Source organism: Paenibacillus cremeus (genome assembly GCF_007786445.1).
Classification (GTDB): Bacteria; Bacillota; Bacilli; order Paenibacillales; family NBRC-103111; genus Paenibacillus_G; species Paenibacillus_G cremeus.
Genome location: NZ_VNJI01000006.1, coordinates 57,672 through 114,295, shown reverse-complemented (window position 1 = coordinate 114,295; position 56,624 = coordinate 57,672). Strand labels below are relative to the sequence as shown.

Below are 56,624 nucleotides of genomic sequence, written 5' to 3'. Positions count from 1 at the left end.
GCGTCGTTCCCGGCTGCAGTGTCGTCCCATCAGCGTACAGATTGATCGGACTGGGGGCATTAAATTCAACGAAGTAGCCAATCCCGTTGGTGGCAAATGATCCGACCTCCCGGCTTGGCACCTGAATCCCCACCTGCTTCAGCAGACGGACCAGCGCGTTTACATCAGCCTTGCGTACCCCCGCTGTCCATGCCTCCGCATACTTGCGATTATTAGCAATCCGGCAATAGAACGGAATCATCCTCCGTGCCATGAGCCGCATCACCGGGACGGAGACGAACCGGTTCGGCGAAGCCGTTGTTCCCTCGGCCATCGGCTATTCCTCCTCACGTTTATACGATACGCTTCAGCATATGTTGCTTTTTGCATAAGGTGTGGACGGACTCTTGCAATGAAAACTTTCATTACGCGAACGAATTTGCTAAGATAGATAAAAAACTTCTGCGGTCTTCAAACTTCCTGTAAACCCGCGGGAAACCATTATAATTGCACATTAATGTGTGTATTATAGATACTATATCCTTTTAAAGACGCAATTTAGTTGCGAGAAAGGTTGATACCGATGGAAACGACGAAACCGGCACCTGCATCCTCCTCGAATTTTATTAAAGCGATCGTTGTGGACGACCTGAATACAGGCAAAGTGAAGGAGATCGTGACTCGTTTCCCTCCGGAACCGAACGGCTACCTTCATATTGGACATGCCAAATCGATCTGCCTGAACTTTGAGCTGGCGGATGAATTCGGCGGACGAACCCACCTGCGCTTTGACGACACGAACCCAACCAAGGAAGACACGGAATACGTAGAATCGATCAAAGAAGACGTCAAATGGCTTGGCTTTGAATGGGAAAAGCTGTTTTTCGCATCGGATTTCTTTGAAGAAATGTATGATCGCGCGGTTCTGCTGATTAAACGAGGCAAAGCCTACATTGACGATCTGAGCGCCGAGCAAATTCGCGAAACCCGGGGCACGCTGACCCAGCCGGGTCAAGACAGCCCTTACCGCAACCGCAGCGTGGAAGAGAACCTTGATTTGTTCGAACGGATGCGCAAAGGCGAGTTCAAGGAAGGCGAGAAGGTGCTCCGTGCCAAGATCGACATGAGCTCCCCGAACATGAATATGCGGGATCCGGTGCTTTACCGGATTGCGTTTGCCCATCATCACAACACCGGGGACAAATGGTGCATCTATCCGATGTACGACTATGCGCACCCGTTGGAGGACGCGATTGAAGGCGTTACGCACTCAATCTGTACGCTGGAGTTTGCCGATCACCGCCCGCTGTACGACTGGGTCATCCGCGAGTGCGAGATGGAGTGCCAGCCGCAGCAGTACGAATTCGGCCGCTTGAACCTGACCAACACCGTGATGAGCAAGCGATTCCTGCGCAAGCTCGTGGAGGAAAAAGTCGTGGACGGCTGGGACGACCCACGGATGCCGACGATCTCCGCCCTGCGCCGCAAAGGCTATACTCCGGAAGCGATCCGCGATTTCATCCGGGAAACGGGCGTAGTGAAAACCAACAACGCGGTAGCCGACTCGCGCATGCTGGAGCATTTTATCCGCGAGGATCTGAAGCTCAAGACGCTGCGGACGATGGCAGTCATTAATCCGCTGAAGGTGGTCATCACCAACTATCCGGAAGGGCAAGTCGAGCAGCTGGAAGCGGAAAATAACTCCGAGAACGAAGCGATGGGCCACCGTCAAATTCCGTTTTCGCGTGAAATTTACATCGAGCAGGATGACTTCATGGAGGAGCCAGTCAAAGGCTACTTCCGCCTGTTCCCGGGCAACGAAGTGCGGCTGAAGCATGCTTACTTCATCAAGTGTGAGGAAGTAGTCAAGGATGCAGACGGCAACGTGATCGAGCTGCGCTGCACGTACGATCCGGAGACGAAGAGCGGCACCGGCTTTACCGGCCGCAAGGTGAAGGGCACGATCCACTGGGTCGAAGCGACGCAAGCCCGTCCGGCGGAATTCCGCTTGTACGAGCCGCTCATCCTCGATGAGAAGGATGACGAGGAAGCCGGCGAAAACGATTCGTTCCTCAACAACATCAACCCGAATTCGCTCGAAACGCTGCAAGGCTTCGTGGAGAACAACATGAAGGCTGCGCAAGCACAGGAGAAGTTCCAATTCTTCCGCCACGGCTACTTCAACGTCGATCCGAAGGATACGACGGCTGATAAGCTCGTGTTCAACCGTGTCGTGTCGCTGAAAAGCTCGTTTGACGCGAAAGGCAAATAAGGCTATATAGCAAAAGCCCGCTCCCATGGTAATTATGGAGGCGGGCTTTTTTTCGCGCGTTACAAAATCTCTAGCGCATTCTTCATCGCTTCAACGGGGTAGGTTTCTTTTAGCTTCAACATGACGGTGCGATTGAGCCTTCGGTTGAATTCAATTAATGGCAGCTCTTCCGAGGACAAATAAGGCTCAATCCAATGCGTCCCAATTAAAATTTGATCGTTTAAAGAACCGATTAAGCTCCGATTATGGGTTTTCGTATAAATATGGGCACCTATTCGGCTTATATACTTATGAATCTGGTCTTCGGGGAGCTCGTCCGCCTTTAAATTCGCCGTTAACGATTGTATAAACAGGTCCTCAAACGATTTATAGTGTGCTTTCTTCATGCCATACAAAAAGACTTGGTAACGGGTCAAATCGTTCATGAGCATGAGGCAATTCTTTCGACCCATCTTAAAAAAATGAGCATGCCAGCTATACAACGGCTGATAGCCTACTTCCGGCACCGGCGATTCAGGAAAGCCGCTTTGTTCAAATAATTTTTTGGTACAGGATATGATCGCCATTCTAATGTCACTTTCTCCTTGTACGGTCTGTTGCAACCGTTTATCGATCCATAATGTCGTTCCACAGCTGATCGCGTTCGTGCTGTGCGCCTTCGTAAATCCCGAGGTAATCGAACACAGCGAACGAAAAATCGACAAACGCGCGCCCTTTGGCCGTAATCACATGGCCATCTTGGACGACACGCTGCTCCTCGAGGCACTGGTGACGTGGAAACGGGTCCTCCACGCCCAGCTTTTGAATCCGCTCCACGGCGCATGAGGTGGTGAACGGCCTCGTGTGTAAAATCCCCGCCCGGCCAAGATATTGCGGGCCATTGCAGATCGCTGCCAGCAGCTTTTGCTCTTGATCCAGCTTCTGGATGAGTGCGGTCAGCTCCTCCCGCTGCTCCCGAATCGGTCCGCCCGGAATGATCAGCCCCTCGACGTCTTCCAGCTCCATCGCTTCACGAATGGTCGCGTTCGGCTGATAATACAAGCCCGACTCGCTAATGACCGGATTCAGGTCGTAGCTCACCGACAATACTTCTTTATGCCCGACGTTTTTCAGCTTGTGAAAGGTGAGCGTAATTTCGAAATCGGCAAAGTCCTGCGAGATAAAGCATAAGATTTTTCCCATGGCTTGGCTGGCCCCTCCCCGTTACTTCCTAACTCTTGCAAACGTCCCTTGATTGGCTCTCACCAGCTCCGATACGGAAATTTTGATGAGTGAGTTCGGCGAGCCTCCGCCCGTGTACACCTCATCCATCGCTTCGATTTTGGCATCCATCAGAAACAGCGCCGGATAGCCGAACGAAGGCACGCCGCCTGGCGGATACCCCGTGCCTGCTAGTACCTCGTGCTCCTCCGCAAGCCTGGGAGCCTCGATGCCCAGCGCCTTACTTACCCGGGTAGTGCTGGCCCGATCGTCCCCATTGACGATGGCCACGATCATCCGGCCCTCTTGGTCAATCATGCAGATGTTTTTGACCAATTGGTCCGTGGAGGCGCCCACCGCTTCAGCGGCTTCTTTGACCGTGTGGCACGATTGATTCAATCGGAGGTGCTCCGCTTGGACGTCGTTTGCCGCCATAAAGGCCTTGATTTTCAAATCGTAGTTGTCCATGCTGTCGTTCCTTCTTCTGCTTTGGTATGAGAAAGATTATACCATTCTATCGCGTCCTACCAAAACAATACGGACACATTATCGGACAATTATGGGGAATTGTGTGAAACGATAGCAAAACGCAAAAAAAGCTGCCCCTCAAGCAGCCTAACTGCTCAAGGGACAGCTCATAATATATTTATCTTCTCGGCGCCAGTTCGATTGCCTGCCGCAGCGCTTCTTTGATGCTCTGATCATCGGCGATGCCTTTGCCCGCGATGTCGAACGCCGTGCCATGATCCACGCTCGTGCGGATGATCGGCAGGCCGACAGTGATGTTCACGCCGGCTTCCAAGCCCAGCACCTTCACCGGGGCATGGCCCTGGTCATGGTACATCGCTACGACGATATCGAAGTCGCCTCGTCTCGTGCGGTAGAACAACGTGTCCGCCGGCAGCGGCCCGACCACTTGAATGCCTTCTGCCTGCGCCCGCTGAACGGCCGGGATCACCTTCTCTTCCTCTTCGCCGTACCCGAAGAGTCCGTTCTCACCGGCATGCGGATTAATGCCGCACACCGCGATGCGCGGCGAGGCGCAGCCTGCCTTTTGCAGCGTTTCATGCGCGAGCTGAATCACGCGGTACACACGCTCAGGGTTAATCATACGAACCGCATCGAGGATGCCGACGTGCGTCGTCACATGAATGACCTTCAGGTTTGGAGCGGACAGCATCATCGAATAATCGGTCGTACCGGTCAGCTCGGCCAAAATCTCGGTGTGACCCGGATACACATGCCCGCCTTTGTGCAGCGCTTCTTTATTGAGCGGCGCCGTGCAGATGGCATCGATCTCGCCGCGGTTCGCCAGCTCAATCGCGGTTTGCAGGTACATAAATGCCGCATGCCCCGCTGCCGCCGACACCTGACCGTATGGCAAATCCGCCGGAAGCAGCTTCAAGTCAAGACATTCTACCACACCATGCTCGAACTTCGCTTCCTCCAGCGACGCGATGGAATGCAGACGGAGCGTGCTGCCCACAACCTGGCCCGCGCGTTCCAAGATGGCCGTATCGCCAATGACGAACGGACGGCAGCTCGCATAAATCTCCTCGTCGCCCAGCGCCTTCATGATGATCTCCGGTCCGACGCCCGCGCCGTCCCCCATCGTAATCCCGATAATTGGTTTATGCATTGTCCTTCTCCCCTTTCAAAATGGTCATTGCCCGCCACAAGGACTGTGCGTTCCCGAACGCCCCTGCTTTCGTTACCGCCATCATCCGATCGGCGCCCAGCAGCCTTCCCAGCGGGATGCCCGCCTCCAGCTCGGCCACGAGCTCAATCCCGTGTACCCCCAAATGCCGGCAGACGGCCTTCGCCGTGTCCCCACCGGTCAGCACCAAGCCGGCCAGCCGATACTCCGTAACAATTCGGCCGGCAATTCGGCCCAGCGCGTCCGCGATCCGGTTGGACACGCTGGACGAGTCCAATCCGCTGCGCGCGCCCAGCTCCTTGGCCGACTGCACCTGCGACGGCGAGGAGCCTGCGTACAGCGAGAGGTCGAGCCCCTGACCGAGCGAGTCGATAAGCGCCCGATAGCAGCGCTCCTCCTCGCTCGCCTGCGCCTCCGGCGAAGTAAGCAGCGCAATCGGATCCAGCTCGACCGCCGCCACGTTCGGCTGCTCATTCACCTGCGCGACCTGCTCGCGGGTAATTCTCGAAATGCTGCCCGCCACCAGCATCGCTTGGCCTTCCGCTTCCGGCATCGGCTGCAGCGCATTGAGCTGGCCGCTGCCGCCTTGAGCTTGAACCGGCAAGTAGTCGGCCAGCCCCGCGGAGCCGACCCACAAAAGCCGGCTGCCGTACAAGCTTACCAGCTGCCCGATCCGCTCCATGTCCGCATCCGCTTCCGCATCGATGATGATCAGCGGAGACTCCATTGCCTCCAGCGCCGTTTGAATGCGCGCAGCTACCGCCTCCATGCCGCAGCGCAGCGTCTCAAGCTCGATTAAGGCAGCGCTTCGTTTAGACTGCCCGGCGAGCAGCTTCGCGATGTCCGACTCCGGCACAGGCGTCTTCGGATCCCGAGCGATTTCCGTCTCATGGATCGGAACGCCGTTTAAATAATGAATGCCATTCACCGTCGTGCGGCCAATTCGGGGAAACGCCGGAACGACGACCGCCGCTTCAAACCCGAAGACGTCCATAACCGCATCGATTTCTTGGCCGAGATTGCCCCGCAGGGTAGAATCCAGCTTTTTGTAGATCCAATCGTACTTCTGCTGCTTCAGCGTTTCCGCTGCACTTCTTACGCTGCCGTACGCCGCTTCCCCAGGCACGGACCGGCTGTCCGTATCCACGACGATCGTATCCCAGCCGGCCGATTCGGCATCAAGTGCCTTCCAATCGAAGACAACCTGCGTCCGGAGTCCTTTTCTGGCGAATTGCACCCCCGAATCCGAAGCGCCCGTCAAGTCATCCGCAATGATCGCTAACCGTTGCAATTGCAATGCGTTCCCCTCCCAGATCCCAAGCCGCCCAGCGCTGGGGCAGCCTTATTCTTCCGCTTCCTTCGCCTACGACCTTACTGCGCCGACCCGCTTGGCCCACCAGGCCGTCACGATCGGCACCAAAATCGCGGTCACGATCACGCAGGACGCCACAAGCGCCGTAGCTGACGGCACGACCGGTGCGTATGCCGCATTCGCCGCGGCAACCGCTGCAGGCACCCCCGCTGCGTTCCCCGCTGTCGAAGCAGCCGATAAGCCGGCTACCCCATTTCCGCCAGTCAAGCGATCCATAAGAAGCAGCGTAATCCCGGTGATCACGACGACGGCAATGCCGAGCAGAATCCCCAGCACGCCCGCCTGCCACACATTTTTCAGGTTAAGGCCTGCACCCAGCGCAAAAGCGAAGAACGGAACGAGCACCGGCACCGCTTTGCCCAAAAACTCACGTAGCTCTTTATCCAAATTACCGAGAATCATGCCGATCACGAGCGGAAGAATCGCTCCCACCAGCGTCTGCCACGGGAAGGCCGCAAGACCTGCCACCCCCAGCGTAATCATGCTCAGAAACGGTCCGGATTCCAAGCTCATGATCGAGTAGGCGCCAACGTCTTCCTTTTTACCGAATTGACCCATCAGAGCCATATATAAACCGCCGTTGGTATCGTTCATCGCTGCCACGATGGCCAACACCGACAAGCCTGCAAGCAGTCCGCCGCTGATCATGCCCTCGCCCAAAAACTTGGCCGCAATAAAACCGACGATCATCGCCGTACCGATCTTGGTGATGAGCAGCGTACCGCCCTTTTTCATAATGTATGGCGTCGCCTTAAAATCAATCGTGGCGCCCATACAGACATAGAATACAGCCAGAATCGGCAGCGAGCCCGTCATGAGCGCTCCCGTAAATGATCCAAACGTTTTGGAAATGGTCGGAAAAAGAGTGTTGATAATCGCACCAAGCAAAAGAGGCACAATCATCATACCACCCGGGATCCGTTCTATGGTTGCCTTGATTCTCATCTGATTACCCCCAGGGATGTATTTATTTGCAACATGTAATGGATTGAAAGCGTTGCAAAATTTATTATACGGGGAAGTCTTACTGACATTCAATTGATTATGTGTTTAATTTTTAAACATTTTATTTGTTTTCCTCCAAAGGGTGGAGCGGTTGATGCCGAGGCGTTTACAGGTTTTGGACTGATTCATGCCTTCCTCCTGAAGCACATGCACCAGAATGCGCTCTTCGATCTCCTCGAACGTGCCGCTGAGATCGATGTGGGCGTACGACGTCCCGGCACTCGTGGCTCCCGCCGGTTGACCAAGCTGCTCCAGCACCTCCGCCACCTCGCCAAGCTCGGTATAATGCCCCTTGGTCAAGATCAGCATCTCTCGAATCCGATTGTCGAGCTCGGCCGAATTGCCCGGCCATTCGTACTGGCTCAGCCGCTCCAGCACCGGCTCGCGCATGCCTACAATCTGCTTGCCCGATTCGGAATTGTAGTCGGCGATGATCCCCCGGACGATCTCCTCAATATCCTCGGGACGGTCGCGAAGCGGCGGGATGACCAGCTGCACCTCACCGAGCGCGAGCAGCAGATCGCGGTTGTATTCGATGCGGTTCTGCAGGCGGGTCATCGGAATGGAGGAGGAAGCGATCCAGCGAACGCTCGTGCTGCGCACGGCCTGCAGCCATGTTTCTTGAACGGTACGGGGAAGCCGATCGGCATGGGCCAAGTAGATCGTTCCGCCGAAGCCGCCGCGCAGCAGACCGGGCGCTTGCGCGGTCCCCATCAGCAGCTGCTCCGTCTGCTCCTCGGTCATCTCCTCGCAGGGGATGCTGTAGAACCCCGCATGCCGCTCTTTGCTGGCCGAATGAATCGCCTGAGCGAACAATGATTTTCCCGTCCCCCGCTCACCGGAGATCCAAATGTTCCGGTCGGTCAGGGCAAATTTTTTTGCGCGGGTGACGGCCTTTTGCAGCGAGCTGCTGACGCCGACCAGCTGCGTAAAGGTAGCCAGCTTGGGCGGGATATAGGCCGACAGCCGCCGATCGATCCGCTCCTGCTCCAACGAGTCGAGGTAGATCAGCGCGCCCGGCCTTTCTTCGGATCCGCGAGGGACGAGCATCACTTTATACTGCCGATCGCCCAAATGGATGTACTGCAGCACATTCGCGCTGGCCGCGTCCTCCTCCGCCTGCTTAATGAGCTGGGCCAAGGCCGGAGAAGCGATGACCATATGCTGACCGAACAGCTGGGTCCGATCTGAGTTCAGAATGCGACACGCCGCAAGATTAGCAAAGGATACTCTCCGAGCCTCATCCAGTACGAGAATGCCTCTCGCGTCCGCATCCAGGATATCCGTATAAAACCGGCTGTTTTCCTGCCCCCGCTTATACACCTCATACACCCGGACCACCTCAGCCAGTGCATCGGCGACCGATTCCTTTCCGGATGTAATCAGCATCCCGCGGTAGCCCATCTGCTGCGCGTGGCGTACCGTGACGACATCGCCCAGCACCAGCTGTATGCCGGAGTCAAAGGCCCGATGAAGCGCACCCGAAACCTCAGATTCATGCTGAACGGCATAGGCTGGAATATCAAAATCAAGCAGGCTGGATATTTGCGCCACTCCATGGCATATATTAGGAAATCCAATAATAGCAACCTTTGAATGCGAATTTTTCACCAGCGTCAGTACACGCAAAATATCGTAGCCGGACACCGGAATATCCACGACCGGCAGGGTGACCTGCTGGCGGATCAGCGACGCTGTTCCCCCGCGGCTGACAATGACGTCATAGCCGCTTCGCTCCGCGTGCTCTACTAACGGGATCGCCTCTTGAAGATCGGCAGCCTCGACATCCATGTCGATCGTGTCTACATCCTGCAGCATTTCGAGCAGCAGGTCCTTCAAGCCGGCATAAGGTGCAATGGCTAACACACGAATTTTCATAACGTCCTCCCATGGTGTTGCAAAATGAATCAGTCGTATTATACACCAATTCCGGAGGGATTACTTCCACTTCTGCTCATAGCGCTGCGAGGATACGGCACATACTATAAATGCCACAGCAGCACATCGATCGTCGATCTGGAGAAAGCTTTGACTTGGTGCTAAATCCATGATAAATTATAATTAGTAATATACTTACTTTATTAAAGTAATTATTGAGCGATAGATCGACTACATGCGACCATTGACCAATTATTTTAGGGGGTTACAAGATGGCATCTTCCTTTTTCATCGCCCATGGCAGTCCAATGCTGGCGATTCAGCACAACACTTACACCGAAGACATGCGCAAGCTGGGCGAGAGGCTTGGCAAGCCCGAGGCGGTTGTCGTGTTTTCGGCTCACTGGGTCAGCGCTACTCAATCGGTGACGTACACCGACGGCACGCTGGAGACGATCTACGATTTCCGCGGCTTTCCTCAAGAGCTGTTCGAGGTCGTATACCCGGCCCAAGGCTCGGTAGCGATCGCCAAGGACATTCTGTCTGCGTTTCAAGCGCACGGCAACGGTATCGATGTACAGGTCAGCCAAACGCGCGGCCTGGATCACGGAGCCTGGGTCATTCTGCGCCATATGTTCCCGAACGCGGACGTTCCGGTCATTAACCTGTCCGTGAACCCGATGCTGCCGCCGGAGAAGCAGTACGAGATCGGTAAAGCTATAGCTTCGCTGAAAGACCGCAATATCGTCATCATCGGCAGTGGCTCAACCGTACACAATTTCCGCCGCATGAACTTTCATGCGGAGAATCAAGCCGATCCGTGGGCGAAGGAATTCGACGACTGGCTGATTGCGCGTATGGGCGAATGGGATACGGCCGCGCTGTTCGATTATAAGCGTCTGGCTCCCTATGCCGCCGAGGCTACGCCGGACTATGAGCACTTTGCGCCGCTCTACCTCGCGATGGGGACCGGGCACCACGCCAAAAAAGCCGCAGTGCAGCATCAAAGCTACATGTACGGCTCTCTTAGTCATTTGATTATTGAATTTGCCTAAATGTTTACGCCCTATGCCGTTCTCTCAGGGAATGGGATAGGGCGCTGTCGTTATTCCTTCATTACGAACTCCGCAAGCCCTTCAAGTAGGTGGACAGCAGCCGATGAAAGCTCTCATCCCGATCGAGCGCCATGCGGAAGCCATACCTGCCCTCCAAGGTCGCAAAACCGTGAACGATACTGCGAAAGCCGCGCACCGTATGCAGCGCCGCCTCTGGCTCCAGCTGCAGGGCTTCCAGCATGCGCAGCATCAAGCTGACAATGGAGGTCGCGAGCTCCTGAAGCTCGGCATCGGTAGCCGCCATATCATTCGCGATCAACGTAGCTTCATACAAGCCGGGGTGCCGGCGTACAAAAGCCAAGTATGCCAGGCCCGCGGCCATTAAGGCGTCATCCCCGGACTTACCCACTACGCTTTCCTTCAGCGTCTCCTTCAGCTGCACCAAGCCATGAAGCGCCAGCGCTCTGCGCAGACCTGGCAGGCCCTTGATGTGATTGTACAGCGACGGCGTCTTGACGTTCAGCTTCTCCGCGAGCGCCGCCAGCGTGACCTGCTCGATCCCAACCTGATCCGCCAGCTCCACGGCCGCCAGCAGCACCGACTGCTTATCAAGCCCTTGTCTGTAGGCCATGCTTGTTCCTCTTTTCCATTGCTTTCTCCGCATCCCGAATCGCCTTCTCCAAGGCCTGCTGCGGCTGCGCCAGCATCGCGCCGTGTCCGACCGCCAGCAGCGACGGCTTCAGCTCCCTCAGCTTACGTGCGCTGACCAGCGCTGCGTCCGCGTCCCACGTTCCGAACGCAGGAAATGGAAACCAAGGGTTCACGACCCCGGCCACCGCTATGCCGCCCCGGGTTTGAAGGGCATCGCCAGCGATCAGCGCCCCGCTCCGTTCGTCATAGAAGGCCATATGTCCCGGCGTATGCCCCGGCACGGCGATGGCCCGCAGCGAGCCCACCATATCCCCTTCGCTCAGCAGTACATCCGCCCGCGTCTGCAGTGTCTTCGGAACCCCGCCTTTGATCGGCGTATTCCGTTCGCCCGGCTCCAGGCCCACATCCCCTTGCAGCAGCCGGTGATCCCGGCGGGAAATGAGCACCTGAGCGTTCGGCAGCGCCTGCTTGAGCGCGTCTAAGGCCCCTACGTGATCCCCGTGGGCGTGCGTCAGCACAATACGCGTGATCGGCTTGCCGATCCGTGCTCCAGCCTCAAGGATGCCCTTAGCACTGTAAGGCAAAGCCGCATCGATGAGCGTAAGCTCCTTCTCTTCCTCGACCAAATAACAATTCACAGGAAACAATCGGGGCAAAAACGTCAGCTGATAAACGGATCCGGCTTGTCGAGCACGCATAAAAAACAGCCTCCTCAAATTAAAAACTAATGTTATTAGCATTATAACTAATATCATTAGTTTATGCAATAGAGGAGACTGCCTATTTTACATTATTTACCCGTTCAAGCGATCTACAATGCTTCTGGCAATCCAGACGCCGGCCGCACCCGCTTGCGCCAAGCCGCGCGTCACGCCCGCGCCGTCGCCGCCGCAGTAAAGCCCCTTGATCTCCGTTTCGAGCTGCTCGCTCAGCTTCGGACGGGCCGAGTAGAACTTCGCCTCTACCCCGTAGAACAGCGTGTGCTCCGAGGCAATCCCCGGCGTCACCTTATCGAGCGCCTCGACCATCTCGATTAAGCTCTTCATTGTATTGTACGGCAGCACCAGCCCCAGATCGCCCGGCACCGCTTCCTTCAGGGTCGGCTCCAGGAAGCCTTCCTTGATCCGCGCTTCGGTGGAGCGTCTGCCGCGGATAATGTCCCCGTACTTCTGTACGATGACCCCGCCGCTGGACAGGTCGTTCGCCCGCTCGCAAATTTCCCGTGCATACTCGTTCGGCTTATCGAACGGCTCCGTGAACCGGTGCGACACGAGCAGCGCGAAGTTGGTGTTCGTCGAGCCTAGCGCCGGATCCTTGTAGGCATGGCCGTTCGCCGCCATGACGCCGCTGTGGTTCTCGACTACAACGTGCCCGGAAGGGTTGCTGCAGAACGTGCGCACCCGCGTTCCGACCGACGTGTTGAATACAAACTTGCCTTCATACAAATGCTCGTTGATCTCGCGCATGACGACATCGGACGTCTCCACCCGTACGCCGACATCCACTTGGTTGTTGTACATCTTCAGGCGGCGCTTGCGCAGCACGTCCGTCAGCCAAGCCGAGCCGTCCCGGCCGGGAGCGACGATCACATCGCCCGCCTCGATTTCCTCTCCGCTGCGAAGTACGATTCCTTTGACCTGGTGACCGCTCGCTGTTTTGACGGTCAAGAGATCCGCCACTTCCGTCTTGAACTGCATATCGATGCGCTCCTTCAGGTAGGAATTGATCGATTTGAGAATCTCCAGGTTTTGCTCGGTCCCGAGGTGCCGCACCTGCGCCCGCAGCAGCTTGAGACCCGCGGCATACGCCCGCTGCTCGATCGAGCGCACCACCGGTGTCGTCGGGTCAGTTACAAAGTCGGTCGCCCCATGCTCTAGGTTGATGCTATCGACATAGCGGATCAGATCGAGCACCTTGGACGGCGCCAAATAATCGGTCAGCCAGCCGCCGAACTCCGTCGTGATGTTGAACTTGCCGTCGCTGTAAGCGCCTGCTCCCCCGAAGCCTGCGGTAATGGAACAGGCGGGCAGACAGCCTGCAAATTCCTTCTTGCCGGCCGGAGGCGGACAGAGCTTGATCTTTTCCTCCAGGATCGGACATCTACGGCTATCGATATCATGCCCTTTATCTACTAACAGCACCTTCAAATGAGGCGCCTTCAAAGTCAATTCATAAGCGGCAAAAATGCCTGCCGGTCCTGCTCCTACAATAATCACATCATAACGCTGGTTCATGTTCATACAGCCTCCCGGATTGTGAATTGCCGAAATCTAAGCACAAAAAAATCCCCGACTCCATCTGGGTGCAATAAATCCACACCCATTCGTAGTCAGGAATTCTCGGTTCCTTGTAGAGACCCCCAACCCGTATTGCCAGGGATATACGAACAGTAGTTATGAGCATCAGTTGTTAGTGGAGCCATGAGAATCATAATCCGGTTTTGGAATAATGTCAACGTTTTTATCAGTTTTGTTCGTTATTTTTTTAATTTTTAGATTGTATTTTTAAAATTTTGCGACACATTGCGTCAAAACACGAACATTCACTCGGGACTTATTTCTTACGGAATCGCCCATGATATCGGGTTAAATCGATGATGCGGCGGAACACCGCCGGCTTGCCCAGCTTGAGAAAAATAAACGGATCCGGTCTGAAATTCACTTCGAAAATCCACGGCCGCAGCTTTCGGTCCACCCCGACGTCCACGCCGGCCTCTTTTAACCGCGGATAGCCCTGCTGCATATGCAGGGCCGTCCTCACCCCTAAAGCGGCAATCCGTCTGGCAAACCGCGTCATCCGTGCACCTCTCAGGTAAGGTCTCATGAGCCTCTCGAGCGGCAGTGGAGTTCCCCCGCTGTGATAGTTGGTCACGATCCGCTTCGGATGCGCCAGCCGCCCGATCGTCCCCGTGTGCGTCCATCGTCCGCTTCGATTGAGCTGCACCATGATGCGGATGTCAAACGGCCGCTTCCGATACGTCAGCATTCGGATGCCCCGCTGAACGACGTACGACCTGCCTCGAAAGGCGTGCCGCAGCGCAGCATAAAAGGCCGGATACGTAGTGAACTGACGCTCCATCGTACCCAGCTTGAAGCGATACTTCATTTTCCCCGACCGGGTCAATCGTTCCGCCTTCATCACCCCATGCCCGCCAGTGCCCACGTTCGGCTTCACATATACCATGCGATAGCGTTCCAGCATCCGCTGCACCTGCTTGGCCGTTGCCATATGCGTCTCCGGATAGTGCTTCCTGAGGGCTACGTTCGAGATGAGGTGCTTCGTGTTGCCCAGCTTCGTATTCGGATATTTCCCCACGACCAATCCCCCTCCTTTCATTACGGTTAGGTGGTTGCACAGTCATTTCCTAATCATGCTATGAACGGGGGCTTGCCCGTGGCACGGCTACCGGACAAATGCAACTGTTACCATTTTGTAACCCTCTGTTGGCCAGAGTACGCTACTATAAGGACATAAGCACGACGAACCCTGAGAAATGAGGCCGAATGATTATGAACAATAAAATCAAGTTAATGAGGCTGAGCCTAGCCGGAAGCCTGCTGCTGGCCGGCCTGCCGCTCTCCTCCGCTTATGCGGCAACGGCAACGGCAACGCCATCCGCTCCGGTGAACGCGGTGCCGATCTCCATCAAGCTGACGGATGCATCGTCCGTGACTGTCACGACGAAGGAAATCAAGGATTCGAAGACGAATTTGAAGGTGAATCTTCAAATTCCGGTCATTCAAGGTCTGAAGGACCAGCCCTACGCCGATCAGGTGAATGACACCATCGAACGCAATGCGATGAAGGATGTCGACGCTTGGACGAAGGAGGCTGATGACGCAGCAGCGAAAGCGAAGGCCGCAGGCTTCGATTTGAGGCCTTTTGAGCTGACCATCACGTACAAGGTGACCAAAGGAAAAGACGCTGCTGGAACGGAGGTGCTCTCCCTGGTGGTGACGTCTTGCACCGCAACCGGAGGAACGGGCATGCCGCGACTGTCGTTTTACAATATCGTCAACGGAGAGCAGGCTTCGCCGTTCGAGCTGAGCAGCTTGTTCGGCGACAACTACAAAGAGCTGATCAACAAGCAGATTGCGGCTCAAATCGCCGAGCAGCCGGACAAGTATTTTAAAGACGCGTTCAAAGGCATCTCCGACACGCAAGGCTTCTACATCGACAACAACGAGGCGGTCATCGTCTTTGACAAATACTCCATTGCCCCGGGCGTCAGCGGGACTCCAGAGTTCCGTATCGCTCTGCCACAGCTGTCCGCTCAGGCTCCAGCCGCTCCAGCATCGCTGAACAAGTCCGCCGTCCTCGTGAACGGAACGAGTGTAGCCCTGGATGACGCACCCGTGTTCGTAAACGACAAGGGAATCACGATGATTCCGCTGCGGCTCGTGTCCGAAGCGCTGGGCTACAAGCTGACGTGGAACGGGGACACTCGTTCTGTCGAGCTGACACAGGGCGCTGAGTGGACCTCCGTGCAAGAAGGCAAGGACCGCTACACGTTCGCCAAGGTGGCTCCATTCGAGCTAGGCGCCGCTCCGCTCATTCAAGCCGACAAAATGTATGTCCCGCTCGATTTTGTCACCAAAGTGCTGAAAGCCGACATGAAGATCGATGCGCAAGGCATGATCACGATCTCCACCAAAGCTGCTCCACAAAAATAGCTGCATAAAGCCTGCACCTTAAGTCAATTAAGGTTCGGGCTTTTTTTACATCTAATATGGTGTACAATGGAAGCAATGTCCGAAAGGAAAGTTTAAACTCGGCGGCAGGTTGGAAAAACTAGATCGGTAGAAGGGTCGCCCGCTTGAGGCGGCTGCTGGAGAGGATTGAAATTCATGCTGACATTCGAACAAAAGCTGGCGGTCATCGCCAAATTCCCGGAGCTGGAACGGAAGGATGTTTCGCTGGGACGGGTTAATTTCCACTATGAGCAAAGCGCTTACGATAAGAAGACGGTCGTGTATCATCTGCATCCGAACGGCAACGGCTTCGTCTACGCCGGGCATCTGCAAGGCTACGAGACAGACGACAAGGGCCTGGTCAATGTCCGCGACTACTCGGCCGACGACCTGCACAAGCTCGTAGAGGCTTCCATTCGTTCCTTGGCACCCAAGACGGCGGCAGAACAAGCCGTCAGCGGCGATGCCAACGAGGAAGAGCGCTGGATGGGGCCGAACGGGCAGACGCTGCTGCTGATCCGAGAGGATGACGAGCTGTGGTACGTGTATGCTGGCCTGAACCTGGAGTCCGCCTTCGAAACGTACGAGGAAGCGGTGGAGTACCTGGTGGAGGAAGGCTTTTCGCGCCCATAAACCATAACCCGCAGCCCCCACAAAACAAAGAACAGCCGGACAAGGATCGCTCCTTGCTCGACTGTTCTTTTTTTACTCTATGCAGGCTTGCTTACGCCATGTTCAATTCCATTTGGTCTTCTTCATCGCGGTTGAACGACTCGCGGTCGAACTCGCCTTCGGAGTTGGCTACTACCAGCGAAACGACGGTAGTACCTGTTGCGTTAACCGCTGTACGTCCCATATCTACAACTGCGTCGATCGCAAGTACCAGACCCAAGCCTTCAATCGGCAAGCCAAGCGCTGTCAGTACAACCGTTGTAGAGATCGAAGCCGGACCCGGTACGCCAGCCACCCCAATGGAGGAGATCATGCTGACGAGGACAATCAAGATGTATTCGGAAATACCCATCGGAATGTTGTACACGCGAGCGACGAAGATCGCAACTACAGCAGGCCATACGCCGCCGCAGCCGTTCATGTTCATCGTCGAGCCCAGCGGTGCGATAAAGCTAGCGATTCTTGGGGAAACGCGCAGGCGCTTCGTGATGACTTCCAGGTTCACCGGCAGTGTAACGTAGCTGCTTCGAGTAGTGAAGGCAACTGCGATCGTCGGATACGCTTTACGGAAAAACTTGATCGGGTTGACCTTGGCCACAAAGCTCACCAAGCCGCCGAAGGTAATAATAAAGTGAAGAATCAACGCCACGTATGTAGCTGCAACGACTTTCATCAATGGCATCAACGTTTCCAAGCCGTACTTCGCCGCCATCGTGCCGATCAACGCAAACACCCCGTACGGAGTCAAGCGGATGATGTACTTAGCCACTTGATGCATTACCTGTGCGAACGACTCGATGAACGCCTTCACCGGTCCGATCACTTCAGGCTTCTTGGAGCCCACGTGAACCATCGCAATCCCTACAAAGATCGAGAAAATCAAGACCGGAACGACTTTGGCATTCGCCATATCGCTGACCGGGTTCGTAGGCATTAAGTCCAAAATAACTTGGGAGAACGTCGGAATGTCCCGCGGCTTGAAGCTCTTCGGAATTTCCTGCGCAATGCCTGATCCTGGATCAAAGGCAAGCGCTACGATGAGACCGATAATTGCGGCAATCCCTGTGGTAACCAGGAACCAAACAAGCGTCTTAACACCGATTTTCCGCAAATGGCCTAAACTTGAAATCGATGTAATACTGTTGATGACAAGCACGACTACGAGCGGAATAACGAGCATTTTGACCAGATTGACGTAGATCGTTCCGATCGTGCTGACGCTGGTGGCATCGATTTTCGTTTTGTTGAAAATGATCCCCGCCACAAGACCAAGTCCCAGTGCGAGAAGCACCCGGGAGCCGAAGCCAACCCGCTTTCTAGCTAGGAAATACAAGAAACCAATGATGACGATGGAGACGAGCAAACTGACCCAGTTCGTCGAAATTGCAGTTAACAGGTTATTCTTCACGTAATTCATCCCCTTTATACCCCACCAGTTTAGTAGGTATTATGTTAATGAGAATACTACTGCCGTTTCACAAATCTGTCAATCTTTTTTTTGCTAGAAAAATGGTATATTTTCGAGCCGATTCTCCTTTTTCCGACTAACGCAACAAAGCCGCCTGAATCGGCAGCTTCGCGCGTAATGTCGTCTATTTAAAATGGTTGTTCAGCAGCCGTTCCGGCACCAACAGCTCCGCCCGCTCCCAGCTCGTAAAATGATCCTCCCAAATGACGCAGCACAGGTTCTCCTTGACCTCCATGACGGTTCCCCTGACCCCATCGAGCAGGAACACGACACAATCCCCGACCTTCACCATACGGATCACCCCAATCTAAAGACGATTCCGTGACCACCTTTCGGGTACTCCCACTTAATGTTCTCATGAGGACAGCCGATGCGGCAGCTGCCGCATTCATGACAGCCCTCGTAGCCGACGTGCATCCGGATCTCCTCCCATTTGTAGACCTCGGCCGGGCAAAAGATCGTGCACAGCTTATCGGGACACTTCGTCATGCACGTATCCGCGCTGAGCACATGCAGATGCGACTCCGTCGCCGCATTAAATCGAAGCAGGTACTGCTTTTCCTCGATTGACTTGCCTTTGGCCTGCTCGCTCATTTACTTCATCACCTTCCATGCCCGATACACGTCTCGAGCGATTTTCAGCTTTTCCTTCACCGTCCCGATGTCGTTCCAAATTTTCTTCTGCTTCTCCCATTTGGACCTGCCGTCCACCGTGAACATCTGGCTCGCTGCGCGGTTCATCATCGGAATGTATTGATCGAAGTATTGCGGGAACTTGTCAAAATGGTGCGTCGAATCCTTGTACTTCTTCAGATCCTGCCCGACGAAGCTGTCCATCAGCCGCTGGCGGTACCCGCTTAAGCCCCGCTCCGAGAAGTCGCCGTTCTGCCGCGCCTCGACAATCGTCTCGGCAGCCAACCGCCCGGAGGTCATCGCCATGTTGGAGCCCTCGCGGTGAATCGCATTGACCATCTGCGCCGCGTCGCCGACCACCAATACGCCGTCGCCGACCACCTTCGGCATCGAATTGTAACCGCCTTCGGGAATGAGGTGGGCGAGGTATTCCTGCTGCTCGCTGCCCTGGATGTACGGGCGGATCATCGGATGATTTTTTACATATTCGAGCAGCTCGTAGGGTTTAATCTTATGCTTGATGAGTCCGGATAATAACGTGCCGACGCCGATGCTGAGCGTATCTTTGTTGGTGTACAGGAAGCCCGTGCCGAGGATCCCCTTCGTCGCGTCGCCGAACAGCTCAATCGTACAGCCCTGGTCCTCCTCCAGGTTGAACCGGTCTTCGATGACCTTGCGGTCCAGCTTCAGGATCTCCATTGTCGCCAGCGCCACCTCGTCCGGCCGGAATTCCTTGTGGAAGCCGAGCGACTTGGCAAGCAGCGAGTTCACCCCATCTGCCAGCACGACGACGTCCGCATACAGCTCCCCATCCGGGCGATCCGTGCGCACGCCGACGACCTTCCCGTCCCGCACGATACATTCGAGCACGACCGTTTCGTTGACCAGCAGCGCCCCTTTTTCGACGGCCTTCTGGGCAAACCATTGGTCGAACTTGGCGCGCAGCACCGTAAAGTTGTTGTACGGCGGCTTGGCCCACTCCAGCCCCTTGTACCCGAACGTCAGCGCGGATTCCTTATCGAGCATCATGAATCGCTGCTCCACGATGGGGCGCTCCACAGGGGCCTCCTTGTAAAATTCAGGGACGATCTCCTCCATCATGCTCCGGTACAGCACGCCGCCCATGACGTTCTTGGAGCCGGGGTATTCCCCCCGCTCCAGCAGCAGCACATTCACGCCGGCTTTGGCCAGCTCGTGTGCGCAGGCGATCCCTGCAGGCCCTGCTCCTACGACGATGACATCAAACCGATCGGACATGCCCTTCTTCCTTTCTGCTCAGCGCCTTATTCCATGCTTCAATGAGTGCCGGTACAATCTCGAACGCATCGCCGACGATGCCGTAATGACAAGCTTGGAAAATCGGCGCCGCCGGGTCCTTGTTGATCGCGATAATCAGCCCCGAGTTCTGCATGCCGACCAAATGCTGAATAGCCCCTGAAATCCCGATGGCAAAATAAATTTTCGGCGTCACCGTCACTCCGGTTTGGCCGACCTGATGGTGGTGCCCGATCCAGCCCGCCTCCACCACATCTCGGCTCGCACCTACGGCGGCGCCGAGGGTATCGGCTAGCTGATGGATGAGCTGGAAGCCTGCGGGACTGCCGAGCCCCTTGCCTCCGGCCACAATAATGTCTGCTTCGTCGATGCGCGCCCGCTTGATCGTCTCCCGGACGATCTCCAGCACCTTCGTGCGCACGTCCTCCTCGCGGAGAGGAATGCTCTCGGCGATCACCGTGCCGGTGCGCCCCGGCTCCGGGATCAGCGCCTTCATCACCTTCGGGCGGACCGTGGCCATCTGCGGGCGATACTTCTTGCAGAGGATCGTCGCCATGATGTTCCCCCCGAAGGCCGGACGGCTCGCCAGCAGCAGGCCCGTGTCCTCTTCGACATCGAGGATCGTCGTATCCGCCGTGAGACCCGTCGGCAGATCCGTCGCCACCGCGCTGGCCAAATCCTTGCCCGTCGACGTCGCGCCGTAGAGGATGATCTCCGGCTTATACTTCTCCGTGCAGGCGAGGAGCGCCCGCATGAACGTCTCCGTGCGGTAATGTTTGAAGATCGGGTCGTCGTACACATACAGCGTATCCGCACCGTACTCGAACACCGTGCCGGCCAGCTGCTTCACCTGGCTGCCGATCAGGACGCCCGCAAGCTCGGTTTTCCGCTTCTCGGCGAGCCGCTTGCCCGCTCCCAGCAGCTCCAAAGACACGGGAGCTACCTTCCCGTCCTTGTTGACCTCGATGAACACCCAGACGCCGCGGTAATCCTCGAACAGATTTTTCTCGTTCTTCTCCGGTTTCTCCCCCGGGCTCATAGACTGTCACCCCTAGCTTGGAACAATTCTTGTTTCTCGAGCAAAAGGCCGATTAGCCGCTCCACCTGCTCCTTCGTGCCGCCGCCCACCATCTCTCCGCCTTGCGGCTTCTGCGGCGCCCAGACGGAGGAAACGATCGTCGGCGAGCCCTTGAGGCCCAGCTGGGTGCGGTCCACATCCTCCAGGTCGTTTACCGACCAAATATGGGGATTGTACCGCGCCGCCCGGATCATGTTCGGCATCGTCGAATACGGCACCTCATTGATTTCCTTCTCTACGGACATGAGACAGGGTACTGTGGAGCGAATCACCTCGTAGCCATCCTCCAGCTTGCGATGCACCGTGACGTGTCCTTCCTCCTTGTTCACCTCGACGATTTTCTTAACAGAGGTGAGCGGCGGGATATCGAGCCGTCTGGCGATCCCCGGACCGACTTGACCGGTGTCGCCGTCGATCGTCATTTTCCCGCATATGATCAGGTCGATCGGCATGATGAGCGCAATCTTGTTCAGCGCCTTGTAGAGCGCGTAGCTGGTCGCCAGCGTATCCGCGCCGGCAAACGCCCGGTCCGAGATCATGTACCCCTCGTCAGCGCCGATTTCAATGCATTTGCGGATCGCCTTGACCGCCGGCGGAGGCCCCATCGTCAGGACGGATACCGTGCCGCCGTACCGCTGTTTGAGCCGGACGGCTTCCTCGACCGCATGCGCGTCGTAGGGGTTCAAAATCGCCGGGGCGCTGGCCCTGTCCATCGTGTTCGTTTTCGGATTCATCTTGATGATCTTCGTATCCGGCACCTGCTTGATACAAGCTACGATATGAAGCAAACCACTGCACCTCCGTTTTCAGCTCGAGCAAGCTCCTTGGCCGCCAAGGTCGGCTGACGCACTCGGGGCCCGCTCGCATTGTTGTCTCTATGACCTATATATATCGAGCTTATCCATGTAAAATGACTCCCGCGGCGAAATACACAAAGATCAGTGCAGGCAAATAAATCTAAGGCGGTCTCGCCGCTTTAAATCTGGCAAAAGCAGCTGCATCCACTCGATAAAGCGGCCGCTGCCGTAGATGGAGAAATCGTGCTCATACCAGCAAAATAAAGCGGTTATGCCGCGCTAGCATGCACCTGATGGCCTGATCCACATAAAAAGGCGCTGGTCCCGAGATCAATCTCGGATCAGCGCCTCAGTGGCTTGTTGCTAAGCTATGGGATCAAAATGATTTTGCCTGTGCTGGCGCGGCTCTCCAGCAAGCGATGGGCGTCCGCGCCGTCCCGCAGCGCAAAGCGCCTTGGCTCCTCCAGCTTCACCGCGCCCTCACGGATCCAGTCGAACAGCGCCGCCGCGCGGCTCCGGCGTTCCTCCCGGGTCGTGACGTGGTTCCACAGGTCGCCGCCGGTGAGCGTCTTGGACGTGTCCATCAGCATGCGCGGATCAACCGGTGCCGGATCGGCGCCGGCCATGCCGAAGAAGACGACCGTTCCGCGCGTGCGCACCGCCTGGAAACTGTCCATCAGCGTCGCGCCCACCGAGTCATACGCGGCATCCACGCCGGCCCCATCCCGCGACCAAGCAACGGCGGCGGTCGGCCAATCGATGCCGTACAGCAGCACCTCGTCCGCCCCTGCGCGCCGTGCCGCTTCCCGCTTTGCCTCCGAGGACGTGAGCCCGAGCACCCGCGCTCCGCGCAGCTTGCACAGCTGGACCAGCAGCTGCCCCACACCGCCCGCCGCCGCGTGCACCAAGATGTCGTCCCCTGCCTTCACCGGGTAGCTGTCGAACACCAGGTAATGCGCCGTCAGCCCTTGCAGCAGAAGGCCGGCAGCCGTCTCAAACGCGGTATCGTCCGGCAGCGGAATCGCCCGATCCGCCGGTACGATTGCCAGCTCCGCGTTTGAATGCGGTACGTCAGCGAAGGCGATCCGGTCGCCGGGCTTCAGCTCGGTCACATCGTCCGCCACCCGCTCGACCACGCCCGCGCCTTCATAGCCTAAAATGTACGGAGGCTGGCCCGCTAAGTGGTAGTTGCCTTTTCTCCGATAAATATCTGCATAGTTGAGGCCGATCGCTTTCACACGCACCAGCACTGTTCCCGGCTTCAGCTCCGGGTCCGGCAGCTCCCTGAGCTGCAGCACTTCTGGTCCCCCAAAATGATCGAACACCAATGCTTTCATCCTTTTCCCTTCCTTTCACTGCCTTCCATTTGTGTATTTAGGGGTCGAAAAGCCTTAAGAATCACGCATTTTCGAGCGGCATTATTGTCGCTTCCGTCTGCATCCCGTCGAAAAAGTGCTTCACGTGGAACAATTTGACGACGAGTCGCGATACGAAAGCTCGCCCTGACATATTGAAAAAAAGAGCGCTCCCGCCTACGCAGACTGGGACGCTCTCGATACATAAGCTTATTTTTTTGCAGCCAGCCAATCCGCAACGGCCGTTACTTCCTCTGGCTTCAGCTTGCCCTTGAATCCTGGCATCCCGTTGCCGCCGTTGTTGATTTGGTTCGCAATTTGATCCTTGCTGAGCTTGGCGCCAACCTTCTGCAAGTTTTTGTTGGCTGCTCCTCTGCCGTCCAGTGTATCCCCGTGACAGGAAATACAGTTCGCCTTCACGATCGACTCCGCGTTCACGGTTGTCGTTGTTCCTCCGGCCGCTGGCGGTGGTGCCGATGCCGCCGGGGTCGGCGTGGCTGCTGGCGTTGACGCCGGTGCAGGTGTCGCTGCCGGGGTCGGCGTGGCCGTTCCGCCCGCTTGGTTATTTGTCTTGCTTCCGCATGCGGTGACCGCCATCATCGATGCCACGATAGCCGCTAGTATGGCATAACGCCACTCTGTACGCATCCTTTCATCCCTCAATCCATCCGTATTTGGGGTCATCGGGCTACTCTAAGCTGTAAGGATAACAGACTTATCTTACCCTACTGTCCTGCCCAGGAACAAATTTTGCTAGATTGATCCGCTCTTATCGTTCCCTCGCTGGAAAAAGTTCATGCACCCAAATTGGGCGATTTCCAATGCTCCAGATTTGGGATGTTCCGGGCAGACAGTCTGGTCGAAAACTTCGGAAATAGAGACTCCTCCACCAGCTCGGCTTAAGGAACATGCCTCGGCTGTGCAGGCGCGAGCATGTCCACCGTCGCCGGACAATAAAAAAAGAGACGCCCCGCGTGCTCGCTCGGGCATCTCTTCTCTTTCTCTACTGCCAGCATAAGGCTTAAGCTTGCTTCGATGCTTCAATCTCGATGGAAACCTTCACTTCGTCCCCGATCAGCACGCCGCCTGTTTCAAGCGCTGCGTTGTAAGTCAGGCCGTAATCGCTCCGCTTAATCGCGCCGGTTGCGCTGAAGCCGACCTTTTCGTTGCCCCAAGGATCCTTGCCTGCGCCTTCGAAGATGACCTCGAACGTCTCTTCGCGGGTTACGCCGCGAATGGTCAGGTTGCCCGTCACTTCATACTCGCCCTCACCGGATTTCACGAACCCGGTTGATTGGAACACCATCTTCGGATGCTGCTCTGCATCGAAGAAGTCTGCGGAACGAAGGTGGCCGTCACGATCGCCGTTACGGGTATCGATGCTGCTGAGATCCACGCTGACTTGCACGCTGGCGGTCGTCAGATCTGCCGGATCCGCTTCAATATTCGCTTCGAAGGTGTGGAACGTCCCCTTCACCTTCGCGATCATCATATGCCGAATCGAAAAATCAATACTGCTGTACGAAGCGTCCACCAACCATTTTGCTGCTGACATACCTTCATTCCTCCATTTACTCATCATTTATAAATGACTTATTTTTATTTAGTTACTTAAAACCAGTTTATGCCAGCTCCGCCTCGTATGTCAATAAGCCTCGAGAAAAATATTTTTTTGACAATATCCTCCCCATTTTTTATAGTAATCTATGAGTGACAGCGTTTACATTTTAGCAAAATGGAGGCGGTTGCATAATGAGTCAGGTAGAATTAAGAGAAGGTTACTTCGGGGAGTTCGGGGGCAGCTTTGTTCCGCCGGAATTGCAGGAGGTGCTTGATTATTTAAGCGCCCAGTTCAACAAATTCAAGGATGACCCCGAATTCAACGAAGAGTTCCGCTATTATTTGCGGGAGTATGTCGGGCGCGAGAATCCGCTGACCTATGCTGCGCAGTTAACAGATGCCTGGGGCGGAGCGAAGGTGTACTTGAAGCGCGAGGACTTGAACCACACCGGCGCACACAAAATCAACAACGTCATTGGCCAGATTCTGCTCGCCAAGCGGATGGGCGCTAAGCGGGTGATCGCCGAAACCGGCGCCGGACAGCATGGCGTTGCCACGGCTACCGCCTGCGCGATGTTCAATATGGACTGTGTCGTCTACATGGGTGCCGAAGATACCCGCCGCCAAGCGCTCAACGTGTTCCGCATGGAGCTGCTCGGCGCTACTGTCGTTCCCGTCGCCAAGGGGCAGGGCCGCCTGAAGGACGCGGTCGACGAAGCGCTGAACGATCTGGTCCAAAACTACCAGAACACCTTCTATCTGCTTGGCTCCGCTGTAGGGCCGCATCCATTCCCGACGATGGTCAAGCACTTTCAATCGGTCATCAGCGAGGAGTCGAAGCGTCAAATTCTGGAGAAAGAGGGCCGGCTGCCTGACGCGGTACTCGCTTGTGCCGGAGGCGGAAGCAATGCGATCGGCGCGTTTGCGCATTATATCGACGAGCCGTCCGTGCGGTTAATCGGCGTCGAGCCGGATCAGGCACCAACACTCACGCAAGGCGTGCCTAGTATCATTCACGGCTTCAAGTGCCTCGTGCTGCTGGACGAGCAGGGCAATCCGAAGCCGACCTACTCGATTGCCGCAGGGCTGGACTACCCGGGTATCGGGCCGGAGCACAGCCATCTGAGGGTGACAGGCCGGGCCGAATACGTCACCGTCAGCAACGAGGAAGTGCTCGCCGCCTTCCAAGAGCTGTCCCGCACCGAAGGCATCATCCCAGCGCTCGAAAGCGCGCACGCCGTCGCCCACGCCAAGAAGCTGGCGCCTACGATGAATAAGGATCAGATCATCATCATCAATCTGTCTGGACGCGGCGACAAGGACGTCGAGCAAGTATTCCATATGCTGAAGAAATAACCGCCCTGCCGCATACAAAAAAGCAGCTTTCGCCAACCCCGTTCGGGACTGACCCCTGTCTCACATACAGAGGTCAGTCCCATTGGCGTAAAAGCTGCTTTTTTCATGTCCTGTGATCCTCTATTGAATCGTTTGGGCAGCCTGGGCCAGCTCCACCCGATTTTTCCCCTGCCGCTTGGCCCGGTACAACGCCTCATCCGCCAGCCGGAACAGCTGCTCGGCCTCCTTCGCCGAATCCGGATATGCCGCGGCGCCTATGGACAGCGTCACCGGCTGGCCGATCGGGCTGTTCGTCTCCGCCATGAACTGGCGTATCGTTTCGGCATAGCGGCAAGCCGTTGCCAGTCCGGTGTCCGGCAGCAGAATGACGAATTCTTCGCCTCCGAAGCGGTAGCATACGCCTCCCTGTCCGACGTGCGCCAGCATCGCGCGGGATAAGAAGGTCAGCACCTCGTCCCCCTTTTCATGCCCGAACGTGTCATTCACCCGCTTGAAATTGTCCAGATCGAGAATCAGAAGGGCGAACGGAATCCGCTTCCGCATCCAATTGTCGATGTACAGTCCCATCGTCCGCCGGTTGTACAAGCCGGTCAGCGGGTCCGTCTGCGCCTCCTGCGAGAGGTGATCGAACTGGTGGCGCAAATGGCGGACCGCCATCCCAAACGCCTGATGAAGCGCATTCGCTTCAAAATTCCAGGTTTGGATGGCCGGCATTTCACCTTGCAAGCTTCGGCTTGAGGACAGCATGGAGGTGGCGTACTGCGCCAGCTTCGCCAGCGGCTCCGACATTTTGCCGATGAACCAATAAATGACCAGCAGCAAAGCGACAAGCATCGGCATGACGTACAGCACGAGGTGCTTTACCAGCTCTCGCGAGGCGGCCAGCACTACCGAGGTCGGCGTCTGCGATACGACCCCCCACCCTGTTTCCTTGATGATCGAATAGCTTGCCAAAAAATCGACACCCCGCGTGTTGACGAGACGCATCGTACCGCTCTTCCCCTGCATAACCTCGCTGACCACCGGATTTTGCGGGGCGTGCTCTCCAATGCGGTCGCTTATCGGATGATACAGCACGTTCCCGGCCGAGCTGACCACGTACACATAAGAGCCGTTCTCTCTGATGGTCTTATTGCCCAGCATCGTCTTCAACGCGTTATCCTCATGAAGCCGGATCGTCCCGCCGAAAGCGCCCAAGTAATTCCCATGCGCATCAAATAAAGGCTGGATAATCAGGACGACCAAATAATTGGTTGCGCTCATATAAGGCTCCGTAACAACCGGCCGCCGTACCTTCAGTGCATTCAATGCACCTTCCGTAGATACCTTGGTTCCCTTGAGGCCCAAGTTGCCAGGGGAAGTTTCCAGGAAGACGTTATCCTTATCGACCAGGATGATCGAATTAAAAGTCGAATGATTGAGCCGGAATTGCTCCAGCTGGTCGAACATATCGGGTCTGGTCAGGTCCTTGGCCAAATATTCGCCTGTCACCTGCAGGCTCGTTTTCATCGTGGCAAACAACCCGTCCGCCGTCTCCGCCATTTTGTCGGAATACATCTGGTTTAACTGAAACGTCATCCGAATCAGCGATTCTTTCTCGTTGCGATAGCCGATGAAGGCACAGATGCATAAGGTTGTCATGACGGAAACCACAACAAGAAAGCCGGCCATGGTTCTGAGCTTAAACCCCGCTTTCTTCCGCATAACGACACCCCTTTTTCTATATTTTTTGCTCTAATTCGACAACATTTTTCAATATCCTTTTGGGGGCGACAAATCTAACACATATCTAATACTTTTCAACGCTTAATACTTCGTTTCCATGGCGGCGTTGAGCATTTTAACCCTGACATTTTTGCACTGGAAAAACAGGATATTCATTCTGGCCGAACCAGTTCATCACCTACTCCGAGACAACACAACAATACCTCATCGTGTTATTATATTTAACATAGTAACTACATAATCGAGTATAACTTGTGTATCGAAACCTTCCATTAATATAACACAAAAGATCGCCATGCTTGCGCAAGGAAATTTAACCTTTCGCCCCCTCGTCCACACATCAAAAAGGACCCTGAGCAGCGGCTCAAGGTCCTTTTTTTCACGTTGTATTCCGTTAGCCGTGCGCCTTCTCAGCCTTCGGCGGCTCCGCTTCCTCTCGACTCTCCGAGACCAGCTCTCTGGCCGATGATTTAAATTCATGCAGCGTACGGCCGACCGCTCTGCCCAGCTCCGGCAGCTTGGACGGACCGAATAAAATTAAAATCACCACAAGGATCATGATAAGACCGGGAATACCGATATTTTGCAGCATGGACTGCCAGCCCCTTCCGTCGTAGAAATGTTAATCTTGCGTATGCTTCTTCGGATACACCGCAACCGCCTCGACCTCAATCAGCCAATCGGCGTTCACCAAGCTCGCCACGCCGACCGTTGAACGGGCTGTTTTCGTTGGATTGTCGACATTATTGAAATATTTCGCATAGGCCTCGTTCCACCCCGCGTAATCAAACTTGTTCTCCTTCGCGGCATCCGCGGTCAAATACGCGCGAAGATAAACGACATCCTTCATCGTAAGGCCTTTGTCTGCCAGCTGCTTCTCGATATTTTTTAGCACGCCCTCTGCCTGTGTCTTCGTGTCCCCGTAGCGCTCGTACACGGTTTTGCCCTCTTTATTCAAGAGCGGCGGCGTGGTTCCGCTGGTGAACAAATAAGCGAGGCCGGACGGTACAGCTACCCCGCTGGAGATCGCCGAGGTTGCGCTGCCGTAAAATTCAGCTTCATTGACCGGCTCAGCGGCATATTGATTCGGTTTATCCGGCTCATCGGCGGCATAGGCGCTGATCGATACGATGCCGGAGATGACGGCAAGCAGCAAAGCGGATTTGAGTTTATAAGTCCACATTAGCGATCATTCCCCTTCTCCAGTCAAGTGACTACTCTTTCATGACGCGTTCGTGAATTTCCGTGACTACTTTCCGGGCAGCGTCAATCGCCCCTGCTTGCCATGCGGTAATGTAGCTGATATGCTCCCCGGCCAAGTAGATGCGTCCATCCGGTTTGCAGAGCGTCGGATAATACGTTTTGCGGTCGTCCGCCGTATAGCTCACCCACCCGCCAAGGTTGTATTTGATTCGCTTCCAGTCGACGGAGAAGGAGGTTTCGAACTCCTTGTAGTATTGAGGGTGAATGCGGGAGCCAACGCTAAGCGCATACTTCTCGCGCTCTGCCAGGGTCATCGCACCGAGCCGATCGGCCGCTGCCCCGTTCGCATAATAGGCAAGCAGGACCCCCTTTTGAGAGTGGTATTTAGTAGGAGGGTAGTACAGCGAGCTGAGGTCAGTATTGGTCGTCGTGCTGCCGCCGTAGATTAGCTCGTCCTCCTCCCAGAAGCGACGCTTGAACTGAATCCCCATTTTTCCGGCGGAGGCGTATTTGACGTTCTCGATCGCCTTCTTCATCTCCGGGGAAAAATCGGCCGGGATATCCTTAAGCACTGGCAGCGGAATCGTGCATATGCAGTAATCGCCAGTAACCTCCCGCACCGCGCCTGTGTCCGTATTCAAATAGGTGATTCGAACCCCATTCGCATCCTGGCGAATCTCCTTCACCTCGGCGTGGAATACGATATTGTGCCCGACCCGCTTCTCGAACGCCTTCGCGATTTTATCCATCCCGCCGACCGGGTGGAACATCATCATTTGCTGATCGTAGGTATATTCGCTGCTAAAGAAGTTGCCGAAGCCGGAGTTGATAATGGATTTGAGGTCAAACGGATCCCGGACCACGCCCGCATCCAGCTTGCCTCCCGGCTCCTCTGTATACCCGCCTCGCGAAGAGCCCTTGTAGAACAAATCGGGACTCAGATCGCCCTCGCGCTTGAGGTAATCGACCAGCTTCGCCTTCTCCTCCGCAGTGAGCGGCAAGTCCAGCGCCCCCTGATTGACGGCTTTGGCAAGCATTTCGGACACATAGCCCTTTACATCGGCCTTGGCCGCGCGCTTTCGGACCTTTTGCCCGGATAAGGCACCCACATTCTCGCTGTAATAGTAGCCGCTTTCGTTGACATTGTTGAAGGGCTCCAGCTCGACGCCGAATTTGCGGCAGTACTCCAGCGTGGAGTGGAATTGGGGGATTCGCATCGGCCCGGCGTTTAGGTACATCCCGTCACCCTCATCGAACCGCGCGACCTGCTTGACGCCGCCTACTTCCGTCACCGTCGTCCCTCTCCGCACCGTCCAGTTTCGGCCGCCAGAGCGAGCCCGAGCCTCCAGGATCGTGCAGTCATATCCCGCTTCACCAAGCTCGTAGGCCGCGGTCATCCCGCCGATGCCGGCTCCAAGAATGATGATGCGCTTCCCCTTCCGGCCCGCATTCCCAAAATCGCCCTTGCTCGGAGGCGTGTACTCGGCTGCCTGGAGGGTTTGCGGCGACAGCAGGCCCATCGTGCCCATCACACTAAACAACGCTGCTGAACCCCCGATTTTCCCGACGGTTGTCAGGAACTGCCTTCGGGTCATTTCCTTGCTTGGTCCATTCATCTCCATTCGCGTCACTCCTTCGTCTACACAAGCTCTTGAATCTACGAACGAATATACCAAAGGAAAATGGATTTGAGATAATTTGTGTAAGAAAATCTAACACAAAATTTTTTTGACTAAAAATTGGGACTTTTTTCATTGTAAATTGTAAGACTATTCTGTTAATATAATTCTGGAATCCATTGGAATTGTCATTATTTATAACATATATATTACATCCTGGAGGTGGAATGTATGGAAAAAAAAGTAATGAATATCGGAAGTGTCAGTGAATTGACGGGGTTATCGGAGAGGCAGATCCGGTACTACGAGGAGCGAAAGCTGATCTTTCCCGAGCGAACCCGGGGGAAGACGCGAAAGTATTCGTTTGAAGACGTGGAGAAGATCAAAGAAATCCATCAAAAATTAACGGATGGGTTTACCACGTTCGAAATCAAGCAATGGCAGGCGAAAAAATGGTCGAAATCGATCTAAAATTGCTGCAAAAAGAGGGAGGAAGGGTATGGCTGAATACGAGGATTCCAAAATGACCCTAATCGGGCACGTGGGGGAGCTGCGAAAGAGAATGATGATTATACTGGCCGTCGTGGTCGTCACGATGATCATCGGGCTATTCCTGGCCCCCAAGATCCTACTGTTCTTGAAACATCAGCCGTCGGTCGCCGAGGTGACATGGAACGTGTTCTCTCCTTGGGACGGTGCGAGGATTTATATGAATGTGGCGCTCATTTTTTCCATCATTACGGCTCTGCCGGTCATCTTATATCAGCTCTGGGCCTTTGTTCGAGAGGGTCTAGAGATGGAGGAGCAGGCGGCCGCGTTTAAGTATATCCCTTATGCTTTCCTTTGCTTTCTTATTGGACTGGCCTTCTCTTATTTCATCGTCTTTCCAATGAGTCTCGCCTTCACGACGAGCATCGCGGCCAAGCTCGACTTTGTACAAACCTATGGGGTCGTCCAATATTTCGGCTTCATGTTTAACATCATTCTTCCCGTCTCTCTAGCGTTCGAGCTGCCGATCATCGTCATCTTCCTGACCAAAATCGGACTGCTCAATCCGCGGCGCCTCCAGCTGCTTCGCCGTCACGCTTATCTGGTCCTAGTGATCGTTGCGAGCCTGATCTCTCCGCCGGAGCTCCTCTCCCATCTGATGGTGTTTGTCCCACTCGTAGGCTTATATGAAATCAGCCTCATTCTTGCCCGAATCGTATACCGCAAGCAGCAGGCCGAAGTGCTGACGAATGCAGCCTAAGAGGCCTAAAAGCTTATCCTTTTTCGTTCACGGTTAGATGTGGAAGCCCGTACGGAGCATAATCGTCCTTCGATTGTTCATTCTATATTTGTGGTACCTTACAATCGAAAGGAGCAACCCCTCATGCAAGCAACGATGACGCCTCCAGCGCAGACGCAGGCACCGATTCCGGTACCGCCGCGCGTGATCACCACCAAGGATTTGTCTTATCTGAAGGATGCGATGTCTTGGGAGCTGTCTGCGTTTAAAAAGTTTCATTTCTTTGCCCAGCAGGCCCAGAACCCGCAGATCAAGCAAGCGCTGGATAAAGCCGGACAAATGCATCAGCGCCATTATCAGAAGCTGCTGACGCATCTTCAAGTCAATAACCAAACCGCCATGGCCAGTCTGCCGCAAACGCAGCAGTCTTCGCAATAGAGGGAGGAGCACCGATGCAGATGCAAAATAACCAGATCGCCAATCCCCAATCCGTACAGCTCCCGCAGGTCAAGGGGCCGGAAATGAACGACCGCGACTTCCTGAACGATGGACTAAGCACCTGCAAGCATCTAACGAACAGCTTGAACATCGCCGTGCTCGAAGCCAGCCACGAGCAGCTTCATAATGATATGCTGCAAATGCTGACGGAAACGCACCAGTGTGCGCGGGAGCTGTACAACCTGATGTTCCAGAACGGCTGGTACAAGCTCGAGGCCGAGGAGCAGCAAAAAATGCAGCAAACGTACCAGCAGTTCAGCGGCTACTCTACCCAGTTCCCGTATTAAATTATCCCTTTTGCGCATGGAAGATCATAGAACAAAGAGTCAAGGCTGCGCAGCCTTGACTCTTCTTTATTTCAATAGCGGTCTGAGGTGTGCCCCATATGCTCCAGCTGCTTCTTGGCCTGATCCGCGGCTGCCGTACTCGTATGCTCCTGCCCGGTCCGCTTCGCGTTCTCCAGCCCTTCTTTCACCCGCTTGCCATAGTCCGGATCGGCTTGGGTGAAGTACTCGACCATCTTCGATTGAATATGCGGCTTGCAGATGCTCAGCGCGTCTACCAGATTGGCCACCAGCTCGCCTCGCTCCACGTCATCGAAGGCACGGTATGTTGCTCCGGCCTGGGCAAAGTCATTCGTGCGCGCAAGCTTCTGTCTCACCAGACTCGCATCATAGTGCGGCGCATGCTCCTTCCCGCTTTGCGCCGCTTCTTGCAGGCCGCCGAGCGTGGAGGGCTCATAATTGACATGGGGATTTTGATTCGGCCCCGCATCCACCTTGTACTCCATCTGTCCATCCCGCTGATTGGTCGCCACGTGATTCTTCGGCGCGTTGATCGGCAGCTGCAAATAGTTGGTGCCTACGCGGTGCCGCTGCGTATCGGAATACGAGAACGTGCGGCCCTGCAGCAGCTTATCGTCGGAGAAATCGAGTCCGTCGACGAGCACGCCTGTTCCGAAGGCCACCTGCTCCACCTCGGCAAAATAATTATCCGCGTTTTTATTTAAGACCATTTTGCCGACCGGCAAAAACGGAAACTGCTTCGGATCCCACAGCTTGGTCGGGTCCAGCGGGTCAAAATCCAGCTCAGGATGCTCATCATCGGTCATCATCTGCACGCAGAGCTCCCATTCCGGGTAATCCCCTTGCGCTATCGCTTCATATAAGTCCTGCGTGGCATGGTTGTAATTGCCCGACTGAATCTGATTGGCTTCGCGCTGCAGCAGATTTTTGATCCCCTGCTTGAGCGGCTCCCAGTGATACTTGATTAGCATCGCTTGCCCGTCTTGGTTCACCCATTTGTACGTGTTCACGCCCGACCCCTGCATTTGCCGGTAATTCGCTGGAATGCCCCATGGAGAAAATAGGAAAGTGACCATATGGGTTGCTTCCGGCGTTCCCGAGAGGAAGTCCATCATCCGCTCCGGATCCGGCAAATTATTGACGGGATCGGGCTTAAAGGAATGCACCATGTCCGGAAATTTCATTGGGTCCCGGATAAAGAAAATTTTCAGGTTGTTCCCGACCAAATCCCAGTTGCCATCCTCAGTATAAAATTTGACCGCAAAGCCGCGCGGATCGCGCAGCGTTTCCGGTGAGTGTCCTCCCCCAACCACCGTGGAAAAGCGCACGAACACCGGGGTCTGCTTCCCGGCCTCCTGAAACAGCTTCGCTCTCGTATACTTCGCGATCGGCTCTTCTCCGACCTTGCCGTAGGCCTCAAAGTAACCGTGTGCCCCTGCACCGCGGGCATGCACGACCCGGTCCGGCACCCGTTCCCGGTCGAAGTGCGAAATTTTCTCCAGAAAATCGTAATTCTCAAGCGTCGTAGGCCCTCGATCCCCAACCGTCCTTACATTCTGGTTATCCGTAATCGGATGACCCTGACGGTTCGTGAGGGTATTCTGGTTATCCATGCCTTCCGTACCTCCAACTCATCGAATTTTCGATTGTTAGCCTGTCCAGAAGCGAATTTCATTATACAGGTTTTTCCAGTAAGGAAAAACGCTAACGTCAACGTTAACTTTTAAAATCGAACACTTTTATAAGAATCGTAAAATAGTGAAAGAAATTGTACTTCCTTCACCTACAGATGCTCTATGCCTATACCGTATACTTAAAACAGATCAAAATCGCATTGGATGAGGTGATTTTTCTATGAATAATCAAACTGCTGCAGCCAACGCACCAGCCGCAGCCACATCTAAACCCAAGTCAAGCCTTCGCCACTCCCTCTCGCGCTGGAACGCGCCTTTTGCGGGATACTTATTTATTGCACCATGGCTGATCGGCTTCCTCGTACTTCAATTGTGGCCCATTATACAATCGTTTTATTTATCGTTTACCGAGTACTCGCTTCTTGATCCGCCGCGCTGGATTGGCACGAAGAACTTTGAATCCATCGCCCACGATCGGCTGTTCTTTAACTCCCTAAAGGTGACCTTCACCTACGTGCTTACCTCCGTTCCGCTGAAGCTGGCGTCCGCGCTCGCCGCGGCCATGCTGCTGAACCGGGCCGTCCGAGGCATCGCCTTCTATCGTACCGCCATGTATTTGCCTTCCTTGATCGGCGGCAGTCTCGCGGTGGCTGTGCTTTGGAAAAACATTTTCGGCATCGACGGCTTCATCAACAAACTGGTGATCCTGTTCGGCGTGATGCCAAAGAACTGGATCGGCACTCCGGAAACAGCCCTGTGGACGCTGGTTGTTTTGACCTGCTGGCAGTTCGGCTCGGCCATGATCATTTTCCTTGCCGGGCTGAAAAGCATCCCGAATGAGCTTTATGAAGCTTCGTCCGTAGACGGCGCATCGAAGCCTAGACAGTTCTTTATGATTACGCTTCCAATGCTGTCCCCGGTTATTTTGTTCAACCTGATTATGGGGATTATCAATTCGTTCCAGATGTTTACGTCCGCTTTTATCATCACCAATGGCGGTCCTATCAATTCGACGGAAGTCTACGCGCTGTTCCTGTATAAGAAAGCGTTCGGAAGCCTGGAGATGGGCTACGCTTCTGCACTGGCCTGGATCCTGCTCGTGATCGTCGGGATTGCAACTTTGTTTAACTTCATCGCTTCGAAATATTGGGTGTTCTACGAATCGGAAACGGGGGCGGGAAAATGAAAAAAGAACTCGACTTCAAAGGCAAGCTGCTGACGCACGCCCTCCTGATCGCCGTCAGCATCATGATGATTTATCCGGTCGTGTGGTGGTTCGGGGCTTCCTTCAAGACGACGCAAGAAATCGGACTGCCAACGCTTTTCCCATCCAAGTGGATGTGGGAGAACTATCCCGACGGCTGGAATGCGCTGCCTAAATATACGTTCACTTACTTCTATATCAACAGCATTAAGGTCAACGTGACGGCTACGATTCTACACGTCGTGGCGGCGAGCCTGGTGGCGTTCGGATTCGCTCGACTGACGTTCCCGCTGAAAAACTTCTGGTTCTCGATTCTGCTGATGACCATCATGCTTCCAAGCCAAGTCACACTCATTCCGCAGTACTCGATGTTCCATTCGTTCAACTGGGTTAACACGTACCTGCCGCTGGTGGTGCCTGCCGCGATGGGCGGAGCGTTCTTCATCTTCCTGATCGTGCAGTTTATTCGGTCCATTCCGCGGGAGCTGGATGAATCGGCCAAAATTGACGGCTGCAGCTGGTTCGGCATTTACTGGCGCATCATTATGCCGCTGACGAAGCCGGCGCTCGTATCCGCCACCATCTTCTCGTTTATCTGGGGCTGGGACGACTACTTCTCCCCGCTGATTTACTTGAACTCAGTAGACAAATATACGATTCCTTTGGCCTTGCGCATGTTTATCGACACGCAATCCGCCGTTGCTTGGGGACAGCTTCTTGCGATGTCGCTCTTGTCCATCACGCCGCCAGTACTGATCTTCTTTCTGGCACAGAAGCACTTCGTCGAAGGCATTGCGACAACCGGTCTGAAAGGGTAATATGGAAGAAAAAAGCTGCGTGCTCTGCCGCAGCTTTTTCTGTCACCCGAAGAGCTTGTCCGGCGGGACAAGCTCTTACATCGTTGAGAACTGCTTATCAAGGAAACCCCGATATCAGTTACAGCAAAAGGAGGCGAATAAGGCGGATGTTCAACCCGTTTCGCCGATATCGAATTGATTATGTGTTATTTATCAGCTTTGCGGTATTTATTGCGCTGCTGGTGACCGTCATCTCCGGCGTCAGCTATTACATATCGGCCCGCGATCAAGCGGACAGCACCTCGTTCTACCAGCAGGGCATGCTCGGTGAGCTGAACAAGCAGCTGGCGCTGCAATTGCGCGCAGTGGAGCAGACATCGCTGGCCTTGTCGCAGAACTCGGCGTTTCTCAGCTATCTCGATCTAAAAGGCGATTACTATACCCGCAACAGAGCGCGGATTGATCTGAGCCAGAACTACTTAAGCCCGCTCGTCAACAGCTCGCCGTTTATCCTCTCGATGGAGGTTTATATGGACGAGCCAACTCAGGTCGATCCGCTGTCCGACGTTCAGTTTCTGCCAAGGGACTATTTGATGGGCCAAAGCTGGTACCCCTCCGCGCAAAAATCCGATTTTCTCTGGCTCGGCCAGCGCGTTGCGAACTCCTCACAGGGACCGCAGCAGGTGCTCAGCTTTGTCCGCCATATTTCCTCCAACGCCAACCCGGATTTAGGCTATCTTGTCATCAACGTCAAGCAAAAGACGCTGCAGACGCTGCTTAGTGAGGATAAGGCATCCCCTAGCCGTATGCTGATCGACGGCGGCGGTCGGCTGATGCTGAGCACGAAGCAGGTGCCGGATCCCGAGGAGCTGGAGAGCTTGACGGACGACCTGCAGGGCGAGCTGGGGCATCGACACATCCGGCTCAGTCCATCGGCTGCTTACGACGAGAAGGACATTCTCATGGTGTGGTCCAAATCGTTTCAAGAGGGCTGGGTGCTCGTGGAGCTGACCCCTTGGCGCGACATTACCCGCGGCAGTATCCAGCTGGCCAAGACGCTTGTGATCGTCGGCATCGCGGCGCTGCTGGTCACGCTCTTCATCACCTTGTCGCTCTCGCGCAATTTCACAGCGCCGATCCGTCAGCTGGTGCAGCTGATGGGCATGTACTCCGTCGGGCGCCAGGTGAACGATTTTCCGGATACGTACCGGAACGAATTCGGCAGTCTGTTCGGCGGCTACCGCAAAATGATCGAACGGATCGAAGAATTGTATGTATCGCTGGAGCGGCAGCATCAGGCGCAGAAGGAAGCCGAGATTAAGGCGCTGCAAGCGATGATCAACCCGCATTTTCTGTATAATACGCTGGATCAGCTGAACTGGATGGCGATCGAGGCCGGACAGGACCGGATCAGCCATGTGCTGGAGCTAATGGGGCGGATGTTCCGCATCGGCTTGTCGGGCGGGGAGAGCTTCATTCCGCTGTATGACGAGCTGAAGCATACGGAATGCTATTTACAAATCCAGCAGCTGAAGTGGGGCGAAGGCTTAACCTACCGGATCGAGATGGACGAGGGGCTCGGCGAGCTGCTGATCCCGAAGCTGACGCTGCAGCCCTTTGTCGAAAATGCCGTCATCCACGGCTTCCACGGCCGGCTCACCGGTGAAGTGACGATCTCCATCACATCGGTCGATGAGGGGATTATGTGCCGCATTGCCGATAACGGGGTGGGTATTCCGCAGGATTGGAACAAACGCAAAAAGCGCAAAACCGGCGGCTACGGCATCCGTAATGTCATCGAGCGCGTCGAGGCCTACTTCGGGTCCCCCTATGGCGTAGAGCTTCGACAGATTCCTGAGGGCGGTACGGAGGCCCTAATCTACATACCAATGAAAAAACAAGAGCTGGGAGGGGATTAGCATGTGGAAGATTGCAATTGTCGATGACGACCGGCATGTACTGCAGGGCATGAAGCGGCTCATCCCATGGGGAGAGATGGACCTGGAGCCGGTCGGCGAGGCGATGGACGGCGAGGCTGGCTTCGGACTCATCATGGAACAGGATCCAGACATCGTCATCACGGACATTTATATGCCGGTCATGAACGGCCTCGACATGGTCGACCGGCTGCGGCGTGAGCATTTTCAAGGTAAAATCGTCATTTTAAGCGGCTATTCCGATTTCGAGTATGCGCGGCAAGCACTCCGGCTCGGCGTAGACGATTATTTGTCCAAGCCGATCACGGTCAACACGTTGAAAGAGGTGCTGGGGCGGCTGATCTCCGAGCTCGAGGAGCGGAACATGCAGACGATGGAAAAAGAAGAGCTGCAGCGCAAGCTGCTGCTCTACGAGCCCTTCGTTGAGCAGGAGCGGATTCGCGGTCTCGTGACCGGCAATATGGCGGCGGAGGCTCCTCAGCTCCCGAACCCCAGCGAAAAGCAAACCAGCAGCACCGTACAGCTCGTCATGGTGCTCGAAATCATGCGCACCGACCGGATGGAGGGAATGACTCCGCGCGACTGGAATCTGTTCCGCTTTGCCGTGGGCAACATTGTGAAGGAGCTGGCGGCGGAGCAAGGCGTAGGCGGCCGCTTCATGGAGCTGTACGGGCACTATATGGCTGTGCTGATTCAGGTGGATGCGCAGCTGTCGGAGGAACGGATTTACCGGGCCGCGGAACGCTTCGCAGGACGGATCATTGAGGTGACGGCGGAGTACCTCCGCATCGGGGTACAGATCGGTATCGGCACCTGGAAGCAGGACCTGAACAAGACGGCGGATTCGACCGAGGAGGCGTTTACCGCGCTTCATGAGAAGCGCTGCGCTCCGAATGCCGCGGTGCCCGTCTTTAAATACAAGCCTAAAGCCGCGGCGGATCGCCAGCTGGAAATCAGACCGGTCCGCTTCTATCAAGAAATGGCGGATGCGGTGCGCAAGCTGGATTCGGCTGCCGCGGAAGTGTCGCTCGGAGCATTCTGCACGAAGCTGGCGGAGCAGCAGGCCCACTCGGCTCCAGAGCTGCAGCAAATGGCCTCCGAGCTGTGGGCGATTTTTTCCTATACGCTGTACGATTCCGGCATTGTGCTGGGGGAGGCGTTTCCTGCCGAGGAAGTGCAGCGGGGCATCCGTTCCATGGTTACTCTGGAGCAGATGAAGGCATGGGTATCCGGCAAGGTCCAGGAGATTTGCTCCAAATACGGGCGCAACGACAATCTGAAGCACAAACAAGCGGTTGATTTTCTGATCCATTACATCCACGAGCATTACTCCGAGGACATCCGGTTAAGCGATTTGGCGGATAAAGTATTTATTTCGCGTAATTATTTGAGCAACATCTTCCGGAACGCCACCGGCGAGACGTTCAACGATTATGTTACCCGAGTGCGGATGGAACGGGCCAAGAGCATGATTCTCGAGGGCAAGCTAATGATTTACGAGATTGCGGAACGGGTCGGGTACAAGAATGTGCCGTATTTTACCACCTTGTTCAAGAAGCACACGGGTCGAAATCCGACGGATTTTGTAAAAGGATGAGAAATTGATAACCTTAGTAAAATAGTGAAAGAGATTGTGCATCTCTCACATAGGCAGCGGCTCCCCAAAATTGTACGATAGGGTTGTAACCTTGATGAAGAGAAAGGGGATTTTATCGATATGAAACGTTGGAATAGAACCGCTCTAGTCATGTCATCCATTGTCTTAGCACTATCTGCAACCGCTTGCAGCGCAGGCGTGAAGGAAGAGGCCAAAGGAGGCACTAGCACTGGAACTGGCGCTGCCGCCACAACCACCGATAGCAAAGCGCCTGTAAAGCTCCGCATTCTGTGGTGGGGATCCCAGCCTCGCCATGACGCTACCCTGAAGGCACTTGAGGCGTATACCAAGAAGAACCCGAACGTCACGTTCGAGCCTGAATATCAAGCCTTTGACGGATACATCGACAAGCTGTCGACACAAGCAGCCGCTCGAAATACGCCGGATATTTTCCAAATGGACGCCGCTTGGTTTAACGACTGGTCCAGCTCCAACCGTTTGGTGGATCTGTCCTCGGTCAATACCAAAGACGTGGATAAAGCACTCTTGGATACAGGAACTTACAAAGGCAAAGTTTACGCTGTACCGCTCGGCAACAATGCACTCGGTATGGTTTATAATAAAACCGTATTTGACAAGCTGGGCGTGAAGCCTCCGCAAACTTGGGATGAGCTGTTCCAGCTGGCGAAGGACATCAAACCTAAGCTCGCCAAGGATCAGTATTTGATCCCAGATTTCACCTCTAATTACACGATCCTGAACTCCATCCAGCTGAGCCGCGGTAAAGGCTATCCGCGTACGGCAGAGGGCAAATTCAACTACGATAAAGATACATTCATCTCGTTCATGACGACGATGCAGGAGCTGCGCAAAGGCGGATTCGTTGCGCCTCCGGACGTTACAATGTCGGATAAAAGCTTCGATGCTAAGCTGGATCTGCTCGGCCAAGAGAAAGTCTTGATGAAGCTGTCCCATTCCGCAGAATTCGGCGGATTCGACTCGCTGAAGCCAGGCAGCTTTGCTCTCATGCCATTGCCTAAAGGCGTGGAAGCCGGCGGCTGGCTGAAAGCATCCATGTATTGGAGCGTGAGCCCCGACAGCAAGAACCAAGCCGAAGCGAAGAAGTTCATCGACTGGTTCATCAATGACAAAGAAGCAGCGGACATCCTCGGTACGAGTCGCGGGACGCCGGTTTCCAAAACCATCGTAGATTACCTGACGCCGAAGTTCAGCCCAATCGACAAAGCGGGCAACCAGCTGATCGCAGATACTGCGAAGGGCGGCGGCAAAGCGTTCGATCCAGGTCCAGGTATGAAGGGCGGCTGGGCGAAGTTTGCAACAAACAAAGAGTACGACAATATCACACAGCAAATCATGTTTGATAAGATGACGCCTCAGCAAGGCTGGGATGAAGTCATGAAGCTGGCGAAAGAAGTAGAGCAGAAGTAATCTGCGCTTCGCTAAGGAACAAGGGCGGGTCTCTCAAGGAGACTCCGCTCTTGTTTTTGTTTGCGACCTTATAAATTCCTTTTCTTGGGACACGATAAGAAGGTTCAAGCACACAATGAGGAGTTTATTCGATATGGTGGGAACGTTCTATCTTGTGGTAAATGCGATCGCAGTCATCCTTTTTGCCAAATATCACAAACGGCTCCATGCGCTCGAAATCCTCGTGTATTGGTCGGTCAGTACGTACCTGTATCAGAACTTCTCAGCGCTATGCTATATGAATTTCAAGACGCTGTGGATACCGGATGAGTGGAGCTACGCGTTTACTCATTTTTTGAACCGTGTGGTGCTGCTTCCCTTGCTAATGGTCATGTTCCTGGACCTCCTCCTAGCCCTGACTGCTCTCTTGAAAAAGCTGCTCCTGCTCGCCGTCTCCGTCACGCTGCTGGTAGGAATGGAATGGTTGTCCCACTATCTCGGCGTTCTGATTCATCAGCACTGGCAGCTCTGGTGGTCCTTCGCCTTCTGGCTCTCGGCCTTGGTCGCGCTGGCTGCCTGTATGAAGGGCTTTCGGCTTCTGCTCTATAAAGGAGGGACGGACTGGTGAATGTCACCTTTGATTGGAACGAGTGGTTTTCGATTCTCTCCTCGATCGGAGCTATCTTGATCTTTTGGCCAATTCGATCATACTTTTCCACGGTGCTGCTGATCGTCATTTTCACCTATAATCTCGCTTTAGTGGCGACTATCGATTATTTTTTAATCGCTACGCCCTTTCATCTGTACTATTTCGGCGATAACACGTCGTATGAGGCTTCTGGTGCGCTCTTTCATTTTTTCATGTATCCTGCATCGTCGATCCTGTTCTTATTTATTTATGACAAGTGGAAGCTCTATCGCCTTAAAACGGTCTGGTACATCCTGTGCTGGACAGCGTTCTCGCTCTTCTTCGAGTGGCTGTGCGTCATCAACCATGTCCTGACCTACACGGGTTGGAAGCTGCCTTACTCCATCCCTGTGTATCCCGCCGCGGCCATGATGCTGCTTCTCGTCTACCATTTTGCTGCGAGGCACCTCCACGAGCTTTCCCTGCGGAAGCTGGCCAAAAATCGCGTGATCAAGCCCAAACCCAGCTAGCTGCCCGCTAAGGAGACTACAGACTGCGGGTGGGATCCTTTGTGTTCAGGTACAAGCCGCTACGAACCCCTCGCATGCTGACTAGAGAGTGGTATACTAAAAAAAGCGAAAGCCGACACGGTCGGTCCTCGCTTTTCTTCCATATTCCAGGTTCCAGATGGAGGTGGTCACTCTCATGAGTCTCATGATTCTGCACAAAGGTGAAACGCTGTTTCGGCAAGGCGAATCCGGACCGCTCTTTCATTTGCGAAGCGGACTGCTCAAAATTGTCCGGGTGCACCCAGACGGCGCACAGCTTCTGGTCAATGTCATCGTGCCGGGTGAAACGATTCCGCATCATTCACTGCTCAGCCCCGCCCCCTACTACGGCACCGCCTTGGCGCTGACGACCTGCGAGATCGAGCTGCTGCCCGCCGCGCAGTGGTACCAGGAGCTCGAGCAAAGCCCCGAGCGATACCGCTCGATTGCCCTGCAGCTGCAGGATAAGCTGCGGATGATGCAGCGAAGGATCGACCAGCTGAGTGAGGTATCCCCCACCGAGAGGCTTCTGAAGCTTCAAGCCTGGTTCCAGACCTACATCCCGGCGATTCCGCTCACGGACATGCTGACGCAAGATGAGATCGGTCAATTCATCGGCCTTCGCCGTGAGACGATTAACCGGCTGCTGCGCTCGCAAGCGGGCGACGCCCAAGCCCCAAAGCGCTAGCCGCCAGCTCTGTTAGCGCTGTACAGCGGCTTCCGAGGCCGCGGCCTCGTCCGGCGCCTCCAGATCCCCCGACGGTCCGAAAAACTCATAGCGCCGGTCCGCATCGGCCACTCCCAGCTCCTTCAAGAGGCGATTGATGGTCCGCATGAACGGCACCGGTCCGCAGAAGTAGAAGACCGCCTCGGGCGAAGAAAGTACGCGCTGCAGCCATGGCAAATCGATGTACCCCTCTTTGTCATAGACGATGTTCTCCCGCTCCATGGTGGTCGGCTTCTCATAGCACCAGTACACCTTGATTTGCGGCGAACGGCCGGCCAGCTCCTCGATCTCTTGTCTCAAGGCATGCACGCTGCCATTCTGAGCCGCATGAATAAAGGTGATTGGGCGATCCGGGGCTGAGGCAGCCAGCGTTGTCATCATGCTCACCAGCGGCGTTAGCCCTACCCCCCCGCTAATAAAGACCGCCGGACGGGTATCCTTCTGGTCGAGCGTAAAGTCACCAGCTGGAGCGGACAGCCACAGCACATCGCCTTCCTTCACCTGCGTGTGCAAATACATCGATACTTTCCCCTCGGGCTTTCCTTTTACCTGAATCGCTTCTTCCCGCTTCACGGAAATGCGGTAGTACGGCTTCCCAGGCGCGTCAGACAGGCTGTACTGGCGGATATGCGTGTGCGCCTCTCCCGGAATTTGCAGCTTCACGCTGACGTACTGACCGGGCTCAAACGCGGCCAAGGCTCCCCCATCCTGCGGAACCAGGTAAAATGACGTAATCACGTCGCTCTCCACCACCTTGCGCTGTACGCGGAACGCTCTGAAATCCGCCCATCCTCCCGACTGCTGCTCCGATTGCTGGTACATTTCGGCCTCCACGTCAATGAACACCTGCGCAATTACGCCGTAGGCTTCCGCCCATGCCTGCAAAATCTCGTCCGTCGCCGCGTCCCCGAGTACATCCTTGATTGCCGCCAGCAGCGTTTGACCCACGATCGGATACTGCTCCGGCTTAACCCCGAGACTGCGGTGCTTATGCGCAATTTGCTTTACCACCGGAATAATTGTCTCCAGCTTGTCGATATACAGCGCTGCGGCATAGACCGCATTAGCCAGCGCCGTCGGCTGCTTGCCTTGTTTTTGATTCGCGTGATTGAATAGGTTGAGCAGCGCCGGATGATTCGTAAACAGCATCTGATAAAACCGCTTCGTGATCGCTGTCCCGTGGACCTGAAGCACCGGAACCGTGGATTTAATGACTTGAATTGTTTTTTCGCTAAGCATATCGATCGCCTCGCCTTCATGTACTTGGTATGCCTACAGTATAGTCCGCGGCTTCATTCCTCATTGTGATTCCAATCACAACAAATCGTACCGATCTGTGACGAACGTGCAAGCGTCCAATTGTGATATAATAACCGCTAGAGAAGTTTGTCCGATGGAGTCTGCTTTTGTCGGACCCTTACATCAGGAGGTGTTTATGTTGCATTACCCATTAGTTGAACAGCTGAAAGAGCAGTACACATCCGGTGAAGGCAAATGGTTTTCGCTTCGCTGGCACTACATCGAAAGCTGCATTCTTAAGGCTTATCAGGACAGCTATGCACAAACCGGTAATGAGAGCGATTACACCTTTGTCAAAAGCTTTGTCGACCGCCTCTACGACGAGAGCGGCAGCGTTCCGGCGATCGATATCAGCTACTACAGCATCGATCAGATTAAGCCGGCGCTGAACCTGTTCGCCCTGTATCAGCAGGAGAAGGATCCGAAGTATAAGCACGTGCTCGACCAGATCTACGGGCAGCTAACTACGACCTACCCGCGTACAGAGAGCGGAAGCTTCTGGCACAAAGAGAACTATCCGAACCAGATTTGGCTGGACGGGCTGTATATGGGCCAGCCGTTCCTGGTGCAATACATTAAAGAGTTCGGGGAGAACAAAGACTACTCCGACACGCTGAACCAATTCGCCAACGTCCGCAAGTTTATATGGAATGACGAGAAAAAGCTGTACTACCACGCCTACGATGAAAGCCGCCAAATGTTCTGGGCAGACAAAGTCACCGGCATGTCACCGAACGTATGGGGCCGTGCCGTGGGCTGGTTTGTGATGGCGCTGGTCGATGTACTGGAGCTGCTGAAGGGAGAAGCGGCGGATACCGGGCTGCTCAAGTCACTGCTGCGCGAAACGATCGACGGCATGCTGCCGTACCAGCATGATTCCGGCATGTGGTATCAGGTCGTGGATAAGGCGGAGGAGCCGGACAACTATCTGGAGTCCAGCGGTACCCTGATGCTCGCTTATGCGATCCTGAAGGGCGTACGCCTCGGCTACCTGCCAAGCGAGTACACCCCTCACGGGAAAAAAGCCTTCGACGGTACCGTCGCCACGTATATGCGGGAAGTTGACGGCGAAGCACGGCTGGGCGGCATTTGCAAAAGCGCCGGGCTGGGCAAGCACCCGGACACCGGCGTGATCCGTGACGGCAGCTTCGACTACTACGTCCATGGCGAGCTGATCGTCGAAAACAACGGGCACGGCGTCGCTCCGCTCCTGATGGCCTATAACGAAATCCGCCTTGAGGGACAGCGCAATGCGTGAGCCTGTTAAACGCATGGAGATCGGGATCAGCACCTTCCTGGAGGCGACTCGGGATCCGCTGACGGGCAAGTCCATGGATCACGCCGAGCGGCTGCGCAACGCTGTGGAAGAGATCGTGCTCGCCGATCAAGCGGGCCTGGACGTCTACGGCGTCGGGGAGCATCATCGCCCCGATTACGCCGGCAGCGCACCGGCGGTCGTGCTAGCGGCGGCAGCCGCCATGACGAAGCATATCCGGCTCACCAGCGCCGTGACCGTGCTGTCCTCGGACGACCCCGTCCGCGTCTATCAATCCTTCTCCACGCTCGACGGCATCTCGAACGGCCGGGCCGAGATTATGGCGGGCCGCGGCTCGTTCATTGAGTCGTTCCCGCTCTTCGGCTACAGCCTGGAGGATTACGACGCGCTGTTTGAGGAGAAGCTGGAGCTTTTGCTCGCGATTCGCGCCTCGGAGAAGGTCACCTGGCGCGGCGGGCACCGCCCGGCCATCGATAACCTGGGCGTGTATCCCCGCTCCGTGCAGAGCCCGCTCCCGGTCTGGATCGCCAGCGGCGGCAACCCCGAGTCCGCGGTCCGGGCGGGCCTCCTCGGTCTGCCGATCGCCTTCGCGATCATCGGCGGCATGCCGGAGAGCTTCGCGCCGCTCATCGATCTGTACAAGCGGGCGGCCGCCCAAGCCGGGCATGATCCGGCCAAGCTGCAAATCGCGACGCATTCGCATGGCTTTGTGGCGGACACGACCGCCAAGGCGGCCGAGGCGTTCTTCCTGCCTACGATGGCGCAGATGAACGTCATCGGACGCGAACGGGGCTGGAATCAGCCTTACAGCCGTGCGACCTATGATGCCGCCCGCAGCCTGCGTGGCGCGCTCTACGTCGGCGACCCCGAATATGTCGCGGAGAAAATCGTCCTGCTCCGCAAAAACCTCGGTGTGACGCGGTTTTTCCTGCACGTGAATGTCGGTACAATGCCGCACAAGTAAGTGCTCCGCGCCATCGAGCTGCTCGGTACCCGGGTCGCCCCGATCGTGCATAAGGAGCTGGCTCGACTCGAGTCAAACGGATAAACATAAAAAAGTGTACAAGCCGTCATAACCAAGACGAGCCTGCACACTTCTTTTTTTACTTCGCGACCCCGATTTTCAAAATTATGAATCTAGCCAGCGTCGTAGAGGACATATAGAACAGGAACGAGTAAATCAGCTTCCATTCATTCAGGCGGTAATATTCGATCCAGATAAAGAGCGGCTCCGCAACGAAGGCAATGATCAACGCCATGATCAAGTTCGCGACCATAAACGTGGGCCACGTCGACGAGCAAAGCTGGTACACCAGCATGAAGAAGATCGGCACGAGAATCGAATCGGCCGTCAGCAGCGGAGGAATCATCGGGATCAGCTTCACCGGATACTCCCACCACGATAGATTCGTCCCGATGTCGTCCAGAACAATCGCCATAATATTGATCATGCAGCCATAAAAGGCAATCTCATAAGCCCGTCGCTTATCAAGCAGCTTCCACCAAATCATTAAGGGAATGATCGTGAATCCGACGAGCAGCCACCATTCCCAAGTAAATACGGTCTGTTTCAGCCAGAGCTGAATATCGAGCTGGTGCAGCCGCTCTCGGGCTTCTTGCACTTCATTGAAGGCATCCGTCATATGTTTGCTCTCCATGGGCTCGCTCCTTCCGGTCCCTGTTCCATCCTGAAGCACAATTCGTAGGTATTATGTACCGATCCAGGTGCGATTAACCTTGTCCTTCTCCATCTATTTATTATATTTTGTTAATACCGATTTTTAAGCTGCGAGGATCGCAAAAAAAAAAACCGGCTGTGGTCCGCGCCAGACAGTTAGATGCTGCCGCGAACCATGAACCCGGTTTTTCTTCCTGGATATTAAATTTTAAACCGCGCGACCACGGCCTCCAGCTCACTCGACATTCGGCTGAGCTCACGTGCCGTCTCCGACACTTGCGTCATGTCCGCCATCTGACTGGCGGTCGCGGAAGTGATCTCCTCGGCGAGCTCCGTCGTTTGCCTGGACAGCTCCGACAGCTCCGTAATGGCTGCCGAGACCTCTTCCGAGCCGGCCGACATTTGCTCGGATACCGCGGATACCTCTCCCATCTGGTCCGTGACCATCTGGACGGTGCGGGACAGCTCCTGGAACGTGCCGTCGGTTTGTTCGACGACCTGCTGCATCGCCACGACCTCGACCAAGCCTCGGTCAATGGCCGTCTCGGTCGCCTGCGTCTCGTACTGCACACGCTCCACCAGCTCCGCAATCCGTTCGGTCGACAGCCTGGACTGCTCGGACAGCTTGCGAATCTCCGACGAGACGACCGCAAAGCCTTTGCCATGCTCGCCTGCTCTTGCCGCTTCAATAGAGGCGTTCAGCGCGAGCAAATTGGTCTGCTGCGAAATGCCCGTAATCAGAAGCGTCACGTCGCCGATTTCCTCGGACATCGCCCTCAGCCGCTCAATGGCCGCGACCGCCTGCTGAACCGTACTGCGCACCTCCGCGATTTGGCGCCGGTTTTGCTGCATCAGCTCGTTGCCTTCGCCGGTCTTCAGGTGCGCGTGCCCGGAGGCTTCCGAGGCCACCCCGGCCGATTCGGCTACCCGCCCGATCCCGGTGCTCATCTCCTCCATCGCCCGGCTGCTCTCCTGCGTCCCGTGATACTGCTCCGAGGAGCGCGACGACAGCTGAGTCATCGTGCCCGTAATCCGCTCGATCGACTGGGTCGAACGCTGGGCACCGGCCAGCAGTGATTCGGACGAGCTGGCGACTTGCCCGGAGGCTGCGCTCAATTGCTCGATCAGTGCGCGAAGATTGCTCATCATTTGGTTAAAGTGCTGCCCCAGCAGCCCCACCTCATCGCGCGTACGAACGGTAACGGTACCCGTTAAGTCGCCCTCCGCCGCGGCACGGATTACGCCTGTAATCCGCTGAATCGGCTGCAGCAGCACCCGGACCGCCACAAATAGCACGATAATGCCGGCAAGCGCTACCACGATCCCGGTAACCGCGGTCATCGTTAGATTATGATTCAGCTTCTCCGTAATCACTGCGTAGTTAAAGTCGAGTCCGGCATAAGCGACCAGCTTACCATCCTTATCATGAATCGCGCTGACCGCGCTGATCCAGGTTCCATAATTATCCGTGTAGGCCTCCGTAATGCTCACCCCGGACTTTTCCGAAGCCTTCAGAGCGTCATAGAGAGCGGGCTGCGGTGTATACAGCTCGACCGGCTTCTCATCCGCATACAGCTCCGCGTTGGACAACAAGTTGGGCAGTGCAGGCTTCCCGTCTGCCGAACTCCACTCCGGATAAAATAAGTACGCGTTCTCAATCAGGTCCGACGCCGCGGCCCGATCCATTTCCTCCTGTACGTGCATGACTTCCGGAATTTTCTTGTACGCTTCCGGATCTTTCTTCAGCTCCGCCTTCGACTTCTCGATATTGGCGATTTGCAGCACGAGCGGTGAATGGAACATCCCTTCGAGCGCGAGCAGCTCCTCGGTCATTTGAGCTTTTTGCTGGTGCAGGGACAGCATCGTGAGCAAGACGCAAATCAGTAGATAGCCCGTTCCCCCAAGCGATACAATCTTAAATCCAATGGAGCGAAAATAACTTACGTTTGCATTGTTCGTCTTCGGCCTATTATCCTTCTTCATCGACAACAAGAACCCCCCGGTTGTAAATGCACATGACTACGTTTACATACCACGATACCTGATTCCATCGTCGCAGGTCAACTTCTTTTATGAGGCAAAAGTCCTACCACCCCTGCCCGAGGACAGATGATGCTTTAACGCTTATTTTACTTGGCCGATCGATAGGCTGACCTTGTAGTTGCCGTACTTCAAGAGCTCGTCGAGAAAATCCGTCAGCTCGGCCGACGACCGAACGCGTACCCGCATCCAATAGCAGCCTTCGCCGCCTACGCGATGCATCTCCACGACTTGATCCTTTTGCTGGACGAACGTTTGAAACGTCTGATGGGCTGTGCTGGACTTCATAAATACGGTCACAAAGGCATGGACAGCCTGCCCGATTTTATCCGGATTCCAGCGCACCGTATAGCCTTCGATGACCCCGAGCTCCTGCAGCTTGCGCACTCGAGCGCCAACCGCTTGTCCCGTCATATGGACGAGCTGGCCAATCGCCTTATGGGACAAAGTAGCGTCCTCCTGCAGGCACTTCAAGATGCGTAGATCGACCTCATCGATCCCTGGATAGCTTACCATAGGGAAATTCCTTTCTATGTGAAAATGAAAACCGAAATCTCGTTTCACCAAGATATGTGCCGGTACATCGACTTATCCTATAATAGTAGCAGAACCTTAAACCATTTGATAAGAGGGTGACGACGATGAAGCTTCAATTGATCCGCCATGCCACGCTTCGCTTACAGTACGCAGGAATGGAATTCCTTATCGATCCGATGCTCTGCGACGCTGGGGTTAACCCGCCAATCGCCAATTCGACGAACGATAGACGCAATCCGCTAGTCTCGCTGCCCCTGGCTCTTGATCTGCAGCCGGACGTCGTGCTAGTAACGCATTTGCACCGGGACCACTGGGACGATGCCGCGGCAGCCGCCCTGTCCAAGTCCACTCCGATCCTATGCCAGCCGGGAGATGAGACCACCATTGCGTCTGCTGGTTTTACTTCCGTGACTCCGGTCCATGAGACGTTGACGTATCAAGGCGTAACGCTTACCCGAACCCGCGGACAGCACGGCACAGGCGAGATCGGGGCGAAAATGGGGCAAGTCTCCGGCTTTGTCCTTCAAGCGGATGGTGAGCCGACCGTCTACATCGCTGGGGATACCATCTGGTGTGACGATGTCCAGCAGGCACTGGATGCTCACCGGCCTCATTTGACCGTTGTCAATGCGGGCGGCGCCCAGTTTGCGATGGGGGACCCGATTACGATGGATGCGGACGATGTAGTCAGCGTATGCCAATATGCCCCGTACACTCAGGTCATCGCTGTGCATATGGATACAATTAACCATTGTCTCGTCACGAGAGCGGATTTGAGCAGCCGGATGGAGGCCGAAGGCCTGCTTGAGCAAGTGAAGATTCCCACGGACGGAGCATGGCTATGACACAGACCCAGGAGACTTACAGCACCTATATCTCATGCGACCGCAGCTTGCTGGACGATTCATTTGTGTATCACTATTTGCACCAAAACATGTACTGGGCGAAGGCGCTGACCTTCGAAGCGTTCCAGCGGTCACTGGTTCATTCCGCCCTCGTCTTTGGCGTGTATGAGCGTCTTGAAGACGACGGACACCGGCAGATTGGGTTTGCCCGGGTGATTTCGGACTGCGCAACCTTCGCCTATTTGACCGATGTGTTCATCGTGGAGCAGTACCGCGGTCAGGGGCTGTCCAAGCGGCTGATGCAGGAGATCACCAGCCACCCGCTGCTCCAAGGGCTGCGCCGGTTTTTGCTCGTCACCGAGGACGCCGCCGGGCTGTACGCCCAGTTCGGCTTCCAGCCGCTCGTCGATGCGGAGCATTGGATGCAAATTTTCCACGATCATTAAAAGCAGCTGGCACAACAAAAGGCACCCCTGACTTAGCGGATGCCTTTTTCCTTCTTCTCACCGATTCAATTCGCGATTTGCTGCCACTCCGGGTAATCGTCCAAGTAGCCGTAAAGATACAGCTCTTGCAGCGACCTGCGGATGCTCTCCTCGTCCTCGCCCGACTGGCCCGCCAGCTCCACCAGATGCTCCAGCTCCACCTGCGGGTGCTCCTTGCAAAACAGCAGCAGCCCCTTCGCCGCCCAGGACAGACGGTCATCTTGAAAGTCCCCGACGAGCCGCCGGAACAATTTGTGCGACAAGATTTTCAGCTCCACCAGGTTCTGCAGCGCCTTCATCGTCTGCTTGTCACTCATGCGGCCCAGCTTGGAAATGACCGAGATGTCCGGCAAATGCGCCTCCGAAGCAAAGCCCTTCAACACAATATAGACCATCTGCGAAAAGATATCGACCCCCGGCTGGCGAAAGATATCGTCCGAAAGGGTGAAGTTGCGCGCCCCCTCGTGTGGTTGTCCGTAAGACATCCGATGTCCCCCTTTTCATGATGATCGGAGTTCACCCAACTTAGCCCTGCTTGGTCACTTCGTTCCTTCCTCCACACTGGCATCCATCAGCTTCCCGGCATTCCGGCCGGCTTGGCGGAAGATCTCGTCCAGACTAAAGCTCTTGGGGCGACTCTCACTCTCTTCCGTTTCTGCCATCCAATCCTGATCGTCTTGCGACTCCATAGCGTCGTCAGATAAGCTAATCGAATCCTCATCATCTGCCCATGCGACGGCTCCGATGACATCATGCAGCGCCTCTTCCTTCACCGGCGCCACTGCATACGATGAATCGCTCACAATATGCTGAATCAAAATGTCCATAATGCCCTGACTAAAAATCCCTTCCGCTTTCAGCCGGTTCATGTACTCGATTACCTCAGGCGGCGTATCCGTCGGAATATACAGCGTGACATCCTTGCCTGGGCTGACCAATACCGTGGAGCGACGCTTCTTCAAGCCGTCCCGCTCCCGCCTTCAGGCTCCTGCTCGATTTCGACGCTGGCCGCCGCTTCCTTCCCCTGCTTCATAGCATGCTCCAGCAAAAAGAACGTGCCCCGCGCATTACGGAATTGGCTGTATTCCGCGTGATCAAACTTAATCGGCAAGCCCAGCTCCGCATTGAGCTTCTCAATCCAAGGCTGAAGCACGATCGCCCCGCCGCCGATAAACCAGAACTCATTGGCATAGCGAACATGCTTCCAGGCGTTGCGGGCGTATTTCAACACTTTCTCGGCCAAAATGCGCATATGACGGTTGATCAAATGCGTCATATCGAACGCTACTTTCCCCTCCGCATAAATCTCATATTCCCGGTTGACCAGCATGAGCGTCAGCTCCGCGGTGCTGGAGATGAGCTCCTCGCCTTGGGCATTGACCTCATTGCGGATGCTTTCCAGGGCATCGTTGAGGTAAATTTTTGCTCCGGTCGAATGCCGCTGGTCCAGATCCAGCCCCGGCCGGAAAAAGGCAATATCCATATCGACGCCGCCTACATCGGCTATGCCGAAGCCTTTATGCGACAGCTGCGACTTGGTGGATGCCTCCATGTCATACACGCCGGACACATCGTCAATGCTGATGCCCGTCGGCAGGGTGAACTCCATCTCCACCGTCACGCCTTTAAATATCGGGGTCGTCACGAATGTGATCGAATGAACGCCGCCGGTAAGCTTGTTCGAAAATTCGTCGCTGAATTTTGTAATCTCTCGAATCGGCAGCCCCGTGCCCAAATAGACCGCTGCCTTGATGCGGTTTTTCCCGCGCTGAATGGCATCCGTATGCTTCGTAGCAATGGCATAGGCCGCTGCGGTGAGGAGTGTGACCATCGTTTCGGGCCGCTGCGCCTTCTTCTGCACCGCCTTGTCGCCTACGATTTCGTGAACGATCCCTTCGTCCCCGATCGCCAGATTCCCTACATACACATGTCGGTACTGCTCTTTATCAATCGCCGGCGAAGTAATCTGAACGTCCAGAAAATCTAGGGGATCGCCCTGCTCCATCAGTAGAAACCGCTCCCCGAACGGCTGGGCCACCACATTGGGGAATATAAACGTGCTGCTTAAATCATCAAAAATGCCTTTAATATGACTGCTGCCATTATCGATGGACAAAAGAAGGGTTGTGGTTAGAACATCATGCTTGGCCATGTCAATTTTCCTCTCCCAACCTACTTTGAGTAGTAAAAGAGATTCGCACAGCCACGAGGATTTAGGAGGGTTAATAGGAATTTTTAAACAGTTTTGTTTGAGGGGTTCCATACCATTTAAACTCTAAAGTTTAAACTTTAAGCTCTAAACTTTAAAGGGTGAACTTCAAAGTTTAGAGCTTAAAGTTTTTTAATGAATCAGCTCAAATCGGCTCAGCAAATCCAAAGCCTCTTCATGCTCCGGCTCCAGCTCAAGCAATTTGCGGAGATATTGCAGCGCCTCTTCTTCCATCTCCAGCTCGAAGCAGCAAATGGCCAAGCAGTAATAGACCGTGGACACGACCTCATCTGTCTCCTGCTGAATCGAGATTTCCAAGAACCGTTTGGACTCCTCGAACCGATCCATCTCAAACAGCACCAGCCCAGCGTCCAGTGCCAAATCATACCGCTGCGCCATCACATAGAACGAGGACCACATCAGCTCGATGCCGCGCACCAGATCCTGCTTCTCGTCATCATTTGCCTCCGGCAAGAGACTGGAGATCTGCTTCGCGCTATGAATGAAAAACTCCGCATCATACCCGCCTAACCGCCAAAAGCTCAGCAGCTGATACAGCTCCATATCTTCGACATTCCGATCCGCCCACTCTTTTAAGCTGAAGAAATCGTCCGGACCGAAGCGCTCCACACCTCTGCGATACGCCAGTCTAGTGTGAAAATAGTTCATCGGTTGCTCCATATGGAGAATACAGCCGACGTTAATATTTTTAAATTGATGCGGCGGATAGTACACCTGGGCCCCACGCTGCTCGAACACATGCTGAAACGCATGGTAGTTGGCGTTGAACGAAAAGCTGCCATGCAAAATCAGCTCCGGCGGCTCGGCGAACCTCCAGTGGTCCAGCATATGATCCCCTTTGTCCGCTGTAATCAATAGAAACCCTGCCTGCGACAGCCGATCGAGCCGCTCCAAGCACGTTAATCCCGCAACCGGAAACAAAATATGCGAGTCCTCCAGCTCCTCCTGATAAACGGCAATAACATCCCGGTATGGATAGTTCTCTTGCTCATACTCTGGCGCCCGACGATACTCGTAGTGCAGAGCGATTTGATTCAATACCTCAGACGGCTTCAGCTTCTCCAACTGCTCCGGGTACTCGACGAACACATCGGCTTCATAGATCTGGCCCTCTCCGACATAAATCAGTTCTTGCGGAATGCTGTCGAAAAAGTAGTTGGCCACAAGCACGACCGGCTGCTTCAAATCGCCTTCCCGAACGGTCGCACCAGAGACAACCAGGTTCAGCTCGGTGTCATTCACGGCATCAAATCGCGCAAGGTCGAGCAGCCCCTCCGCAATAAACGATTGCAGCGCCGGATGCTCCTTCCAAGCGAGAACATTGGTCATCGCGAGGTCCGTCATAATATAGCGAAAAGCAGGCAGCGGCATCCCCGCAAAATCCCTCAGTCGGCACAGCTCTTGCAGCACATGGAAAGCCAGGCGCCCCGCTCCCGCTCCCAGCTCCACAATGTAAACCGGCTCCGAGCCATGCCCCTGATTCGCCCGGTCTTGAAGCAGCCCTAAGATCATCTCGGCATAAGTCGCAGCGATCATCGGATTGCTCGTGATGTATTGAGGAACTTGGTCGTTGCGCCAAGCCCTCAGTCCTTCCTCTTCATAATATTTCCGTTGAATTTCCCAGATCGGCGCCTCGCTAAAGCGGTACCGTTGTTTGTTATTCGAAGTCATTTGCCCCTGCCCTCTACAATTCACTTTTTAATTACGGGTATCCATATTTCGCTTCTAAACGTGGATGGAGTGACATCCTTGCTCTCATTCCACAGCATTTCCGGCCCCTTCGCCAGCTCGTAGCTTGCCGAGGGAAACCATTCGGAGTAGATGCGTCCCCAAACATTTTGCAGCGTATCAGGAAACGGCCCAATGGCCTCAAATACAGCCCAGGTGCCCGCCGCTACCTCCAGCTGAGCCAGATGCTCCGGACACGCCTGGGTCGTTGCTGCGCCGATATAATGGTCCAGCTCCCCTTGCTCCTGCATCCTGCCCTCGGAAAAATTCATCGATGCCGACAGCAGCCCCATCGGCTCCACATTCGAGAGCTGCTTCAGCTCCTCAATCGCCTTGGCATTCAAGCTTTTCCACATTGCCGCAATCTCCGGATTCACGCCGTTAAAGACGATCGGCACCCTTTTCATCAGCCCCACGATCCGAAACGGCTCCTTCTCCACAATTCGATAATTCATCGCATGTCCTCCTTGAATCGATAATTGGAAGGTCATTCGCGGATAGGCTTTTAGGGAGGAGCCCTGAGCTTTGGCCGCAGAAGGCGGAATGCCGTGCAAGCCCTGAAACGCTCTAGCGAACGCGTCGGCTGAGCTGTACCCGTACATCACCGCCACATCAATGATCCGGATGTCGCTCTGCTGAAGCTCGAAGGCCGCCAGCGTAAGCCGTCTACGACGAATGTATTCCGACAGTGGGATGCCGGCCAGGAACGAGAACATTCTTGAAAAATGATACTCCGAGCAATACGCCAGCTTCGCTGCTTCTTTCAGGTAGATGTCCTCGGTCAGATGATCCTCGATATAACTCAAAGCTCCATTCAGATTGGTGAGCATATCCATCACAATGACCTCCTTTCAAGAACAGCATAGCAAACGCCGGAGGCCTCCATCCGACAATGCCTGCACCGTTTTGCAGGGCTAGCAAACGCCTAGAATCCAGCCTTCGTACTGCAGTGCCATCTGCTTTTCCTGCTCCGTCAAGGTATCGACTTGAAAATAGCGCACCAGCGTCCCGTTCAGATCCCGCTCTCTGAGCCAAGCGGCAATGACAAAAGCATCCTGCGCGTCCCGCGGCCAATCCTGAGGGAAATCGCCCAAACGCTTAAATCTCTGATAAAGTATCGCCGGGTAGACCTCCGCCAATACACTTTTCCCCGCCTGCGGGCTCCAGCCGTCATACGGCCAGACATGCAGGCGGTCCCGAGACGCTGCTCGCAGCTCATAAATCCAAGGGATGCCTGCATGTGTCGAGTACGAGACGGCGCCTGTCAGCTGCTCAAAGTTCCATGCGCTTTTGGCCGAAGAGGTGTAGGCCTCCGTCAATCGCAGCTCCGTGGAGTTCGGATAGCTCGGTGCTTTCTCCCGGCAGACCTTTACCGACTGCTCCTTCGTATTCCACAGCGCTTGGAAGTGGCCCAGGAACGCCTCCCAGTCCTTCAAACCGCGCTGCGTAAAGTAAGAGATCGGGAAGGACAAAT

At 55.1% G+C, this 56,624-nt stretch carries 56 protein-coding genes, 1 pseudogene and 1 riboswitch (2 of these 58 cut by a window edge); of the genes and pseudogenes, 21 read left to right on the top strand and 36 right to left on the bottom strand.

Annotated elements, in window-relative coordinates:
• Positions 1 to 313, bottom strand: the 5' portion of a protein-coding gene (locus FPZ49_RS06675; RefSeq protein ID WP_144844795.1) for a hypothetical protein. 272 nt of this gene lie to the left of the window's left edge; only the first 313 of its 585 coding nucleotides appear in the window; the start codon lies at positions 311 to 313; the stop codon falls past the left edge of the window.
• A gap of 249 nt (positions 314 to 562) precedes the next feature.
• Here FPZ49_RS06675 and FPZ49_RS06670 point away from each other — a divergent pair, with 249 nt between their 5' ends.
• Positions 563 to 2,251, top strand: coding sequence for a glutamine--tRNA ligase/YqeY domain fusion protein (locus tag FPZ49_RS06670; protein ID WP_144844793.1), 1,689 nt, complete (start codon positions 563 to 565; stop codon positions 2,249 to 2,251).
• Positions 2,252 to 2,310: 59 nt separating this feature from the next.
• Here the strand turns inward: FPZ49_RS06670 and FPZ49_RS06665 are convergent, their stop codons facing one another.
• The 7 genes from FPZ49_RS06665 to FPZ49_RS06635 form a co-directional block, all read right to left on the bottom strand.
• On the bottom strand, positions 2,311 to 2,817 hold the full coding sequence (locus tag FPZ49_RS06665; protein WP_144844791.1) for a DUF6933 domain-containing protein: 507 nt from the start codon (positions 2,815 to 2,817) through the stop codon (positions 2,311 to 2,313).
• A gap of 40 nt (positions 2,818 to 2,857) precedes the next feature.
• Positions 2,858 to 3,433 carry a DJ-1/PfpI family protein gene (locus tag FPZ49_RS06660; RefSeq protein ID WP_144844789.1) on the bottom strand — a complete coding sequence of 192 codons (576 nt, stop codon included), beginning with the start codon at positions 3,431 to 3,433 and terminating at the stop codon, positions 2,858 to 2,860.
• Between the two features lie 21 nt (positions 3,434 to 3,454).
• Complete coding sequence (locus tag FPZ49_RS06655; protein ID WP_144844787.1) at positions 3,455 to 3,919, bottom strand: aminoacyl-tRNA deacylase; 465 nt, start codon at positions 3,917 to 3,919, stop codon at positions 3,455 to 3,457.
• A gap of 178 nt (positions 3,920 to 4,097) precedes the next feature.
• Positions 4,098 to 5,090, bottom strand: coding sequence for a 4-hydroxythreonine-4-phosphate dehydrogenase PdxA (pdxA, locus tag FPZ49_RS06650; protein ID WP_144844785.1), 993 nt, complete (start codon positions 5,088 to 5,090; stop codon positions 4,098 to 4,100).
• Positions 5,083 to 6,405, bottom strand: coding sequence for a four-carbon acid sugar kinase family protein (locus tag FPZ49_RS06645; protein WP_261381292.1), 1,323 nt, complete (start codon positions 6,403 to 6,405; stop codon positions 5,083 to 5,085). The genes pdxA and FPZ49_RS06645 overlap by 8 nt, the downstream gene beginning before the upstream one ends.
• A 66-nt stretch (positions 6,406 to 6,471) precedes the next feature.
• Positions 6,472 to 7,425, bottom strand: a complete 954-nt coding sequence (locus FPZ49_RS06640) for a 2-keto-3-deoxygluconate permease (RefSeq protein ID WP_144844783.1) — start codon at positions 7,423 to 7,425, stop codon at positions 6,472 to 6,474.
• Positions 7,426 to 7,530: 105 nt separating this feature from the next.
• On the bottom strand, positions 7,531 to 9,363 hold the full coding sequence (locus FPZ49_RS06635) for a sigma-54-dependent Fis family transcriptional regulator (RefSeq protein ID WP_144844781.1): 1,833 nt from the start codon (positions 9,361 to 9,363) through the stop codon (positions 7,531 to 7,533).
• Between the two features lie 272 nt (positions 9,364 to 9,635).
• Between FPZ49_RS06635 and FPZ49_RS06630 the strand changes: the two genes are divergently transcribed.
• Positions 9,636 to 10,418: a DODA-type extradiol aromatic ring-opening family dioxygenase gene (locus FPZ49_RS06630; protein ID WP_144844779.1), complete on the top strand. Its 783-nt coding sequence runs from the start codon at positions 9,636 to 9,638 to the stop codon at positions 10,416 to 10,418.
• Between the two features lie 61 nt (positions 10,419 to 10,479).
• Here FPZ49_RS06630 and FPZ49_RS06625 read toward each other — a convergent pair whose 3' ends face one another.
• The 4 genes from FPZ49_RS06625 to FPZ49_RS06610 all read right to left on the bottom strand — a co-directional run bounded on the left by FPZ49_RS06625 (position 10,480) and on the right by FPZ49_RS06610 (position 14,384).
• A complete protein-coding gene (locus tag FPZ49_RS06625) occupies positions 10,480 to 11,049 on the bottom strand; it encodes a TetR/AcrR family transcriptional regulator (RefSeq protein WP_144844777.1) in 570 nt (189 codons plus the stop codon).
• Entirely contained in the window at positions 11,027 to 11,767 is a 741-nt protein-coding gene (locus FPZ49_RS06620) for an MBL fold metallo-hydrolase (protein WP_144844775.1), read from the bottom strand. Before FPZ49_RS06620 ends, FPZ49_RS06625 begins: the two co-directional genes overlap by 23 nt.
• Before the next feature lie 96 nt (positions 11,768 to 11,863).
• Complete coding sequence (locus FPZ49_RS06615; protein WP_144844773.1) at positions 11,864 to 13,303, bottom strand: NAD(P)/FAD-dependent oxidoreductase; 1,440 nt, start codon at positions 13,301 to 13,303, stop codon at positions 11,864 to 11,866.
• A 72-nt stretch (positions 13,304 to 13,375) separates the two neighbouring features.
• A riboswitch (purine riboswitch) is annotated at positions 13,376 to 13,475 on the bottom strand.
• Positions 13,476 to 13,622: 147 nt separating this feature from the next.
• Positions 13,623 to 14,384, bottom strand: coding sequence for a YheC/YheD family protein (locus tag FPZ49_RS06610; protein WP_186445653.1), 762 nt, complete (start codon positions 14,382 to 14,384; stop codon positions 13,623 to 13,625).
• A gap of 194 nt (positions 14,385 to 14,578) precedes the next feature.
• Here FPZ49_RS06610 and FPZ49_RS06605 point away from each other — a divergent pair, with 194 nt between their 5' ends.
• Positions 14,579 to 15,742 (top strand): stalk domain-containing protein, encoded by a 1,164-nt coding sequence (locus FPZ49_RS06605; protein ID WP_186445652.1) that lies wholly within the window; start codon positions 14,579 to 14,581, stop codon positions 15,740 to 15,742.
• Between the two features lie 174 nt (positions 15,743 to 15,916).
• A complete protein-coding gene (locus FPZ49_RS06600) occupies positions 15,917 to 16,393 on the top strand; it encodes a hypothetical protein (protein WP_144844767.1) in 477 nt (158 codons plus the stop codon).
• Positions 16,394 to 16,484: 91 nt separating this feature from the next.
• Here the strand turns inward: FPZ49_RS06600 and FPZ49_RS06595 are convergent, their stop codons facing one another.
• The 9 genes from FPZ49_RS06595 to FPZ49_RS06560 form a co-directional block, all read right to left on the bottom strand.
• Positions 16,485 to 17,840: a dicarboxylate/amino acid:cation symporter gene (locus FPZ49_RS06595; RefSeq protein WP_144844953.1), complete on the bottom strand. Its 1,356-nt coding sequence runs from the start codon at positions 17,838 to 17,840 to the stop codon at positions 16,485 to 16,487.
• Between the two features lie 184 nt (positions 17,841 to 18,024).
• Positions 18,025 to 18,192: a hypothetical protein gene (locus FPZ49_RS35390; RefSeq protein ID WP_186445651.1), complete on the bottom strand. Its 168-nt coding sequence runs from the start codon at positions 18,190 to 18,192 to the stop codon at positions 18,025 to 18,027.
• Between the two features lie 5 nt (positions 18,193 to 18,197).
• Entirely contained in the window at positions 18,198 to 18,494 is a 297-nt protein-coding gene (locus tag FPZ49_RS06590; RefSeq protein ID WP_144844765.1) for a ferredoxin family protein, read from the bottom strand.
• Positions 18,495 to 19,790: an FAD-dependent oxidoreductase gene (locus FPZ49_RS06585; protein WP_144844763.1), complete on the bottom strand. Its 1,296-nt coding sequence runs from the start codon at positions 19,788 to 19,790 to the stop codon at positions 18,495 to 18,497.
• Positions 19,774 to 20,847 (bottom strand): electron transfer flavoprotein subunit alpha/FixB family protein, encoded by a 1,074-nt coding sequence (locus FPZ49_RS06580; RefSeq protein WP_144844761.1) that lies wholly within the window; start codon positions 20,845 to 20,847, stop codon positions 19,774 to 19,776. The genes FPZ49_RS06585 and FPZ49_RS06580 overlap by 17 nt, the downstream gene beginning before the upstream one ends.
• Positions 20,844 to 21,674, bottom strand: a complete 831-nt coding sequence (locus FPZ49_RS06575) for an electron transfer flavoprotein subunit beta/FixA family protein (RefSeq protein ID WP_144844759.1) — start codon at positions 21,672 to 21,674, stop codon at positions 20,844 to 20,846. Before FPZ49_RS06575 ends, FPZ49_RS06580 begins: the two co-directional genes overlap by 4 nt.
• A gap of 377 nt (positions 21,675 to 22,051) precedes the next feature.
• Complete coding sequence (locus tag FPZ49_RS06570; RefSeq protein WP_144844756.1) at positions 22,052 to 23,020, bottom strand: quinone oxidoreductase family protein; 969 nt, start codon at positions 23,018 to 23,020, stop codon at positions 22,052 to 22,054.
• 228 nt (positions 23,021 to 23,248) lie between these two features.
• On the bottom strand, positions 23,249 to 23,686 hold the full coding sequence (locus tag FPZ49_RS35385) for a c-type cytochrome (RefSeq protein WP_315899163.1): 438 nt from the start codon (positions 23,684 to 23,686) through the stop codon (positions 23,249 to 23,251).
• 373 nt (positions 23,687 to 24,059) lie between these two features.
• Positions 24,060 to 24,593, bottom strand: coding sequence for a YceI family protein (locus FPZ49_RS06560; protein ID WP_144844754.1), 534 nt, complete (start codon positions 24,591 to 24,593; stop codon positions 24,060 to 24,062).
• Positions 24,594 to 24,790: 197 nt separating this feature from the next.
• Here FPZ49_RS06560 and trpB point away from each other — a divergent pair, with 197 nt between their 5' ends.
• Entirely contained in the window at positions 24,791 to 25,954 is a 1,164-nt protein-coding gene (gene trpB / locus FPZ49_RS06555; protein ID WP_144844752.1) for a tryptophan synthase subunit beta, read from the top strand.
• Positions 25,955 to 26,074: 120 nt separating this feature from the next.
• Here the strand turns inward: trpB and FPZ49_RS06550 are convergent, their stop codons facing one another.
• The 4 genes from FPZ49_RS06550 to FPZ49_RS06535 all read right to left on the bottom strand — a co-directional run bounded on the left by FPZ49_RS06550 (position 26,075) and on the right by FPZ49_RS06535 (position 30,504).
• Positions 26,075 to 27,658 carry a sensor domain-containing diguanylate cyclase gene (locus tag FPZ49_RS06550; RefSeq protein ID WP_144844750.1) on the bottom strand — a complete coding sequence of 528 codons (1,584 nt, stop codon included), beginning with the start codon at positions 27,656 to 27,658 and terminating at the stop codon, positions 26,075 to 26,077.
• Between the two features lie 415 nt (positions 27,659 to 28,073).
• Positions 28,074 to 28,271 (bottom strand): twin-arginine translocase TatA/TatE family subunit, encoded by a 198-nt coding sequence (locus tag FPZ49_RS06545; RefSeq protein ID WP_144844748.1) that lies wholly within the window; start codon positions 28,269 to 28,271, stop codon positions 28,074 to 28,076.
• A 30-nt stretch (positions 28,272 to 28,301) separates the two neighbouring features.
• Entirely contained in the window at positions 28,302 to 28,862 is a 561-nt protein-coding gene (locus FPZ49_RS06540; RefSeq protein ID WP_144844746.1) for a RidA family protein, read from the bottom strand.
• 31 nt (positions 28,863 to 28,893) lie between these two features.
• Positions 28,894 to 30,504, bottom strand: a complete 1,611-nt coding sequence (locus tag FPZ49_RS06535) for a flavin monoamine oxidase family protein (RefSeq protein ID WP_222429879.1) — start codon at positions 30,502 to 30,504, stop codon at positions 28,894 to 28,896.
• Between the two features lie 228 nt (positions 30,505 to 30,732).
• On the opposite strand from FPZ49_RS06535, the gene FPZ49_RS06530 reads away from it, so the two are divergent.
• The 4 genes from FPZ49_RS06530 (at position 30,733) to FPZ49_RS06515 (ending at position 32,514) form a co-directional block, all read left to right on the top strand.
• On the top strand, positions 30,733 to 30,972 hold the full coding sequence (locus FPZ49_RS06530) for a MerR family transcriptional regulator (protein WP_144844744.1): 240 nt from the start codon (positions 30,733 to 30,735) through the stop codon (positions 30,970 to 30,972).
• 28 nt (positions 30,973 to 31,000) lie between these two features.
• On the top strand, positions 31,001 to 31,750 hold the full coding sequence (gene tatC, locus FPZ49_RS06525; RefSeq protein ID WP_144844742.1) for a twin-arginine translocase subunit TatC: 750 nt from the start codon (positions 31,001 to 31,003) through the stop codon (positions 31,748 to 31,750).
• Between the two features lie 123 nt (positions 31,751 to 31,873).
• Positions 31,874 to 32,167, top strand: a complete 294-nt coding sequence (locus FPZ49_RS06520; RefSeq protein WP_144844740.1) for a ferritin-like domain-containing protein — start codon at positions 31,874 to 31,876, stop codon at positions 32,165 to 32,167.
• 20 nt (positions 32,168 to 32,187) lie between these two features.
• Positions 32,188 to 32,514: a spore coat protein gene (locus FPZ49_RS06515; RefSeq protein ID WP_144844947.1), complete on the top strand. Its 327-nt coding sequence runs from the start codon at positions 32,188 to 32,190 to the stop codon at positions 32,512 to 32,514.
• Between the two features lie 71 nt (positions 32,515 to 32,585).
• Here the strand turns inward: FPZ49_RS06515 and FPZ49_RS06510 are convergent, their stop codons facing one another.
• Positions 32,586 to 34,145, bottom strand: coding sequence for a catalase (locus tag FPZ49_RS06510; protein WP_144844738.1), 1,560 nt, complete (start codon positions 34,143 to 34,145; stop codon positions 32,586 to 32,588).
• 241 nt (positions 34,146 to 34,386) lie between these two features.
• Here FPZ49_RS06510 and FPZ49_RS06505 point away from each other — a divergent pair, with 241 nt between their 5' ends.
• The 8 genes from FPZ49_RS06505 to FPZ49_RS06470 all read left to right on the top strand — a co-directional run bounded on the left by FPZ49_RS06505 (position 34,387) and on the right by FPZ49_RS06470 (position 42,993).
• Positions 34,387 to 35,352, top strand: a complete 966-nt coding sequence (locus FPZ49_RS06505) for a carbohydrate ABC transporter permease (protein ID WP_144844736.1) — start codon at positions 34,387 to 34,389, stop codon at positions 35,350 to 35,352.
• Positions 35,349 to 36,188, top strand: a complete 840-nt coding sequence (locus FPZ49_RS06500; RefSeq protein ID WP_144844734.1) for a carbohydrate ABC transporter permease — start codon at positions 35,349 to 35,351, stop codon at positions 36,186 to 36,188. The genes FPZ49_RS06505 and FPZ49_RS06500 overlap by 4 nt, the downstream gene beginning before the upstream one ends.
• 146 nt (positions 36,189 to 36,334) lie before the next feature.
• Positions 36,335 to 38,086, top strand: coding sequence for a cache domain-containing sensor histidine kinase (locus FPZ49_RS06495; RefSeq protein ID WP_144844731.1), 1,752 nt, complete (start codon positions 36,335 to 36,337; stop codon positions 38,084 to 38,086).
• A 1-nt stretch (position 38,087) separates the two neighbouring features.
• On the top strand, positions 38,088 to 39,701 hold the full coding sequence (locus tag FPZ49_RS06490; protein ID WP_144844729.1) for a response regulator transcription factor: 1,614 nt from the start codon (positions 38,088 to 38,090) through the stop codon (positions 39,699 to 39,701).
• Positions 39,702 to 39,821: 120 nt separating this feature from the next.
• Positions 39,822 to 41,150 (top strand): ABC transporter substrate-binding protein, encoded by a 1,329-nt coding sequence (locus tag FPZ49_RS06485; RefSeq protein WP_144844727.1) that lies wholly within the window; start codon positions 39,822 to 39,824, stop codon positions 41,148 to 41,150.
• Positions 41,151 to 41,283: 133 nt separating this feature from the next.
• Positions 41,284 to 41,757 (top strand): hypothetical protein, encoded by a 474-nt coding sequence (locus FPZ49_RS06480; RefSeq protein ID WP_144844725.1) that lies wholly within the window; start codon positions 41,284 to 41,286, stop codon positions 41,755 to 41,757.
• Positions 41,754 to 42,287 carry a hypothetical protein gene (locus FPZ49_RS06475; RefSeq protein ID WP_144844723.1) on the top strand — a complete coding sequence of 178 codons (534 nt, stop codon included), beginning with the start codon at positions 41,754 to 41,756 and terminating at the stop codon, positions 42,285 to 42,287. The genes FPZ49_RS06480 and FPZ49_RS06475 overlap by 4 nt, the downstream gene beginning before the upstream one ends.
• 184 nt (positions 42,288 to 42,471) lie before the next feature.
• A complete protein-coding gene (locus FPZ49_RS06470; RefSeq protein WP_144844945.1) occupies positions 42,472 to 42,993 on the top strand; it encodes a Crp/Fnr family transcriptional regulator in 522 nt (173 codons plus the stop codon).
• 12 nt (positions 42,994 to 43,005) lie between these two features.
• On the opposite strand, the gene hmpA is transcribed toward FPZ49_RS06470, so the two are convergent.
• Positions 43,006 to 44,271 carry an NO-inducible flavohemoprotein gene (gene hmpA / locus FPZ49_RS06465; RefSeq protein ID WP_144844721.1) on the bottom strand — a complete coding sequence of 422 codons (1,266 nt, stop codon included), beginning with the start codon at positions 44,269 to 44,271 and terminating at the stop codon, positions 43,006 to 43,008.
• A 196-nt stretch (positions 44,272 to 44,467) separates the two neighbouring features.
• Between hmpA and FPZ49_RS06460 the strand changes: the two genes are divergently transcribed.
• Both FPZ49_RS06460 and FPZ49_RS06455 read left to right on the top strand, forming a co-directional pair.
• The gene (locus tag FPZ49_RS06460) at positions 44,468 to 45,589 is read left to right on the top strand and encodes a glycoside hydrolase family 88/105 protein (protein ID WP_261381291.1); all 1,122 of its coding nucleotides are present in this window, start codon (positions 44,468 to 44,470) and stop codon (positions 45,587 to 45,589) included.
• Positions 45,582 to 46,655, top strand: a pseudogene (locus FPZ49_RS06455) (LLM class flavin-dependent oxidoreductase). The gene FPZ49_RS06460 and the pseudogene FPZ49_RS06455 overlap by 8 nt, the downstream one beginning before the upstream one ends.
• 55 nt (positions 46,656 to 46,710) lie before the next feature.
• On the opposite strand, the gene FPZ49_RS06450 reads toward FPZ49_RS06455, so the two are convergent.
• From FPZ49_RS06450 to FPZ49_RS06440, 3 genes are all read right to left on the bottom strand, one after another.
• The gene (locus FPZ49_RS06450) at positions 46,711 to 47,265 is read right to left on the bottom strand and encodes a CBO0543 family protein (RefSeq protein ID WP_144844719.1); all 555 of its coding nucleotides are present in this window, start codon (positions 47,263 to 47,265) and stop codon (positions 46,711 to 46,713) included.
• 221 nt (positions 47,266 to 47,486) lie between these two features.
• Positions 47,487 to 49,268: a methyl-accepting chemotaxis protein gene (locus tag FPZ49_RS06445; protein ID WP_144844717.1), complete on the bottom strand. Its 1,782-nt coding sequence runs from the start codon at positions 49,266 to 49,268 to the stop codon at positions 47,487 to 47,489.
• A gap of 141 nt (positions 49,269 to 49,409) precedes the next feature.
• Positions 49,410 to 49,841, bottom strand: coding sequence for an Lrp/AsnC family transcriptional regulator (locus FPZ49_RS06440; protein ID WP_144844715.1), 432 nt, complete (start codon positions 49,839 to 49,841; stop codon positions 49,410 to 49,412).
• 125 nt (positions 49,842 to 49,966) lie between these two features.
• On the opposite strand from FPZ49_RS06440, the gene FPZ49_RS06435 reads away from it, so the two are divergent.
• Complete coding sequence (locus FPZ49_RS06435) at positions 49,967 to 50,707, top strand: MBL fold metallo-hydrolase (RefSeq protein ID WP_144844713.1); 741 nt, start codon at positions 49,967 to 49,969, stop codon at positions 50,705 to 50,707.
• Positions 50,704 to 51,153 carry a GNAT family N-acetyltransferase gene (locus FPZ49_RS06430; RefSeq protein WP_144844711.1) on the top strand — a complete coding sequence of 150 codons (450 nt, stop codon included), beginning with the start codon at positions 50,704 to 50,706 and terminating at the stop codon, positions 51,151 to 51,153. Before FPZ49_RS06435 ends, FPZ49_RS06430 begins: the two co-directional genes overlap by 4 nt.
• 65 nt (positions 51,154 to 51,218) lie before the next feature.
• On the opposite strand, the gene FPZ49_RS06425 is transcribed toward FPZ49_RS06430, so the two are convergent.
• The 6 genes from FPZ49_RS06425 to FPZ49_RS06400 all read right to left on the bottom strand — a co-directional run.
• Entirely contained in the window at positions 51,219 to 51,677 is a 459-nt protein-coding gene (locus tag FPZ49_RS06425) for a hypothetical protein (RefSeq protein WP_144844708.1), read from the bottom strand.
• 54 nt (positions 51,678 to 51,731) lie between these two features.
• A complete protein-coding gene (locus FPZ49_RS06420; protein ID WP_144844706.1) occupies positions 51,732 to 52,154 on the bottom strand; it encodes a hypothetical protein in 423 nt (140 codons plus the stop codon).
• On the bottom strand, positions 52,151 to 53,344 hold the full coding sequence (locus tag FPZ49_RS06415) for a ParM/StbA family protein (protein WP_144844704.1): 1,194 nt from the start codon (positions 53,342 to 53,344) through the stop codon (positions 52,151 to 52,153). Before FPZ49_RS06415 ends, FPZ49_RS06420 begins: the two co-directional genes overlap by 4 nt.
• A gap of 189 nt (positions 53,345 to 53,533) precedes the next feature.
• The gene (locus tag FPZ49_RS06410) at positions 53,534 to 55,093 is read right to left on the bottom strand and encodes a tetratricopeptide repeat protein (RefSeq protein WP_144844703.1); all 1,560 of its coding nucleotides are present in this window, start codon (positions 55,091 to 55,093) and stop codon (positions 53,534 to 53,536) included.
• 20 nt (positions 55,094 to 55,113) lie between these two features.
• Complete coding sequence (locus tag FPZ49_RS06405; protein ID WP_144844701.1) at positions 55,114 to 55,986, bottom strand: AraC family transcriptional regulator; 873 nt, start codon at positions 55,984 to 55,986, stop codon at positions 55,114 to 55,116.
• Positions 55,987 to 56,064: 78 nt separating this feature from the next.
• Positions 56,065 to 56,624, bottom strand: the 3' portion of a protein-coding gene (locus FPZ49_RS06400) for a hypothetical protein (protein WP_144844699.1). It continues 232 nt past the right edge of the window; 560 of the gene's 792 nt are visible here — the last part of the coding sequence; the start codon falls outside the window, past its right edge — the gene reads right to left on this strand; it ends in the stop codon at positions 56,065 to 56,067.

Coding starts and splice junctions, on each gene's coding strand:
- FPZ49_RS06410 (WP_144844703.1), bottom strand. CDS start 55,093: ATGACTTCGAATAACAAACAACGGTACCGCTTTAGCGAGGCGCCGATC.
- FPZ49_RS06600 (WP_144844767.1), top strand. CDS start 15,917: ATGCTGACATTCGAACAAAAGCTGGCGGTCATCGCCAAATTCCCGGAG.
- tatC (WP_144844742.1), top strand. CDS start 31,001: ATGGCTGAATACGAGGATTCCAAAATGACCCTAATCGGGCACGTGGGG.
- FPZ49_RS06625 (WP_144844777.1), bottom strand. CDS start 11,049: ATGGCCTACAGACAAGGGCTTGATAAGCAGTCGGTGCTGCTGGCGGCC.
- FPZ49_RS06640 (WP_144844783.1), bottom strand. CDS start 7,425: ATGAGAATCAAGGCAACCATAGAACGGATCCCGGGTGGTATGATGATT.
- FPZ49_RS35385 (WP_315899163.1), bottom strand. CDS start 23,686: ATGCGTACAGAGTGGCGTTATGCCATACTAGCGGCTATCGTGGCATCG.
- FPZ49_RS06490 (WP_144844729.1), top strand. CDS start 38,088: ATGTGGAAGATTGCAATTGTCGATGACGACCGGCATGTACTGCAGGGC.
- FPZ49_RS06665 (WP_144844791.1), bottom strand. CDS start 2,817: ATGGCGATCATATCCTGTACCAAAAAATTATTTGAACAAAGCGGCTTT.
- FPZ49_RS06470 (WP_144844945.1), top strand. CDS start 42,472: ATGATTCTGCACAAAGGTGAAACGCTGTTTCGGCAAGGCGAATCCGGA.
- FPZ49_RS06670 (WP_144844793.1), top strand. CDS start 563: ATGGAAACGACGAAACCGGCACCTGCATCCTCCTCGAATTTTATTAAA.
- FPZ49_RS06485 (WP_144844727.1), top strand. CDS start 39,822: ATGAAACGTTGGAATAGAACCGCTCTAGTCATGTCATCCATTGTCTTA.
- FPZ49_RS06660 (WP_144844789.1), bottom strand. CDS start 3,433: ATGGGAAAAATCTTATGCTTTATCTCGCAGGACTTTGCCGATTTCGAA.
- FPZ49_RS06530 (WP_144844744.1), top strand. CDS start 30,733: ATGGAAAAAAAAGTAATGAATATCGGAAGTGTCAGTGAATTGACGGGG.
- FPZ49_RS06615 (WP_144844773.1), bottom strand. CDS start 13,303: ATGAACCAGCGTTATGATGTGATTATTGTAGGAGCAGGACCGGCAGGC.
- FPZ49_RS06535 (WP_222429879.1), bottom strand. CDS start 30,504: ATGGAGATGAATGGACCAAGCAAGGAAATGACCCGAAGGCAGTTCCTG.
- FPZ49_RS06460 (WP_261381291.1), top strand. CDS start 44,468: ATGTTGCATTACCCATTAGTTGAACAGCTGAAAGAGCAGTACACATCC.
- FPZ49_RS06570 (WP_144844756.1), bottom strand. CDS start 23,020: ATGAAAGCATTGGTGTTCGATCATTTTGGGGGACCAGAAGTGCTGCAG.
- FPZ49_RS06635 (WP_144844781.1), bottom strand. CDS start 9,363: ATGAAAATTCGTGTGTTAGCCATTGCACCTTATGCCGGCTTGAAGGAC.
- hmpA (WP_144844721.1), bottom strand. CDS start 44,271: ATGCTTAGCGAAAAAACAATTCAAGTCATTAAATCCACGGTTCCGGTG.
- FPZ49_RS06425 (WP_144844708.1), bottom strand. CDS start 51,677: ATGTCTTACGGACAACCACACGAGGGGGCGCGCAACTTCACCCTTTCG.
- FPZ49_RS06405 (WP_144844701.1), bottom strand. CDS start 55,986: ATGGATATGCTCACCAATCTGAATGGAGCTTTGAGTTATATCGAGGAT.
- FPZ49_RS35390 (WP_186445651.1), bottom strand. CDS start 18,192: ATGGTGAAGGTCGGGGATTGTGTCGTGTTCCTGCTCGATGGGGTCAGG.
- FPZ49_RS06560 (WP_144844754.1), bottom strand. CDS start 24,593: ATGTCAGCAGCAAAATGGTTGGTGGACGCTTCGTACAGCAGTATTGAT.
- FPZ49_RS06550 (WP_144844750.1), bottom strand. CDS start 27,658: ATGCGGAAGAAAGCGGGGTTTAAGCTCAGAACCATGGCCGGCTTTCTT.
- FPZ49_RS06585 (WP_144844763.1), bottom strand. CDS start 19,790: ATGTCCGATCGGTTTGATGTCATCGTCGTAGGAGCAGGGCCTGCAGGG.
- FPZ49_RS06655 (WP_144844787.1), bottom strand. CDS start 3,919: ATGGACAACTACGATTTGAAAATCAAGGCCTTTATGGCGGCAAACGAC.
- FPZ49_RS06620 (WP_144844775.1), bottom strand. CDS start 11,767: ATGCGTGCTCGACAAGCCGGATCCGTTTATCAGCTGACGTTTTTGCCC.
- pdxA (WP_144844785.1), bottom strand. CDS start 5,090: ATGCATAAACCAATTATCGGGATTACGATGGGGGACGGCGCGGGCGTC.
- FPZ49_RS06450 (WP_144844719.1), bottom strand. CDS start 47,265: ATGGAGAGCAAACATATGACGGATGCCTTCAATGAAGTGCAAGAAGCC.
- FPZ49_RS06520 (WP_144844740.1), top strand. CDS start 31,874: ATGCAAGCAACGATGACGCCTCCAGCGCAGACGCAGGCACCGATTCCG.
- FPZ49_RS06500 (WP_144844734.1), top strand. CDS start 35,349: ATGAAAAAAGAACTCGACTTCAAAGGCAAGCTGCTGACGCACGCCCTC.
- FPZ49_RS06440 (WP_144844715.1), bottom strand. CDS start 49,841: ATGGTAAGCTATCCAGGGATCGATGAGGTCGATCTACGCATCTTGAAG.
- FPZ49_RS06515 (WP_144844947.1), top strand. CDS start 32,188: ATGCAAAATAACCAGATCGCCAATCCCCAATCCGTACAGCTCCCGCAG.
- trpB (WP_144844752.1), top strand. CDS start 24,791: ATGAGTCAGGTAGAATTAAGAGAAGGTTACTTCGGGGAGTTCGGGGGC.
- FPZ49_RS06590 (WP_144844765.1), bottom strand. CDS start 18,494: ATGAGCGAGCAGGCCAAAGGCAAGTCAATCGAGGAAAAGCAGTACCTG.
- FPZ49_RS06505 (WP_144844736.1), top strand. CDS start 34,387: ATGAATAATCAAACTGCTGCAGCCAACGCACCAGCCGCAGCCACATCT.
- FPZ49_RS06435 (WP_144844713.1), top strand. CDS start 49,967: ATGAAGCTTCAATTGATCCGCCATGCCACGCTTCGCTTACAGTACGCA.
- FPZ49_RS06540 (WP_144844746.1), bottom strand. CDS start 28,862: ATGTGGACTTATAAACTCAAATCCGCTTTGCTGCTTGCCGTCATCTCC.
- FPZ49_RS06445 (WP_144844717.1), bottom strand. CDS start 49,268: ATGAAGAAGGATAATAGGCCGAAGACGAACAATGCAAACGTAAGTTAT.
- FPZ49_RS06495 (WP_144844731.1), top strand. CDS start 36,335: ATGTTCAACCCGTTTCGCCGATATCGAATTGATTATGTGTTATTTATC.
- FPZ49_RS06630 (WP_144844779.1), top strand. CDS start 9,636: ATGGCATCTTCCTTTTTCATCGCCCATGGCAGTCCAATGCTGGCGATT.
- FPZ49_RS06480 (WP_144844725.1), top strand. CDS start 41,284: ATGGTGGGAACGTTCTATCTTGTGGTAAATGCGATCGCAGTCATCCTT.
- FPZ49_RS06605 (WP_186445652.1), top strand. CDS start 14,579: ATGAACAATAAAATCAAGTTAATGAGGCTGAGCCTAGCCGGAAGCCTG.
- FPZ49_RS06430 (WP_144844711.1), top strand. CDS start 50,704: ATGACACAGACCCAGGAGACTTACAGCACCTATATCTCATGCGACCGC.
- FPZ49_RS06510 (WP_144844738.1), bottom strand. CDS start 34,145: ATGGATAACCAGAATACCCTCACGAACCGTCAGGGTCATCCGATTACG.
- FPZ49_RS06580 (WP_144844761.1), bottom strand. CDS start 20,847: ATGAGCCCGGGGGAGAAACCGGAGAAGAACGAGAAAAATCTGTTCGAG.
- FPZ49_RS06415 (WP_144844704.1), bottom strand. CDS start 53,344: ATGGCCAAGCATGATGTTCTAACCACAACCCTTCTTTTGTCCATCGAT.
- FPZ49_RS06545 (WP_144844748.1), bottom strand. CDS start 28,271: ATGCTGCAAAATATCGGTATTCCCGGTCTTATCATGATCCTTGTGGTG.